Raw genomic sequence first — 56971 nt, 5'->3', positions numbered from 1 at the left:
ACCCACGACGACGGTCACCTGTCCGTGGCGTACCGAGACCTGACCTGGGACGGCGTCCTCGACTGGCTGAAGCCGGGGTCGCAGTCGACGACGCTGACGCTGACCGTGCCGAGCGACTGCCCGGTCCAGGTCGGGGTGATCTCCGCGTCGGCCGTCGTCGCCGGTTTCGAGAAGCGCGCGAACGTCAAGAGCGCCTCCGGTGAGATCGTGCTCGACGGGGTGAGCGGCGAGGTCCACGCCGAGACGGTGTCCGGGGCGGTGGAGAGCCGGGGCCTGGCGGGTGACATGGATTTCACCAGCGTGTCGGGAGATCTGACCGTCGCCGGCGGGACCCCGCGGCGGCTCAACGCCAAGACCGTCTCCGGCCGGATAACGGCGGACCTGCTGCTCACGCCGACCGGCCATGTCACGCTGAACAGCGTCGGCGGCGCCATTGTCGTACGGCTCCCGCGATCGGTCGACGCCGACGTCACGCTGCGGTCCGCCTCGGGCCGGCTGAAGTCGGCCTTCCCCGGGCTCGCCGGCGGTCGCCCGGGGTCGAAATCGCTCACCGGGCGGCTCGGTGGCGGAATGGCGTACGTCTCGGCCAACACGGTCTCCGGAGACGTCACGCTGCTCAGCAAGGAGACCACGGAAGCGGACGCGGAAGAGGAGATGGCATGAGCCCGGTGTTCGGGCACGGACGGCTCCGGCTGTACCTGCTGAAACTGCTGGAGGAGAGTCCCCGGCACGGCTACGAGGTGATCCGGCTGCTGCGGGATCGTTTCCTCGGCGTCTACTCCCCCTCCCCCGGCACCATCTATCCCCGGCTGGCGAGGCTGGAGGAGGAGGGCCTGGTCACCCACGAGGTCGTGGACGGCAAGAAGGTCTTCACGATCACGGACAAGGGGCGGGCCGAGCTGCTCGACCGGATGGACGAGCTGGCCGAGCTGGAGCAGGAGATCACCGCCTCGGTGCAGGACATCGCGCGGGAGGTCAAGGAGGACGTACGGCAGACCGTGCGCTCGCTGCGGGAAGAGCTGACCCAGATGGCCCGCGACATCGGCAAGGACGCCGACCGCGACGCCTGGCGGGCCAACCGGGAGGAGTGGAAGCGCCACCAGCGGCAGGCCAAGGAGGGACTGCGTCGGCAGAAGAACGAGTGGCGCCGGCACAAGGACCATCTGCGTGAGGAGGCCGAGCGCTGGCAGCGCGAGTGGCGCCGCATCTGGGAGGAGAGCTGGTCGTGGACCGACCGGCCGGAAAGCCGCGGTCCCGACGCCGAGCTCGGGCGTCTGCTCGCCGACTTCGTCGGCGACGTACGCCGGGCGGCCGACGAGGGACGGCTGACCGAGTCGGCCCTTGCGGAGTGCCGGGCCGCCCTCGACGAGGCCGCCCGGCGCATCCGCGACTCGCTGGGAAACGGCTAACCGAGGGTGAACACGATCTTGCCAAACAGGTCGCCGCGGTCCATCGCGGCGAAGCCCTCCGCCGCCTCGGTGAGCGGCAGCACCCGATCGATGAGCGGGCGCACCCCGGTCTGATCGAGGAAGACCAGCAGCCTGGCGAGCTGCTCCCGGGTGCCCATGGTGGAACCGACGACGGACTTCTGCAGGAAGTACACCTGCACGAGCTGCGTCGAAGCGACCATCCCGCTGGTCGCGCCGCTGATGACGACCCGGCCGCCGGGGCGAAGCGAGGCCAGCGAGTGCTGCCAGGTCGCCGCGCCGACCGTCTCCATCACGGCGTCGACCCGCTCGGGCAGTCGCGCGCCGGACTCGAAGACCCGGTCGGCGCCCAGTTCGAGGGCGCGGGCCCGCTTCTCCTCCGACCGGCTGGTCGCCCACATGCGGAAACCGGCGGCGCGGCCGAGCGTGATCAAGGCGGTGGCCACGCCGCCGCCCGCGCCCTGGACGAGCACGGTGGACCCGGGCTCCAGCTCGGCCTTGTCGAACAGCATCCGGTATGCGGTCAGCCAGGCGGTGGGCAGGCAGGCGGCCTCCTCGAAGGAGATCGTCTGCGGCTTCGGCACCAGGTTGCGCCTCGGCACGGCGACCTTCTCGGCGAACGTGCCGTCGTACACCTCCGAGAGCAGGGAGCGCTTGGGATCGAGGGTCTCGTCTCCGTTCACGGGGGTGCCGATCACCGAGTGGACGACGACCTCGTTGCCGTCCTCGTCCACACCGGCGGCGTCGCAGCCGAGAACGATGGGCAGCCGGTCCTGACTGATGCCCACTCCCCTGAGCGTCCAGAGATCGTGGTGGTTCAGCGCGGCGGCCCTGACGGTCACCGTCGTCCATCCCTCGGGCACCGTCGGCTCGGGGTGCTCACCCAGGGTCAGCCCCTTCAGTGGGTCGTCGGCATCGATCTGTGTGGCGGTAACGGCGAACATAGCCGCACCCTACTCGCCGCTCCTCCGGACGATCCGGAGCCCCGCCGCCGGTCGGACGGGAAGAGGGGCCCGGCGGACGAGCCGCCGAGCCCCCTCGTGATCCCTTTTACGCCCCTCATATGGGCGGCGCGGTCAAATGGAGAATACGCCCCCCTCGATCGACCGCATTTCGCACCTGTTTCCGAAGGTATGGCGGTACCAGAAGTACCTGCCGTCCCAGATTCCATTGGCGGTTACCGTGACCGGGCTGAACACCATCGGGCAGTTCGACCCCTCGCGCGGCCGTAGTCCTGCGGGGTCGCCCTGGACCTTGGCCAGCGCCGCGCATGCCTCCTTCGCAGCCGGGTGGGACCCGCCCACCGGCCGGCAGTTCAGGAAGGCGTACCGGTCGGGGAGATCGGACTCGGACTCGTCCCCGGACGTGACCGTCAGGATCAACGCGCGAACGCCGCCGAGGTCCTGTCCCCCGTTGGCTCCCGGCCGGCCGATCAGGGTCATCGGCCCCGGGGCCAGGACGGTGCGTGACTCGGAGACGCCGACGGGCAGAGGCCTGGCGTGAGGTGAGGACGCGGCTCCGGACGGCGGTGGCGACGGCGGCCCCTCGGCAGCCTGCGCCGGCGTGACGAGGCCGGCGGCGAACGCCGGACCGGCCAGTAGAACAAGGAGTGGCTTCATTGGATCCCCCGTTTCGGCTGATGGTCAGCCTTCCGGGAGGGGGCGCGCGCGATCAAGCGCCCACCCCGGGCCATAGCGAAATCTGACGCATCGCAGATCCCTTTGGTTCCAGCCGTTTCATAACGAGGTGGACACGAAGCTGTGCCACAACCGTATGGATCTGGAAAAATCACCCCTTAGTATCCATATCCCCACCATGGAAGGTCACAGTGGCCAGGCATCTCGCACTCGGCATCGGCGGCGCCCTCGCCGTCGTGAGTGCGATCGCCGTGCTCGTGAGCGGGCAAGAGCCGGTCCCGGCCACCGCACCGCCGTTGCCGGTGAGCGCCGCCGTCTTCCTCCAGGGCGGGGTGAGCTCCTATCCCCTGGCGCCGACCAAGGCCGACATGCAACGGGTCGCGGCGTACTGGAGCCCGGAACGGCTGAAGCAGGCGAGCAGCTACGAGCCGAGCACCAAGCCGTCAGCACGGGGCGCCACGCGGAAGGCGACGACCTCGGCCGCCGAGCTGAGCCGGCCGCCCGCCCGGGGAGAGACGACGCGGCGCACGGTGACGTCGACGACCGAGACGGCACCCGGGAACGGTCTGGCCGCCGACTCTCCACCCATGGTCGGCAAGGTGTTCTTCAAGGTCGGAGCCAAGGAGTACTGGTGCTCGGCCTCGGTGGTGCACTCCAGGTATCGCAACGTGGTGGCGACCGCCGGGCACTGTGCGTACGCGCTGTCACAGGACAGGCCGGTCGAGAACTGGATCTTCATCCCGTCCTATCACGACGGCAGGACCGACGCCGGGATCTTCGTGGGCCACACGCTCTACATGCACGAGGACTTCGCGGGCAAGGGCGACTTCGACCGCGACTACGCCTTCGTCACGGTCCACCGCGGCTTCACCTGGCAGCCCTACACCCAGGCGGGCAAGGCGAAATATCGGCTGGTCGACGCGGGCCGGGTCGAGGACAAGGTCGGCGCCTTCCAGTTCTCCTCCGGAAAGTCCGCCGGGCGACGGGTGCGGGTCTTCGGTTACCCGGCCGGCGCACAGCCCGACGGCACCCGGCCGTACACGGGACAGGTCGTCAAGAACTGTGGCGGCACGACGCAGAAGAAGCTCGTGAGCGCGCCGACCTGGCAGCTCGACCACGGGGTGCGGCTGCCCGGCTGCGGCTTCACCTCGGGGGCGAGCGGCGGCCCCTGGGTGATCGGTTACGACAGCGTCAAACGGACCGGCTATCTCGCGGGCGTCACCAGCCTGACCTGGAACCTGACCGGCGGCGGGCGGCTCGACGCGATCTCCGCCCCCTACTTCAACGCGTTCACCCAGCGGGTGTACGCACAGGCGACCCGCCAGTTCACGGGCTGATCTTCCGCGGCTCACCCGAACCTGTGTGAGTTATGTCACACAGGTTACTTACAGGTACGCGCGGAACGGGACGACTCCCATAAGTCAGAGAAGGCACGGGAAATCCCCAGGCTGCTCGAATCTCGGATATGCCTCGCCGACAGAAAGATTGTCTCCCTGTCAGTCGAATAACGGGAGCATCTCAGCGACTCCGCTCGAAAAGAACGCGGTCTTCACCGCTATCACGGTCCAAATTACGCGCTGTATGGTCTGCCCATCCCTTTACTGACGCATGGGACGCAAGAGGCGTCCCACGACAGACCAAGGAGTTTCCATGAAGCGCACTATCGCCTTCGGTGGCGTCGTCGCCACCGCCGGCCTCCTGGCCGCGGGTCTGGTCACCCCGGCTCAGGCCGCCGGCGATGTCGCCAGCGACGCGCTGGCCAACAACGGCATCGCCGCTTACGCGATCGCCGCGTACTGGAAGGCCAACAACGCGGCCAACCTGATCGGGGCCACGCCGTACAACGTCGAGACGAAGGTCGTCGCCAAGCACGTCTCCAAGGGCGGGCCGACTCCCGACAGCAAGCCCGGTGTGGTTCCGGCGATCGGCGACGAGAAGAAGACCGCCGCCAAGTCGAAGAACGTCAACCTGCCGAAGACCACGGGCAAGGTGTTCTTCACCGGCGCGGACAAGAAGCCGCACTGGTGCACCGCCACCTCGGTCCAGTCGCAGTACCGCAACCTGGTCGCCACGGCCGGGCACTGCGTGTACGACACCGAGTCGAACGCGACCACGATGGACAACTGGGTCTTCATCCCCGGTTACTACGAGGGCAAGACCCCGTGGGGCATCTACGTGGGCAAGCAGGCCTTCACCCACTACGACTACGACGTCTACGAGGACGCCGACCGCAACTACGCGTTCGTGACGGTCTACAACGGCCTCAAGTTCCACCACGACGGCGTGATCAAGGACCGGTGGGGCAAGCCCTTCGACTCGAACCCCGGTGCATGGAAGGAAGTCTCCAAGGAGACCTTCGACAAGTTCCCGCACAGCTTCCACGCCGCCGGCTACAGCTGCAGGGTCGGCAACAAGTACTACGTCTGGGCCTTCGAGGACGCGGGCCGTCTCGGCGACAACGTCGGCGGCCAGGGCCTGGCGTACAACCAGAAGGTGGGCAAGCCGGTCTTCGTGTTCGGCTACCCGAGCGGTGCGCACCCGGACGGCAACCACGCCTTCTCGGGCAAGACCCTGAAGTGGACGTACGGCAAGACCTTCGCGGTCCAGGCCCCGGCCATCAAGGGCGAGGAGCTCGTGGGAACCAAGTCCTCCTTCACCGGTGAGGGATCGCTCGGTTCGGCGTGGCTCGTCAACTACAAGAGCGCCAAGCGGATCGGCTACCTCAACGGTGTGACCATCGGCGTCTCCGACACCGACGGCAACAACCGGTACGACACCAGTTTCTCCCCGTACTTCGACGGCGAGACCATCGGTGTCTACAACGCCGCCAAGAACCTGTGGTCCGGCTCGATCGCGGTTCCGTTCGAGTCGCCCGCGCTGCACTAGTCGGGACAGGGGTCCAGACCCCGAACCGATATCCGCTTCACCGAAGGGCCCGGCTGGCTTCAGCCGGGCCCTTCCGGCGTTCCCCGGCCCGCTCCCTCCGGCGCGGCGGCAGTACGACAGGACTGTCTTTGACAGCATCATGAAGCGCACCCTCACCTTCGGTGGCGTCGTCGCCGCCACCGGGCTGCTGGCCGCGGGCCTGGGCGCCCCGGCACAGGCAGCCGACAGCGTCGCCGACGTGAACCTGGCCAACACCCCGTACGCCGCTTGGCAGGTGGTCGACTTCTGGTTCAAGGAGAACGCCGCCAACCTGATCAACGCCAAGCCGTACGCCGTCGAGACGACGATTCCGGCCAAGCACGTCTCGGGTGGCGGCCCGGCGGCCGACACCAAGCCGGGTGTGGTTCCTGCGATCGGCGACGAGAAGAAGACCGCGTCGAAGTCGAAGAACGTCAACCTGCCCAAGAGCACGGGCAAGGTGTTCTTCCGCGGTTCCGACGGGCAGCCGCACTGGTGCACGGCGACCTCCGTGCAGTCCACCTACCGCAACGTGGTCGCCACGGCCGGACACTGTGTGTACGACACCGTGACCAACAAGGCCACGTTGGACAGCTGGATCTTCGTCCCGGGTTACTACCAGGGCAAGACCCCGTGGGGCATCTACGTCGGTAAGACCGCGTACACGCACTACGACTTCGACGTGTACGAGGACGGCGACCGCGACTATGCGTTCGTCACCGTCTACAACGGCGTGAACCGTGGTGCCGTCAAGCGGGCGTCCGACCTCACCGACGCCGAGAAGAAGATCGTGGCTGAGGCCGGCCCGGGCAAGCCCCACCCCTTCATCCACTTCAAGTGGAAGGGCACCGACCTCTACCAGTTCCTGACCGACGCGGGTCGCCTCGGTGACAACGTGGGCGGCCAGGGCCTGGCCTACAACCAGAAGCTGGGCAAGAACGTCTTCGTGTTCGGCTACCCGAGCGGCTCGCACCCGGACGGCAACCACGCCTACTCCGGCAAGACCCTCAAGTGGAGCTACGGCAAGACCTTCGCCGCGCAGGCCCCGGCCATCAAGGCCGAGGAGCTGCAGGGCATCAAGTCCTCCTTCACCGGCGAGGGCTCGTCGGGTTCGGCCTGGCTGCTCCAGTACAAGAGCGCCAAGCGGATCGGCTACCTCAACGGCGTGACCATCGGCGTCTCCGACACCGACGGCAACAAGCGCATCGACACCAGCGTCTCCCCGTACTTCGACGGCGAGACCTACGGCGTCTACAAGGCCGCCGCCGCCAACTGGTCCGGCAAGATCGTCTGATCCTCCCACCGCGGAGATCGAGCGATCACCCGTCGGGGGTCCGAACCCTGACGGAACCCAGCTCCAACCGAAGGGCCCGGCTCTCCAGCCGGGCCCTTCCGGCGTTCTCCGGCCGTTTCCCCCCGATCCCGGCGGACCGACGCCATCGGCGGCTCTCAGCCCCGCAGCCGGGCTTAGACGAGACGACGCATCCTCCGGTGCCATCCCACCTGTGTGATTTGCGCCACAGCACGCGACTTCGATCTTGGTGGATTTCGCCGACACCGCACGGCAAGAGGGCTCTTCCACGTCCATTCAGCTGCGGAGATCCCGGACGCGAATCCATTACTGGGACACTTTCGGCCTGTCATCCAGATAACGGGACGATATCGGCCACTGGAGCGACCAACGAGTGCCGAAAGCGGGCCTACCAGGAGCTGATCTCCGCTGTATGGTGCGTGTCATCCCTTTACTGACGTATGGGACGCAAGGGGCGTTCCACGACAGACCAAGGAGTTTCCATGAAGCGCACTCTCGCCTTCGGTGGCGTTGTCGCCACCGCCGGCCTCCTGGCCGCAGGCCTGGCCGCTCCGGCCCAGGCCGCCGGCGACGTCGCCAGCACTCCGCTGGCCGCCACCGGCATCCAGGCCAAGAACATCGCCGCATTCTGGCTCGCCGAGGGCGCGGCCAACCTGATCCAGGCCACGCCGTACAACGTCGAGACCCAGGTCGCCGCCAAGCACGTCTCCGGCGGTGGCCCGTCCGCTGACAGCAAGCCCGGTGTGGTTCCGGCGATCGGCGACGAGAAGAAGGTCGCGTCGAAGTCGAAGAACGTCAACCTGCCCAAGACCATGGGCAAGGTGTTCTTCGCTGACGCGATCAAGTGGGAAGAGCGCCGGGTCGGCGACTACACCTACAGGTTCCCCCGGGCCGTGAACCCGCACTGGTGCTCGGCCACCTCGGTGCAGTCGCAGTACCGCAACCTGGTCGCGACCGCGGGTAGCTGTGTCTACGACACCGCGAGCAACAAGTCCACGATGAACTACTGGGTCTTCGTCCCGGGCTACTACGAGGGCAAGACCCCGTGGGGCGTCTACGTGGGCAAGCAGGCGTTCACGCACTACGACTACGACGTGTACGAGGACGCCGACCGCAACTACGCCTTCGTCACCGTCTACAACGGCATCAAGATGCCGCCGAACGGCTTCGCCGAGGCCTGGCGCATCCTGAAGCACGCCGCGCGCACCGGTGACCTCACCGAGGTGGACAAGTACGTCGGTATGCGGGAGGTCGACAAGGCCACCTACGACGCGTACGTCAAGGAGGGCGTCCTCCCCGCGGCCGAGGTGCCCACCAAGCACGGCAAGAAGTACTACGCGCTGAAGTTCACCGACGCGGGTCGCCTGGGCGACAACGTCGGCGGGCAGGGCATCGCCTACAACCAGAAGCTGGGCAAGAACGTCTTCATGTTCGGCTACCCGAGCGGCTCGCACCCGGACGGCAACTACGCCTACTCCGGCAAGACCCTCAAGTGGTCGTACGGCAAGACCTTCGCCGCGCAGGCCCCGGCCGTCAAGGGCGAGGAGCTGCAGGGCATCAAGTCGTCCTTCACCGGCGAGGGCTCGCTCGGTTCGGCCTGGCTGCTCAACTACAAGAGCACCCGCCGGATCGGCTACCTGAACGGTGTGACCATCGGCGTGGCGGACCGCGACGGCAACAAGCGGATCGACACCAGCGTCTCCCCGTACTTCGACGGCGAGACCATCGGTGTCTACAACGCGGCCAAGAGCCTGTGGTCCGGCTCGATCGCCTAGTCTTCGCCCCCGCGAAGGCACGGTGATCGGCTGTCAGGGGTCCAAACCCTGACATCCCCCGGCTTCACCGGCACAGCTTCACCTGTTTCATCCCAGGGCCCGGCTTCCAGCCGGGCCCTGCGGCTTTTTCCGAAACGCGGGACTTCCCGGCGACAGGTGGTGTGATTCACCTCACACCATCCCATTTCGGTCCCGGTCGAATTCCCTTACCAATCGAAGAAAGAGCGCAGACGCGATCCCCTCAGCTGCGCCGATATTCAATTGCGGGACTTCTTCACGCCTAAGGAGGACACGGGCGTCACCGACGACGGCAGCCTCACTAAGGAGCAGTACAAGGACGCTGTCCCATACTCCCTCCCCTTCTACATCGTCAAGTACCACAAGCGGACCTTCTGGGTGAACTACGGCTTCAAGGCCATCACCACGGAGATCTGGACGTACAAGGCGGAGCGCTACTTCGCGCTCGCACTGAAGGACGTCGGCCGCCTGGGTGACAACGTGGGCGGGCAGGGCCTGGCCTACAACCAGAAGGTCGGCAAGGCGGTCTTCGTGTTCGGCTACCCGAGCGGGTCGCACCCGGACGGCAACTACGCCTACTCCGGCAAGACCCTCAAGTGGTCGTACGGCAAGACCTTCGCCGCGCAGGCCCCGGCCATCAAGGCCGAGGAGCTCGTGGGGGTCAAGTCGTCCTTCACCGGTGAGGGTTCCTCGGGTTCGGCCTGGCTGCTCAACTACGTGAGCAACCGCCGCATCGGTTACCTGAACGGCGTGACCATCGGCGTCTCCGACACCGACGGCAACAAGCGCATCGACACCAGCGTCTCCCCGTACTTCGACGGCGAGACCTACGGCGTCTACAAGGCCGCGGCCGCCCTCTGGTCCGGCAAGATCGTCTGAGTCTCCGACTCCTGAGGCGACGAGCACACGGGGCCCGGCTTCCAGCCGGGCCCCGTCGTGTCTCCCCCGAGCGGCGGCCGGATCCCCCGTACGACAGTCCCGTTTTAGACGGACCAGACCCGGCGAAACGTGCCGCCCGGATAACGTGATTCGCCTCACATCGGCGGAAGGGTGCGAGCAGGATCTTTCCGCGACACCCTTCGCGTCCGGCCCGTCACCCGAGCGTTGATCTGCACGTTCGCCGACCTCGATCCCGGGCCTCGCGATCCGCCGTAGGTAACGGAACGATCTCGACGCGGTCCGGTGCGAACGTCTCGCCGTGAACCGCTTCCCGGCCGCCATGCTCCGGGTAGTGTTCTTTGACGTTTCCTTTACTGACGCTTGGAGCGGAGATGACCGTTCCACGCCAGAGCATGGAGAATTACGTATGAAGCGCACCCTCGTCTTCGGTGGCGGCGTCGCCGCCGCCGGCCTTCTGGCCGCAGGCCTCGTCGCCCCGGCCCAGGCGGCCGGCGATGTGAAGTCCACGAACCTGGCCAATACGAACTTCGCGGCCTGGCAGGTCATCAACTACTGGTGGGGCGAGAAGTACTCCAACTTCGTGAACGCCACGCCGTACAACGTCGAGACCGACGTCAAGCGGGCGAAGCACATCTCCACCGGCGGCCCCTCTGCCGACAGCAAGGCGGGGATCGTCCCGGCGATCGGCGACGAGAAGAAGTCGGGCGGCACGTCGAAGAACGTCAACCTGCCCCGGACCACCGGCAAGGTGTTCTTCCGCGGCGCCGACGGCAAGCCGCACTGGTGCTCGGCCACCTCGGTGCAGTCGCAGTACCGCAACCTGGTCGCCACGGCCGGCCACTGCGTGTACGACACCGTGAGCAACAAGGCCACGCTCGACAAGTGGGTCTTCGTGCCGGGTTACTACCAGGGCAAGACCCCGTGGGGCATCTACGTCGGTAAGACCGCCTACACCCACTACGACTTCGACGTCTACGAGGACGGCGACCGCAACTACGCGTTCGTCACCGTCTACAACGGCGTGCTTCCCGACGGCTGGGACCACAAGAAGCGCCGGATGAAGATCAAGGACGTCGGCCGTCTCGGCGACAACGTCGGCGGTCAGGGCCTCGCCTACAACCAGAAGGTCGGCACGAACGTCTTCGTGTTCGGCTACCCGAGCGGGTCGCACCCGGACGGCAACCACGCCTACAACGGCAAGACCCTCAAGTGGACGTACGGCAAGACCTTCGCGGTCCAGGCCCCGGCCATCAAGGGCGAGGAGCTCATCGGCACCAAGTCCTCCTTCACCGGTCAGGGCGCCATCGGCTCCTCCTGGCTGCTCCAGTACAAGAGCGCCCGCCGCATCGGCTACCTGAACGGCGTGACCATCGGCGTCTCCGACACCGACGGCAACAGGCGCTACGACACCAGCGTCTCCCCGTACTTCGACGGCGAGACCTACAGCGTCTACAAGGCCGCCGTCTCCAACTGGTCCGGCAAGATCGCCTGACGTCCTGGTCCAGGCATACCGGGCCCCGCTGTCGCATCGTTGACGGCGGGGCCCATCGGCGGGACCCGGCTCACGCTTCCCGGGCCCCGCGTTCCCCCGCCCACCGCGGGCGAACCCCACGGTGACGGGTGGAGCACACCTGCGCATGAGTGCCATCGAGGCCCCGGCGGCGACGCCGGGGCCTCGATGCGTTCGCGGGCAGGTTAGACGTCCGGGAAGCGTAATCGGTGCCGGTTCGTCAATGTGATTCAGGCCACATCTATCTCACCATTTGAGATGACGGCGACGGTCCGCCCGAGGCGGGCCCATCGACGCGACGGTGACCCGATCTGCGGATACGTGGATCAAGCGAGTGGGAATCTGACTGACCCAGTCAACATCACGGAAACATCTCACAGTTCACCAAGATCAAAATAGGGTGGGAGCGCTTTCCCTGCCCAAGATCACCCAAGTATGGTCCTTACCATCCCTTTACTGACGTATGGGGCGCATAGCCGTCCCGCGACAGAGCAATGGAGAAGAACCCCGTGAAGCGCTCCCTCGCCTTCGGTGGCGTCGTCGCCACCGCCGGCCTCCTGGCCGCCGGCCTCGCCGCTCCCGCGCAGGCCGCCGGTGACACCGTGGCGGACGCCCCTCTCGCCGCCACCGGTATAGCCGCGCAGAACATCGCGGCGCTCTGGCTGGCCGAAGGCGCCGCCAACCTGGAGTCGGCCAAGCCGTACAACATCGAGACTCCGCTCAAGTCCAAGCACACCTCCGTGAGCTCCCCTGCCGGGGACGACAAGCCGGGCATCGTGCCGGCGATCGGCGACGAGAAGAAGAGCAGCACCGGCACGTCGAAGAACGTCAACCTGCCGCGCACCGTCGGCAAGGTCTTCTTCGCCGACAAGATCCAGTGGGTGCGGGGCAAGCAGGGCCGCCTCTACCCCAAGGCCATCAACGCCCACTGGTGCTCGGCCACCTCGGTCCAGTCGACCTACCGCAACCTGGTCGCCACGGCCGGCCACTGCGCGTACGACACCAAGAACGCCAAGAGCAACCTGAACTACTGGGTGTTCGTCCCGGGCTACTACAAGGGCAAGACGCCGTTCGGCATCTACGTGGGCAAGCAGGCCTTCACCCACTACGACTACGACGTCTACGAGGACGGCGACCGCGACTACGCGTTCGTCACCGTCTACAACGGCCTGAAGATGCCGATCGGCGGCATCAAGGACATCAGCGAGATGGTCAAGGCCGGCAAGTGGGACGAGCTCCAGCAGTACGCCGCCTACAAGGAGGTCGACAAGGCCACCTACGACGCCTACGTCAAGGCGGGCTTCTACAAGGAGTACGTCGGCTACTACACCGTGCCGGCCAAGCACAGCAAGGACCAGAAGGATCACTACTACGTCCTGAAGTTCGCCGACGCGGGTCGCCTGGGCGACAACGTGGGCGGCCAGGGCATCGCCTACAACCAGAAGCTCGGCGCCAACGTCTTCGTGTTCGGCTACCCGAGCGGCGCGCACCCGGACGGCACGCGCGCGTTCACCGGACTGACCGCCAAGTGGTCGTACGGCAAGACCTTCGCCGCGCAGGCCCCGGCCATCAAGGCCGAGGAGCTCATGGGCGTCAAGTCCTCGTTCACCGGTGAGGGCTCGTCGGGCTCGGCCTGGCTGCTCCAGTACAAGAGCGCCAAGCGCGTCGGCTACCTCAACGGCGTGACCATCGGCATCTCCGACCGCGACGGCAACAAGCGGATCGACACCAGCCTCTCGCCGTACTTCGACGGCGAGACCTACGGCGTCTACAAGGCCGCCGCCGCCGTGTGGTCGGGCTCGATCGCCTGATCACCCGGCTGCCGCCGAATCACCCGGCCAGCACAGGGCCCGGCTCCTCCCGCCGGGCCCTGTGCCTTTCCCGGGTCTTCCCCGGCGTCTCCCCTCATTTCCCCCTACCGTCCACCCGGCCGTTTCCGCTACGAAGCCCGCGCGCTGTATGTTCCGATGCGTCTGATGAATGCGGCGGCGGTATTTCAGCGCGAGGAGTTTCGGTGAAGGGCATGCCCCTTTCTGCCCGGGGTGTGGTGGCGTTGGCATTCATGCTCGTCGCGGGCATGCCGGCCCCCGCTCGGGCCCAGGCGGTCTCCGGCGTGATCCCCCGGATGGGCGGCTACGACATCGCCGTGAGCGACATCCTCGCCACCTCGTCTGCGGCCGTCTCGACGGCGTCGTTCTGGCTGGAGCAGGGCGGCCGGGCACTGCTGTCCGCGACGCCGTACACCCCGGAGACCGGAATCACCGCGCAGCGCGCCTTCGACGACGGCCCCGGCCCCGACGGCGAACCGGGCCTGGTGACCGCGATCGCCGGGACGGCGGCGAAGCGGGCCGCCGCCGACCCGGCGCCGAGCGGCGGGAACGGGACCGGGAACGGGACCGGGAACGGCAGGCTCACGAACGGCGGATCGAAGAACGTCAACCTGCCCAGGACCGTGGGCAAGGCGTTCTTCATCGGGGCCGACGGCCGCCCGCACTGGTGCTCGGCGACGTCCGTACGCTCCGATCACGGCAACCTGGTCGCGACGGCGGGACACTGCGTCTACGACGTCCGTCCCGGCACGGCCGCCACCACCCTGCGCAACTGGGTCTTCATCCCGGGATATCGACGGGGCGGCGCACCGTGGGGCGTCTACGTCGGCAGGCAGGCCTTCACCCACCGCGACTTCGTCACCTATGGGGACGCCGACCGCGACTACGCCTTCGTCAGCGTCCACACCGGCCTCGCGCCGCGACGCGCCGGAGCCCCCGACCAGCCCGCGAACCAACCCGCGAACCAACCCGCGAACCAGGCCACGAACCGGCCCGCGACCCGGCAGGAGAACCGGCCGGACCTGACGGACACCGGGCGCCTCGGCGACCGAGTCGGCGGCCAGGGCCTCGCCTACAACCTGAAGATCGGCAGGACCCTCGTCGTCATCGGCCATTCCACCCGCGGCGGCGATTCTCTCGCCTCCTCGTACGGCAGGCCGTTCGGCGCGGCCGATCCCGCCATCAAGGCGACCGGGCTGATCGGTCTGCGGCCCGCCCGTGCCGACGCCGCCGGCTCCCCCTGGCTGGCCGGCTACCGCGGCCCCCGCGGTCTCGGTTACCTCAACGGCCTCACCATCGGCTTCACGGGCTCTGGCCGTACGGCCACCGCCGTCTCCCCCTATTTCGACGGTGAGCTCCACACGGTCTACCAGGCCGCCCGCCAATTCCGGACCTGACGCAAAAAGAATATAGAGGCTAAAACCACCAAAAATCCGTCATCTTCCCTGCCGACAACTTATGTGATGCCGGTTTCTGAGATCCTTTACTGATACATGGGACAAACGAGCTCATGTCCAGCGAACATGTCCATCTCAGGAGCTGCCCCCCTCATGAAGCAGCGTGTGCTACTCCCCGTCGTCGCGGCCGCCGGTCTGGTCGCCGCGGCCGTCACCGTCACCGGCCCGGTCCAGGCCGCGCCCAAGAAGGCCACCGGCATGAAACTCGCCTCGGCTTCCGAGGCGTCCAAGGCCGTCAAGTTCTGGCTGACCGACAGCGGCGCCAACCTGAAGGCCGCCAAGCCGTACGGCCTGGAACACCGGGCCGCACCGAAGCACGTCTCCACGGGCGGCGGCCCGGCGGCGGACGGCAAGCCGGGCGTCGTGCCGGCGATCGGCTACGAGAAGCCGACGTCGGGCAAGTCGAAGAACGTCAACCTGCCCAAGACCGTCGGCCGGGTCTTCTTCGCCATCGACAACGGCCTCTACTCCTGCACCGCCACCTCCGTCCAGTCGCAGTACCGCAACCTGGTCGCCACGGCCGGACACTGCGTCTACGACCTCGACGGCCACTCCGTGGCCGACTGGGTGTTCATCCCGGGCTACTACGACGGCAAGGCCCCCTGGGGCGCCTACATCGGCAAGCAGGCGTTCACCCACCACGACTTCGACGTCTACGAGGACGTCGACCGCGACTACGCCTTCGTCACCGTCTACAACGGCGTGCGGTACGACGCGAAGAAGGACGTGTTCGTCGACCTCGGCCCGCTGGGCAAGAACGTCGGCGGTCAGGGCCTCGCCTACAACCAGAAGGTCGGCGGATCGGTCTTCGTCTTCGGCTACCCCATGCTCGCGCACCGCGACGGCAACCACGTCTGGACCGGTGAGAAGCTCAAGTGGTGCTACGGCAAGCCGTTCTTCCCGGTCCAGGAGGCCTCGGTCAAGGTCGAGGAGCATGTCGGCCTCAAGTGCTCGATGACCGGCGGCTCCTCCGGCGGCCCCTGGATTCTGAAGTACAACAGCGCCCGCCGGCTCGGCTACCTCAACGGCGTCACCAGCCTGGGCGGCGACACCGACGGCAACGGCCGCACCGACACGATCACCTCGCCGTACTTCGACGGCGAGACCTACAGCGTCTACAGGGCCGCCTACCCGCTCTGGTCGGGCTCGATCGTGCGCAAGGACGGCTCGCTCGGCATCACCGAAGTCCCGTCCCGTTGATCCACGCCGTGTGGTTCACAGCGCCGTGATTCACTCCGCTCTGGTGCACAGCGCTTTGGTCCACACCCGCTGATTCACACGGGTCGGCTCACACGGGCCGATTCACACCGCTGCGGCTGGCACGCGGTTCTCCACGGGCCGGCCGCAGCGCTCGATCAGCGCCGCCACCCGCGGCTGCTTCGCGTACGGCGCGAGCCGCCCGCGCAGGTCCGCGACGTACGACCGGGTCCTGACCGACTGGATGCCCTCGGCCAGGTCCAGGGCCGACGTGGCGGCCTCGCACGCCTCCTCCAGCTCCCCCTGCTGGATGAGCGCGGACGCCAGCAGCGAGAAGTTGAACATCTTGCCACGGACATACCGCCCGTCCATCACCAGCGACCGCCTGGCGTGCCGTACGGCTCCGCCCCCGTCGCCCAGATCGCGCAGGCAGTGGGCCGACTTGGCGGCGAGATACGCCTCGTCGAAGTAGCCGATCCAAGTCGGCTCATCCCGTGGCGAACGCCGGTCGAAGGCGACGTCGGCGGCGTGCAGCGACGTGGCGCACGCCGTGCCGTCGCCGAGCCGGGCGAACGCGTGCGCCTCCAGCACCCGGGCCTCGGCCAGCAGCGAGAACACCCCGGAGCGCTCGGCCGCCACCACGGCGGCCCCGGCCAGTTCTAGCCCGTGCCGAGGCTGCCCGATGTAGATCGCCTGGTGGCTCATGCCCGCGAGGATCTCACCCGCGAGGCCGTCATCGCCCGCGCTGCGGGCCAGCCCCAGCGCCTGGATCAGATAGCGCTGGGCGAGCCCGTGCCGTTCCAGGTCGTAGGCCATCCAGCCGGCGAGCCGGGTCAGCTCGGCCGCCGCCGTCGCCAGCGCACGCCCGGTGGCGTCGCCGTACGACCCTTCGCGCAGCAGCGGGGTCACCGCCGTGTGCAGATATCGCACCACCGGCCCGCGGATGCTGCCACCGCCGAATCGGTTGTCCAGCTCCCCGAACGAACGGGTGACCTCCCGGATCGAGGCCACGTCGGAGGCGCCGACGCGGCGCGGACCGTCGGCGGAGAGCCGTTCCGGGGAGGAACTCGTCAGCCAGCGTCCGACCCCCACAGAGCCCGCTCCCAGCGCGAAAGTGGAGTCGATGAGGAACCTGCGCCGCTCGACGTCGGCCCGCCACAGTGCTGTCACGCTCGCCACGCCCTCCTCCCATGAGTGGGGGAACTCCTGCCCGAGGCCGAGAGGTACCGCTCCGCACGACACGCCGAGGCCGTCGTCGGCGCGCCGTCGCACGGTCCTGCGTGAGAAGAACCCGGCCAGCAGGCCGGGCAATCGGCCCGTACGGAACGGCCGGGCATCGGCGGGACACCGTTGCGACGGCGGGGCACTTCGCATCGCTCTCCTCACCAGGACAGGTATAGCCGATAGGTAACGGAGAGCTTTCTTTATAGCACGGACCGTGAACCCTTAAAGGGATTACCAAATGTTCACCGCCGTGAAAACGACCGGGGCCGGTGAGCGGGATGTGCTCACCGGCCCCGGGGTCGCCCGCCGACCGGTCAGCGGGCCGGCGGGATCGATCGATGCCGATTCCATGCCGTTCCGGTCGTTTCGGATCGTTCCGGAACGGGGTTCGGGTCGTCCCGATGGTTCGGGTTGTTTCGGTCGTTCCGGATCGGACCAGTGGTTCGGGTCGTCCCGATGGTTCGGGTCGTTCCGGTCGTTCCGGATCGGACCAGTGGTTCGGGTCGTCCCGATGGTTCGGGTCGTTCCGGCCGTTCGCCGGACGGAGACCGGGATCAGGCCATGCGGATCAGGGCGGTCACTTGCGCGCGACGCCGTCCTCGCGTGCCTGCCGCGCCACGGCGGCGGTCACCGCGGGAGCCACCCGCGCGTCGAACGGCGAGGGGATCACGTACGCCTCCGAGACATCGTCGCCGACCACCTCGGCCAGCGCGGTGGCTGCGGCCACCTTCATGTTCTCGGTGATCGCCGTGGCCCGGACGTCGAGCGCCCCGCGGAAGACCCCGGGGAAGGCCAGCACGTTGTTGATCTGGTTCGGGTGATCGGAGCGGCCCGTGGCCACCACCCGGGCGTGCCGGGCCGCCACGGCGGGCTCCACCTCGGGCGTCGGGTTGGACAGCGCGAAGACGATCGCGTCCGGCGCCATGGAGGCGATGGCCTCCTCCGACACCGTCGACCCGGACAGGCCGATGAAGACGTCGGCCCCGGCGAGCGCCTGCTCGGTCGACCCGGTGAGGCCGAGCTTGTTGCTGTCGCGGGCCAGCGCCGCCTTGACGGAGTTGAGCCCCTCCCGGCCGGCGTAGATGACGCCCTTGGAGTCGGAGACCGCGATGTCGCCGATGCCGGCCCCCATCAGGATGCGGGAGACTGCCACCCCGGAGGCGCCGGCGCCGGCCACGACCGCGCGGAGCTCCCCGAGCGAGCGCCCGGTCAGGCGCGCGGCGTTCTGCAGCGCGGCGAGGACGACGATGGCCGTGCCGTGCTGGTCGTCATGGAAGACGGGAATGTCGAGCAGGTCGCGCAGCCGCTCCTCGATTTCGAAGCAGCGCGGCGCGCTGATGTCCTCGAGGTTGATGCCCCCGAACGAGGGCGCGAGCCGGACGATGGTCTCGACGATCGCGTCGGCGTCGGTGCAGTCGAGGCAGATCGGCACGGCGTCGACGTTGCCGAACTCCTTGAACAGCAGCGCCTTGCCCTCCATGACGGGCATGGCGCCGGCCGGTCCGATGTCGCCGAGGCCCAGAACGGCGGTGCCGTCGGACACCACGGCGACCACGTTCGACACCCAGGTGTAGTCGTTGACCAGGTCAGGGGTGTCGGCTATCGCGGTGCAGACACGGGCGACCCCGGGCGTGTAGGCAAGGGACAGATCATCCGCGTCCCGGACCGGGATGGTGGAACGGACCTCCAGCTTGCCGCCGCGGTGCAGGGCGAAAGCGGGATCCAGGTCGAGAGATTCGAGAGAGACAGGTGAGACGGTCACAGCGACCCCAGTGTCATAAGGACGATTTCCTTCGGTAGACGCCGCAAGGAACGAGGGACCCAGGCTTCGGTAGCCGCCGGAGGCCGTCGTCGATTGACGGTCGTCTCTTGAGGGGGTACGGGGGTCACCCGTTCCCCGATTGTGCCATACGACGGGCACCTCGTCTGGAGGAGGTGTTCCCCTGAAGCCCACCGCGTGTAATACTCAGTCTTATAATTGATCCCTTACGTACCTAGGCGTCCCAGTGGACTTGACGTCATACGCCGAGCTGGCCGTCCTGCTGGTCAACAGGGGCGACGAGCTCAGGGGTCTCACCGAGCTGCGGGAGCTGCTCGAGGAGGCCGGCCGCGGAGAGGCGGCCGCCCGGATCACCCGGAGGGATCTCGACGCCCTGCGGGAACTGCGCGAAGAGCTCGCCGGGGTCTTCAACGCCGCGGCCGAGGGCAACGAGGACGACGTCGTCGAGCGGCTCAACGGCCTCCTGGTCCGGCATCCCGTGCATCCACAGATTTCGGGCCACGAAGGCCAGCGCTGGCACATGCATCTGACCGAGGGCGGGCGGGTGGCCGACGCGCTCGCGGTGGGATCCGTCATGGGCCTGGCGAGCGTGATCACCGGTCTCGGCGTCGACCGGCTCGGCATCTGCCAGGCAGCACCCTGCCGCAACGTCTACCTCGACACCTCCTCGAACCGGTCCCGCCGCTACTGCTCGGAGCGCTGCGCCAGCCGCGCCAACGTGGCCGCCTACCGAGCACGCAAACGCGGCGCCTGACCTCCGCCCCCTCCCCCCAGGCCCGTGATCTTGCGAATACTCGCACACCGGGCCAGGAGCAGGGGTTTCCCGTCCCTGATCTTGCAGTTTCTCGCAGGCCTACCCTCTGGGCAGCGAAAACACCATCCGTGATCTTGCTCTGACAAGTGCAAGATCACTAAACACATAGACGCGGCTCAGGCAACCCGTCTGCGAGTTTCCGCAAGATCACGAAGTTGATCTGCGCAGGCCAGGAGGAAGGCTTGCGAGAAACTGCAAGATCACGGGAATGGGTTGGCGGGGGCTAATCCGGCGGGGGCGGCGGAAACCGCCGGGTCGGCCGGGGCCAGTAGCGCAGGACGACCCGGCCCAGGACATCGGATTCCGGTACGGCGCCGAAATCCCAACTGTCCTGCCGTCCCGGTGCCGACTGGTTGTCGCTCTCCAGCCACCACCCTTCCGGGGTGAGCCGGAACGCCCGTTTGACGATCAGTCCGTGCGGACGTCTGGCGATCACCAGGTCGCCCGGCCTGATCGGCGCGCGGGGCCGTACCAGCAGCAGGTCTCCCGGCCGCAGGACGGGCAGCATGGAGTCCCCGGCGACACGCACCGCGGTCAGCATCATCCCCCTCTGCGTAAGCATTTCTCTACGAGTAAGGTCGGTCTTGGACAGTGCTGTCACCAGCATGCCTAAGGAAGGATTCCGATGCTCGCACGACTGCTGCGACCCAAGCGCGTAGTGTCCGCCCACTGCGACCTGCCGTGTGGGGTCTACGACCCGGCGCAGGCCCGCATCGAGGCCGAGTCGGTCAAGGCGATTATGAAGAAGTACGCCGACAACGACGACCCGGTCTTCCGGACTCGCGCTCTCATCATCAAGGAACAGCGGGCCGAGCTGGTCAAGCACCACCTGTGGGTGCTGTGGACCGACTACTTCAAGCCGCCGCACCTGGAGCAGTACCCCCAGCTCCACCAGCTCTTCTGGGACGCCACCAAGCTCGCCGGCGCGGCCGGCGCCAAGGGTGCCGTCGACCCCGCTCAGGCGGACGAGCTGCTTGCCAAGATCGATGAGATCGCCAAGATCTTCTGGGAGACCAAGGCCGCCTAGTTCAAGCGATCTTCCGGCCCCGCACGATCTCCCGACCCGCGCCGTTCCCTGGTCGAGCGCGGCCGCCGGATCGGGCGGGGCCCTCTCCTGTCGGCGACCACCTTGCCGACTCAGGAAAGACGATCTAGCAGGGAATTTACCAGGACTTACCGCCAAGGATCGCCCTAACCGTGGCCTGCGAGCGGAGCACCACGTGGCGAGTGGCGGTAGGTTGCACTCAGGGCACTGAGCCGATGCGAGGGGCCGTTTGGGAAGGGCCGACCGGAAGGGGCCGACGCCGGATCGATCATGAAGGCCGGCCACCGGGACGGCCGCGAAGGGGCGAGGAGGAACGTGACCGAGGAAACCGAGACGCCTGCGGTGGAGCTGACCGAGATTCGCGACGCCGTCACCGTCCGGCTGCCCGCAGCCAGCGCCTATCTCTCCGTGCTGCGTACGGCCACGGCCGGGCTGGCGGCACGGCTCGACTTCACCCTCGACCAGATCGAGGATCTCCGCATCGCCGTCGACGAGGCGTGCGCCATGCTTCTCCGGCATGCCGTTCCCGGCACCGACCTCCTCGCCGAGTTCGAGCTCACGGGGCAGGAGATGACGGTCCGGGTCGAGGTGAACACGGTGGGGGTCAGCTCCCCCAACCGGGAGGACTTCGCCTGGATGGTGCTCACGGCCCTCGCCGACGACGTGGACGCCCTCTCCGATCACAGCGACCACATGGCGATCGTCCTGCGCAAGCGCCGAGGCACAGCGAGGCCGGCGTGATGGAAAGGACGAGTGCCATGGCCTCCGGCGACTCGGCCGTGCCGGACCGCGTACGCGCGCGCACGCTCTTCGCCGAGCTGGCCGAGCTGTCACCGGACGACCCGAGGCGCCAGCGCATCCGCGACGAGCTGGTCGAGCTCCATCTGCCCCTGGTCGAGTACCTCGCGCGCCGCTTCCGCAACCGCGGCGAGTGGCTCGACGACCTCACGCAGGTGGCCACGATCGGGCTGATCAAGTCGATCGATCGGTTCGACCTCGCCCGGGGCGTCGAGTTCTCCACGTACGCGACCCCGACCATCGTCGGCGAGATCAAACGGCACTTCCGCGACAAGGGATGGGCGGTCCGCGTGCCGCGCCGCCTGCAGGAGCTCAAGCTCTCGCTGACCAAGGCGATAAGCGAGCTGTCGCAGCGGGAGAGCCGGGCCCCCACGGTGGCCGAGCTCGCCGCGCATCTGCAGATGAGCGAGGAGGAGGTGCTGGAGGGCCTGGAGTCGGCCAACGCCTACTCGACGGTCTCCCTCGACGCCCCCGACTCAGGGGACGACGACGCACCGGCCGTGTCCGACTCGCTGGGCATCGTGGACGAGTCGCTGGAAGGCGTCGAGTACCGCGAGTCGCTCAAGCCGCTGCTTGAGCGACTGCCGCCGCGTGAGAAGCGGATCCTGCTGCTGCGCTTCTTCGGGAACATGACCCAGTCACAGATCGCCAACGAACTGGGGATCTCGCAGATGCACGTCTCCCGGCTGCTGGCCCGGACCCTCGCCCAGCTCCGCGAGGGCCTCACCGCCGAGGACTGAGCTCAGGTGTCGGAGCGGCCGTCCCCGTCCATCAGGGCCCGCGTCGACGACGGCGCGAGCAATGTGACGAGAGCGACGGCCGCCGCCGCCACGAGCGGGACGCCGTAGCCGTACTGCTCGGACTGGATCAGTGTGATCGCCAACGGCAGCGCGAAGATCTGTGTCACGACGGCCGGGCCCCTGCTCCAGCGCAGCATCTGCCACAGGCCCCAGGCGACCCACAGCAGCCCGGCTCCGGTGAGCAGGCCGAACCCGGCGACGGCGAGGCTGGTGACCGTGTCGGTGGGCCTGCCGACCAGTGTCTCGACGGCGACGTACCCCCCGAGGACCAGCGTGAGCAGGCCCTCGGCGGCCAGGGCTGCGGCGGCCACGATCACCGTGACGGGGCGGCCGGCGGAACTGCTGATCACATCGCCCAACCCTACCCGCAGAGAGCCTCGGTCGCCGCGGCTCCCTGCGGTGATGCCGGGGCCGATCTCCGCCCGGCCGCGCGTGGCGTCGCGGGCGTCGGCGGTAAAGCGTTCGTTAACCTTCAGGGCATGCGGACACTCCTCCTCGTCAATCCAAAGGCGACAACAACCAACGAACGCACCCGAGATGTACTAATCCGGGCGCTCGGTGCGGCCGTGGATCTGTCCGTCGAGGAGACCGCCCGTCGGGGCCACGCCACGGAGCTCGCGGCCACGGCACACGCCCGCGGATTCGAGGCGGTGGCCGTGCTCGGGGGCGACGGCACGATGAACGAGACCGTCAACGGGCTGCTCGGGGCGCAGCCCGACCAGGTCGCGAGTGGACGACCGGCACTGATGATCATCCCCGGCGGCAGCGCCAACGTGTTCGCCCGGGCGCTGGGCCTGCCCAACAACCCGGTCGAGGCCACCGGCGCCGTGCTCGACGCGCTTCGCGACGACCGGCGGCGGACGATAGGGCTGGGCCAGGCCGTCTGGCACGACGAGGTTTCGGGTCCCGATCCGGGGGCAGATGGCGGTCCAGACCATCGTCGGTCTCGATATTTCACATTTTGTGCAGGACTTGGGTACGACGCCGAGGTCATCAGGGCCGTCGAGGGGCTGCGGAGCACAGGCCGGCGCGCATTGCCGGCCCTCTACGTGAACACCGCGGTGCGTCACTTCTTCGTGACGGACCGCCGGCACGCCGCCCTGCGGCTGAGGCGTCCGAACCGGCCGGACGAGGAGGGCATCTTCCTCGCCATCGTGTCGAACACGGCGCCGTGGACGTACGCGGGGCCGCGTCCCATCAACCCGACGCCGTTGGCCACGTTCGAGACGGGTCTCGACCTGCTGGGGCTCCGGAAGCTCAACCTGCCGACCATGGCGGCGCTCGTCCGTCAAATCGTCGGGGAACGGCACGCACTACCGACGGGCAGGCACCTCGTCCAGATCCACGACGAGGCCGAGTTCACCCTGGTGGCGACCCGGCCGATGGCCTTCCAGCTGGACGGCGACTACCTGGGAGAGCACGAGTGGGTGATCTTCCGCGCTATCCCGGATGCATTACAAGTTCTCGTCTAAAGCGTGACAGATCGTCACAATGTGACGCATCCGACAGCCATGGAGGGCAAAACCTTGCCCTGAACCTCTTGTGTGGGGTTGGTACGACTGAAAAGCTGACTACGACGTCGGAACGTAGGACCTTTACGGAGACCACCGCCTCCGCAACGGTCACCGGCGATCACGCGGACACTCCGGCCCAAACCCTGGTCCGGGCAAACGTTCGCACCAGTTAGTGAAAGACTTCACAAAGTTGACGACCAGCGGAGGCCGGCACGGCCCCGCTCGACGAAGGAGTGGAACGCATGGACTGGCGCCACCGAGCCGCCTGCCGTGACGTGGACCCCGAGCTGTTCTTCCCCATTGGGAACACCGGTCCGGCGCTCATGCAGATCGAAGAGGCCAAGCAGGTATGCCGCAGCTGCTCGGTCATCGACTCGTGCCTCAAGTGGGCTCTCGAATCCGGCCAGGACGCCGGAGTCTGGGGCGGACTGAGCGAGGACGAGCGTCGCGCGCTGAAGCGCCGTACGGCTCGCGCCCGCGCCCGCGCCGGCGTCTGACCCCCGGTCGGATGGCAACGGTCGCAGCACGCACCACGGCCGCACGGACCCTCGGGCCCGAGTAGTCCACTCCGGGCCCGAACAGGCCGTTCAGCGTGACGATGCCGATCTCCCGGCCGTCCGCTCAACCGTCGTTCACCGGTCCCGGCCAGTGTCTCGGCCACCGTCCCGGCGCGACCGGATGAGAAACGGCATTCAAAACGGCGTGGCCTTCTCGGCCGCTCCGCCTCTGGCTCTGGCTCCGGAAGAGCCCGCACTCCCATAAGACCCGGCGGTTCCCGAGGGTGTACCCCCGGACGGCATGGGAATGCTGAGGCTGACCTCCGTGCCCCCCTCGTCCCTCCTTCCGATGCTCAGACGGCCTGACAACTCGGCCTCCACGAGCGTGCGGACGATCTGCAGCCCCAGACTCCCGGTGGATTCCAGATCGAAGTCGGGCGGCAGACCCTGCCCGTCGTCCGCGACCACGACCTCCAGCCGGTCCACCTCGCGTTTCACGATCACTTCCACGTTCCCCGACCTGTGCGAGAAGCCGTGTTCCACGGCGTTCTGCAGCAGCTCGGTGAGGACCATGGCGATCGGCGTCGCCACCGCTGCCGGCAGCACGCCGAACCCGCCGATGCGCTTGGGCATGACATGGGCCAGCGAGACCTCGGCCGTCATGGCGATCACCCGGTCGGCGATGTCGTCGAACTCGACCATCTCCTCGGGCATCTGCGCCAGGATCTCGTGCACGATCGCGATCGAGCCGACCCGCCGGACCGCCTCGTTCAGCGCCTCCTGCCCCTCGGGGTTGTTCAGCCTCCGCGCCTGCAGCCGGAGCAGCGCCGCGACGGTCTGCAGGTTGTTCTTGACCCGGTGATGAATCTCACGGATCGTCGCGTCTTTGGTCAAAAGTTCGCGCTCGCGGCGGCGCAGCTCGGTCACGTCGCGGATGAGCGCCAGCGCCCCGATCCTGCCACCGCCCACGATCAGCGGGATGGCCCGGAGCTGCACCACGGTGCCGCCGTTCTCCACCTCGATCTCCCTGGGCGCCCGGCCGCTCGCCACCAGCATCAGGTCTTCGTTGATCGGCTCGTCGGAGAAGCACAGCGCCGCCGTCGTCCGGCCGAGATCGGCGCCCACCAGGTCCGCGTACAGGCCGAGACGGCGGTAGGCCGACAGCGCGTTCGGGGAGGCGTAGGTCACCCGTCCGCCCTTGTCGAGCCGGAGCAGGCCGTCGCCGACCCGGGGGGACCTGACGAGGGTCGGCTGCTCCCCGGCGAACGGAAATCCGCCCTCGGCCACCATCTGGGCCAGGTCCGACGCGCTCTGCAGGTACGTCAGCTCCAGCCGGGACGGCGTACGCGCCGACGACAGGTTGGTGGAGCGCTGGATGACCCCGATGAGGGGCCCGGCGTAGCCTCGCCGTACCGGGATCGTCTCCTCCCGGACCGGTACGCCACTGGACCAGTCGGGATCGCCCTCGCGGCAGATCCGCTGCTCGTCCCACGCTATGTCGATCAGCGGCCGCTCCCCCTTCGCCACGATGACTCCGACGACGTCGTCGTGGTAGACCGTCGGGCCGGTCGTGGGCCGCATCTGGGCGACCGCCACCCAGCCCGTGCCGCCACGATGGGCGACCCACAGGATGAGATCCGCGAAGGACAGGTCGGCCAGGAGTTGCCAGTCCGACACAAGGGAATAGATCCAGTCGACATCCGCCGCGTCGAGCGCGGTATGCCGGGACACCAGGTCGCTGATAGTGGGCACCCTCGCATCATGCGCCGGGGTCCGGCCCGGAGGCGAATCGGCATTCACCACCTGGCAAGATGCACTCCATGAAACGGCCACTCGACCGATTCCGTGAGGCCACCGCCCAGCGGGAGGCGGCCGGGCTGCGGCGTGTCCTGCGCCCTCGCACGCCCGACCATGACGGCCTGCTGGACCTGGCCTCCAACGACTACCTGGGGCTGTCGCGGGACGAGCGGCTCATCGAGGCCGCCGTCCGGGCCACCCGGGAGTGGGGCACCGGCTCGACCGGTTCCCGTCTGGTGACCGGGACGACGCGGCTGCACGCCGAGTTGGAGGAGCGGCTGGCCGCCTTCACCGGCGCGGCCAGGGCACTGGTCTTCTCCTCCGGATACCTCGCCAATCTGGCCGCCGTCGGTCTGGCCGCGGTCGCCGGCCGGGACGGGCGCGGCAGCCTCGTCGTCTCGGACTCGGGCAACCACGCGTCGATCGTCGACGCCTGCCGGCTGTCGCGTTCACGGGTGGTCGTCACCCCGCATCGAGACGCCGAGGCGGTCGGCAAGGTCCTGGCCGACCGCGCCGAGGAGCACGCCGTCGTCGTCACCGACGCCGTGTTCTCCGTCGACGGCGACCTCGCGCCGCTGCGCGAACTGCACGCGGCCGCCGTACGGCACGGCGCGCTGCTCGTGGTCGACGAGGCCCACGCGCTCGGCGTGGTGGGCGAGCAGGGCCGTGGCGCGGTGCACGAGGCGGGCCTCGCCGACAGCCCTCACGTGGTGAGGACGATCACGCTGTCGAAGTCGCTGGGATCGCAGGGCGGCGCCGTGCTCGGCGCGCCCGAGGTGATCGAGACGCTGATCGACACGGGCCGCTCGTTCATCTTCGACACCGGGCTCGCGCCGGCCTGCGCGGGGGCGGCGCTGGCCGCGCTCGGCATCCTCGAAGACGCCGCGGCCGACCTTCCCGGACGGGCCAGGGCAAACGCGCGCGCCCTGGCCGCGACGATCCACGAGCTGGGCCTGTCCATGGACCTGGAGACGAACCCGGCGGCGGCCGTCGTGCCGGTCGTGCTCGGCCCGCCGCGGCGGGCGGTGGCCGCGGCCGCCGTGTGCGCCGAGCACGGCCTGCGCGTCGGATGCTTCCGCCCGCCATCGGTTCCCCAGGGACGGTCATGTTTGAGGTTGACCGCGAGGGCCGATCTGAGGTCGGATGATCTCGCGGTGGTCAGGGGTGCGCTCACCGCTGTGGCCGAATTGAAGGTGGATACGTGACGGAGCACAGCGAGGACTCTCCCCGGGTCCCGAAGTACTACGACGTCAAGCGGAGCCTGCTGGAGCTCACGAAGACCCTCCCCCCGGGCAGCGCGCTCCCTCCGGAGCGTGCGCTCGCGGTGAGCTTCGAGACCTCGCGGACCACCGTCCGCCAGGCGCTCTCGGAGCTCGTTGTGGAGGGCAGGCTGCTGCGGATCCAGGGCAAGGGCACGTTCGTCGCCCAGCCCAAGGTGGCCCAGGTGCTGCAGCTCACCTCGTACACGGGTGACCTGCGCATGGTCGGCCTGGAACCCGACACCAAGATCCTGGACATCAGCTACATCACGGCGGACGAGGCGCTCGGCAGCCGTCTGGCGATCAACCCGGGCGGGCGCGTGCTGCGCATACACCGTCTCCGGCTGGCCAACGGCGAGCCGATGTCGATCGATACCACCCACCTGTCCGCCCGGCGCTTCCCCCGGCTGCGGCGGGAGCTGGAGGCCCATCCGTCGCTCTACGAGACCCTGCACAACGCCTACAACGTGCAGCTGACCGACGCGGAGGAGGTCATCGAGACCGTCCTGGCCACGCCGTACGACGCACAGGTGCTCGGCGTCGACGTCGGGCTGCCCATGCTGCTGCTGACCCGGCACGCGTTCGACGCCGAGGGCAACCCGGTGGAGTACGCCCAGTCGCTCTACCGCGGAGACCGCTACAAGTTCGTCACCCGGCTGCGGCGGCCCTCGGGCGGGATCGCCTGACGCCCCCGTCGCACCGAGTCGTACGGCTCTCGCCGGGGCGGCGCCGACCGCCGCCCCGGTGACACGGCCGCGTCCGGCGCGCACCGCCTGCGCCGCCCCGGCCGCCGTCACGCCGTACGCTGCGGTGAATGAGCATTCTCGTTGTCACGGGCACGGACACCGGCGTCGGAAAGACCGTGGTCACGGCGGCCCTCACCGCGTTGGCCCTGGAACGCGGCTCGACGGTCGCCGTGGTGAAACCGGCGCAGACCGGAGTGGCGGCCGGCGAGCCGGGAGACCTCGACGACGTGATCCGGTTGTCGGGGGTCACCACGACGTTCGAACCGGCCAGGTTCCCCGACCCGCTGTCGCCCGCCGCCGCCGCCCGCGTGTCCGGCCTGCCGCCGGTCTCGCTCACCTCGGTGGCCACGCTCGTCGCGGAGCTGGCGGAGTCGAACCGGCTGGTGATCGTGGAGGGGGCCGGCGGGCTGCTCGTCCGGTTCGACGAGGAGGGGAGCACGCTCGCCGACCTGGCGTACGAGCTGCGTGCACCGGTCCTGGTCGTGGCCAGGGCCGGGCTCGGCACACTGAACCACACCGCGCTGACCCTGGAGGCCATGGCGGGCCGTGGCCTCGACCTGGCCGGAGTGGTGATCGGCTCCTGGCCGGCCGAGCCGGGGTTGGCCGAGCGGTGCAACGTCGCCGATCTGGAGATGCTGGCGGCCCGGCCGCTCGCCGGAGCGCTGCCCGAGGGCGCGGGCGCCCTCGATCGGCCGGCGTTCGCCCGCGCGGCACGGGCGGGACTCGCCCCCGTCCTCGGCGGCGCCTTCGACCCCGCCGTCTTCCGCACCACCCTCAAGCTCCCCGGCTGAGGTGGGCCGGCCCGTCGGAGGTCCCCCGACTCCCGACGGCCGTCGGGAGTCGGGGAGTGCGCGGCACGTACGAGAGATTCGTAGGCGTCGGTCGCACGCTCCGGTTCTACACAGCGGTCGCACGCTCCGGTTCTACACAGCGGTCGTACGCTCCGGTTCGACGCGGAAGGAGCGTGCGACGACATCGAGTTCTTCGGTTCGCTGCCGGCCCGAGTGACGAATGGATCGTCCCAGTCGGTCTCATCCAGTCCTTCAGTGCCGCCGTTCACGATCCGATCATGGCGAAGACGACGCGGCAGCGCCGTAGAAGCCGGCAACGATGGGAAGCGGCCAGAGCGTACGCGGGAGCGCGGGAGCGGCGGGAGGCCGCCCGAGCGCGGGCGGAGGCGCAGGAACAGCGCCTCACCGAGGAAGGCTCTTCTTCGACGGGCAAGGTCGGCGCGAACCTGTTCGCCGCGTTGGGGATGCTCATGCTGCTCTTCGCACTGGTGGGAATTCCGTTCCTCATCTTCGGCTCCACCCTGCCCGAGGTGCAGACGGCGCTCGGCATGAAAGGCACGCCCGGGACCGCGACCGTCCTGTCCTGCGAGACGCACCGGAGCCATACTGCTGTTCTGCTTCGGCCTCCTGGTGGGATCCAGGACGATGAAGATCGGAGCGGGCGTGCCGGTGGTGGTCATGGCCCGCGGCCATGATCGGAGGGTTCACACTCGGCCGGTGAACCGCCGGTCGATCCACCGCCGGAGTGCTAGGGGGTGGGAAGGGCCGCGCCGAAGACCTCGTCGCGTACGGAGGTGAGCGCGAGCTCCAGTGCGCCCGCGAGGACCGGGTTGCCCTCGACCGCGGACAGACGCAGCCGCGGGCGCGGAATGGTGAGCGCGTACAGCTCGCGTTCGATGAGATCACGCAGGTGCTCGCCGCCCGCCGTCATGACGCCGCCGGCGAGCACGATGAGCCCGGGATCCACGATCGACGTGATGGCGGCCAGCCCCACGGCCAGCCGCGCAGCGACATTCCGCAGCCCGGCCCCGGCGTCTTCGGCCGTGCTCCCCGAGCCGTGCTCGGCGCGTCGCACCGCGGTCTCGATGGCACGCCGGAAGTCCGGAGCGTCCACGCCGTACGAACGCAGCAGTTCATGGATGGTGGGGCCGCCGGTCAGCGCCTGATAACCGTGGTTGGCGAAACGCCCGACGTCACGCCCGGTCGGCGCGCCCGGCGTCGGCGTGTAGCCCACCTCTCCCGCGCCGCCGGTGACCCCCCTGTGCAGACGTCCGTCGAGCATCAGGGCGGCGCCGAGCCCCTCGTCCGCCCACAGCAGCACGAAGTCAGGGCAGTCGGCCGCCACGCCGTACGTCCGCTCGGCCAGCGCGGCGAGGTTGACGTTGTTCTCCACGTCGACCGCCGTGCCCAGCCCGTCGGTCAGCGTCGCCACCAGCTCGGGGATCTGCCAACCGGGCATGTCCTCTGCGGTCGCGTACCCCAGCCTGCCGGTGGTGGGATCGACGGCGCCCTGGACGCCGATGACCGTCCGGCGGATCGGCCCGGGAGGTCGCGCGCTCCTCAGGGCCGCGTTCAGCCGTTCGATCAGGGTGCCCGCCGGTTCGCGCGGCTGGGGCAGTACGGCCTCACCCACGATCGCACCGGTGATGTCGGCGACCCGGGCGCTGATCTCCTCAGGTGTGACGTCCAACGCGGCCACGTGGGCGACCATCGGATTGATCCGGTAGGTCTCCGCCACCCGGCCGGACGATCCGGCCCTGACCCCGTCCTTCACCACCAGCCCGGCATCCTGCAGCCGGGCCAGCACCTGGAACGCGGTGGGTTTGGACAGCCCGGTGAGGTCGCCGATCTCCGGTCGGGTCAGCGGCCCGCGGTCGAGGAGCACGCGCAGGGCGGCGCGGTCGTTGATCGCGCGGAGCGTGCTGGGCGTCGCGGGGACAGGGGTCTTCACGTCACCTCCACCGCCGGCATCGAGGCTGCGATCATGACAAGCCGGCGGAGCGGCCGTCAAGCCGCTGGGGAAGTTCTCCTAACCTACAAGCCGGCATGGCAGGCGGGTTCTCAGCCTCCCCGGCGGATATCTCGCCGATTTTTGGGCCTTGTCCCGGATGCGACACGCCCATACTCTGCGGCTAGGTTAGGAAGCTTTCTTAACTATTCCCTATCGCTGGAGATCCGGGAAGACGGGAGCCGCTTATGAAGCGAAGCAGACCTGCACAGATCTTCTTGACCGTGCTCGCGTTGCTGACGCCGCTGATCGTGCCGTCGGCCGCGGCGAACGCGCGGCCCGCGACGGCCGACCCGCTGGTGTCGGTGGGCAAGCCCGCGACATCCTCGTCGATCGAGGCAGGCGGGTTCGAGGCCGGCAGAGCGGTGGACGGCAGCACGTCCACACGGTGGGCCAGCGCGGAGGGGCACGACCCCGAGTGGATCCGCATCGACCTGGGTTCCACGCACACCGTCAGCCGGGTGCGGCTGAACTGGGAGGTCGCCTACGCGAAGTCGTACAAAATCCAGATCTCGGCGGACGGATCGTCCTGGACCGACGTCCACTCCACCACGTCAGGCGACGGCGGCATCGACGATCTGACGGTCTCGGCGAGCGGCCGATACGTGCGGATGTACGGCACGCGCCGGGGCACCCCGTACGGCTACTCGCTCTGGGAGTTCGAGGTGTACGGCACCGGAGGAGGCGGTGGCGGTGGGGTCGCCGTGCCGTTCGGCAGCCACCGCATCCCCTACGCCTCCGGCATGTTGCGCCCCTCGGGCGGCCAGTCGGCCCTGGACGACCAGGTGATCGACTACTACCGGCGATGGAAGTCGGCCTTCCTCCGGCAGAACTGCGGGAACGGCTGGTATCAGGTGATCTCGCCCGACGCGGATCATCCGTACGTGGCCGAGGCCCAGGGATACGGCATGGTGATCGTCGCGACCATGGCGGGCGCGGACCCCGACGCCAAGAAGATCTTCGATGGCCTGGTGAAGTGGATGATCGATCACCCGTCCTCGATCAACCCCGACCTGCTCGCCGCCGAGCAGGACGCCTCCTGCCGTAGCGTCAACGGCGGTGACGGCGCCACCGACGGCGACCTGGACGTGGCCTACGGCCTCCTGCTCGCGGACCGGCAGTGGGGCAGCTCCGGCGTCTACGACTATCGGCAGCTCGCCATCAGGCACATCAACGCGATCAAGAAAGACGAGATCAACTCGGCGACGAACCTGCTCAAGCTGGGCGACTGGTCCAGCCCGGGCGACGAGTACTACTACATCTCCCGGACCTCCGACTGGATGGTCGACCACTTCCGCGCCTTCAGGAGGGCGACCGGCGACAGCGCCTGGGACACCATCAGATCGGCGCACCAGCGCCTGATCGGCACGCTTCAGGCGGATTACTCCCCCAACACCGGACTGCTGCCCGACTTCGTGGTCGACACCGGCACCACCCCCAGGCCGGCGCCCGGCGAGGTGCTGGAGGACGCCAGGGACGGCCAGTACTGGTGGAACGCCTGCCGCACCCCCTGGCGGATCGGCGATGACGCGGTGACCAGCGGCGACGCGGCATCCCTGGCCGCGGCGCGCAAACTGAACAGCTGGGTCAAGTCCAAGACCGGCGGAGATCCCAACAAGATCGCCATCGGATATCGGCTGGACGGCACGGCGATCTCGGGCGGAAGCGAGGCGGCGTTCTTCGCCCCGTTCGCGGTCGCGGCCATGACCGACTCCGGCAGCCAGGCATGGCTCGACGCGCTGTGGAACAAGATGCGCGCGACGCCGATCGACACCGGCAGCTACTACTCGGCCAGCATCCAACTACAGGTCATGATCACGGTGACCGGCAACCACTGGGTGCCCTGAGGTCGCCCACGCCGGGGCAGGTGGACCGCCGGCTGCCCCGGCACCAGCCGATTCGCGAGGCCATGGCGGGTTGACCACCCGCGATTGCGGGCAGGTTGGCGAGACCGACAAGTCTTCTCCCCCGGCTAAGTGACCGACTGGTAGGTTTCCCGCATGGAGTCCCCAACGCACGCAGGCGACATCGCCGTCGCCGTCTCCCAGGCGTACGGCGTCGACACGATGTTCACGCTGTCGGGCGGGCACGTGTTCCCGATCTACGACGGCGCCGTCCACCGGGACATGCGCATCCTGGACGTACGCCACGAGCAGAGCGCGGTCTTCGCCGCCGAGGCGACCGCCCGTCTGACCCGCCGTCCCGGTCTGGCGGTGCTCACCGCCGGTCCCGGCGTCACCAACGGCGTCTCCGGGGTCGCCACGGCCCACTACAACGGCTCACCGCTCGTCGTGCTCGGCGGCAGGGCGCCGCGCTCCCGGTGGGGCTCGGGCGCGCTGCAGGAGATGGATCACCCTCCGCTGTTCGAGCCGATCACCAAGCTCGCCTTCACCGGCTCGGGCGCCGACTCCATCGGGCAGGACGTCGAGATGGCGTTCCGTACGGCACTGGCCCCGCACCGCGGCCCGGTGTTCCTGGACGTCTACATGGACGACCTGTTCTCGCCCGCGGCCGACTACGACTCCCAGACACTGACTCCGTCGCCGCTCGAGCCCGACCCCGACGCGCTCGCCGAGATCGCCCGGCTGATCGCCGAGGCCGAACGGCCGGTGCTGGTGTTCGGCTCGGACGTGTGGATGGATCGCGCCGAGGAGGCGGCCCGGGACTTCGCCGAGGAGTGGCGTCTGCCGGTCATCCCCAACGGCCAGGGCCGGGGCATCCTGCCCTCCGGCCACGACCTGCTGGTCACCCGGGCCCGGGGGCACGCGTTCAAGCAGGCCGACCTGGTCATCGTGGTCGGCACCCCGCTCGACTTCCGGCTGAACTACGGCTGGTTCGGCGGCAAGGACGGCGCGCCGCTCGCCCGGGTCGTCCACATCGTGGACGCGCCGTCGCAGCTGGCCACGCACATCGGTCTGGCCGGGTCGGCGGCGGGCGATCTCTCCCTCATCCTGTGGGGGCTCGCCGCCGCCTGCCGTACCGCCGGGGTGAACCCGAAGGCGTACGAGCCGTGGAAGGATCGGCTGGCCGAGGAGGCGGCGGCCTCGATCGCGTCCGACGCGCCGCTGCTGGAGTCGGACGCCGACCCGATCCACCCGATGCGGATCTACGGCGAGTTGAACCGGCTGCTGGACGACGACGCCGTGGTGATCGGCGACGGTGGCGACTTCGTGTCCTACGCCGGCAAGTACGTCGAGCCTCGCAAACCCGGCAACTGGCTCGACCCGGGGCCGTACGGCTGTCTCGGCACCGGCCTCGGCTACTCGATCGCCGCCCGGCTCGCCCGGCCGTCCTCGCAGGTCGTGCTGCTGCTCGGCGACGGCGCCGCCGGGTTCTCGCTGATGGACGTGGACACGCTGGTACGGCACCGCCTGCCGGTCGTCATGATCTGCGGCAACAACGGCATGTGGGGGCTGGAGAAGCATCCCATGCAGCTGCTGTACGGCTACGACGTGGCGGCCGAGCTGCAGCCGCAGTGCCGGTACGACCAGGTCGTGACGGCCCTCGGCGGTGGCGGTGAGCTGGTGACCTCACCCGACGAGATCGGCCCGGCGCTGCGGCGGGCGTTCGACTCCGGCGTGCCGTACCTGGTGAACATCGCCACCGACCCGCAGATCGCCTACCCCAGGAACACGACCGGCGTCTGACCCCCCACCTCCATAGGCGTGATCTTGCGATTTCTCGCAGGCATGCCGCCTGGCCTGGTCATTCACCTCTTGTGATCTTGTAGAAACTCGCAGCCAAGGCCATTGACCTGCGGTTTCATCGTCCGCGATCTTGCACCTGGAACTGCAAGATCGCGAACGGCATCGTCGCAGGCAGACCGGGTCGTGTGCGAGTTCCTGCAAGATCACGACAAGGGTACGAGCACGTCAGAGACCATCCCTGCGAGTAACTACAAGATCACGCGGGAGGGGTGGGGGGATCTCAGGGGCTGGGGCTGGGTGACGGGCTCGGCGACGGGTGGGGCGAGGGGGACGGACAGGCCTTCTTGTGGACCGCGATGACGACGTTGGACCCCTCGGGCTTGAACTTGCCCGCCTCCGGCGACTGGCTGCTCACCGGGTCCTTGCAGGCTCCCTCGCCCTTGTAGCGGACGACGGGCTGGAGCCCGACCTTGGTGAGCCTGACCTTGGCCACGTTCTCGGCCAGCCCCGTCAGCTCCGGCACCTTGACGAGCTTGTCCGTCGGGCTGGGCGAGGGACTGGGTGACGGGCTCGGCGAAGGGCTGGGCGAGGGACTCGGCGAAGGGCTGGGCGACGGGCTCGGTGACGGACTCGGCGGCCGGTTCGGCTGAGCCGGAACCGCGCGCGTCGGGCTCGGCGAGGGGCTCTTGGGCGGGCGCGGGCTGGGAGTGGTCGGCTTCGGCGACGGAACCTCGGCGGTGACGGATGGCAGGATCGGCGTCTCCTCACCGGAACGGGCCGAGGCGAGGTTCACCCCCGCCGCGACCAGGCCGACCACGACGACGCACCCGGCCATCCCCGCGACGATGGGCCCGGTGCGCGTCCTGCGTCCCCTCTTGAGCTGCGCACGGCGAGACGAGCGCGACCCGGGGGGCGGCCCCTCCTGGCGCCCCACCGGGGATGCCGCCTGCGTGGTCAGGGCCGGGGGGACCAGGTGCGGCGGAGCGGTGCCGTCATGCCAGGTCTCCCTGGTGACCCGGTAGGTCTGCCCCTCCTCCAGGTAGTCCGTCTCCTGGAACGCCGCCTCGATCATCGCGGCGTCCACCTGCTGCTCGGGCGCGGCCGCGCCGGGCTGCCCGTACGGCGCCGCCGCACCGGACTGTCCGTACGGCGCCGGCGCGCCGGGCTGTCCATAGCCGTGATCGGGCGCGGCTCCGGTGCGGTGGACCGACTGGCGGGCCGCCTGGCTCATCGCGGCGGCGGACGGCCACCGGCGCGCCGGGTCTTTCGACATCGCGCGCTCCACGACGGCGCGCACAGCGGGCGGCACGTCGGGCGGCAGAGGCGGCGGAAGCTCACGGATGTGCTTGAGCGCGATCGTCACCGGAGTGTCGCCGTCGAACGGCCGCTGACCGGCGAGGCACTCGTAGGCGACGACGCCCAGCGCGTAGATGTCCACGGCGGGGGTGACCGGGGCGCCCTCCGCCTGCTCGGGAGCGCAGTAGGCGGCGGTGCCCAGGACCATGCCCGCGTCGGTGAGACGACTGCCCGAGTCGGCGCGTGCGATGCCGAAGTCGGTGAGCACGAGCGTGCCGTCGGAACGGACCAGAAGGTTGCCCGGCTTGATGTCGCGATGCACGATGCCGCTGTCGTGGACCGCCTGAAGCGCCGAGGCGGCCTGCGCGATCAGCTCCATCGCGGGCTCGGCGCCGATCCGGACGAGCCGCGTCAGCAGCCGGTCGAGGGGCTCGCCGTCGACGAACCGCATCACCAGGTAGGCCGTCGGGCCGTCGCCGGGTACGTCGGCGACGCCGTAGTCGTACACGTCGACCACGCCCGGGTGGTTGATGGTCGCCATCGCCCTGGCCTCGCCCTGGAAGCGTACGGCGAAGCCGGGGTCGTTGAGTCGGCCGGGGAGCAGCACCTTCACGGCGACCGTGCGTGCGAGTACGGTGTCCTCTCCTCGCCACACCTCGCCCATGCCCCCGGCGCCCAGCCGGGCATCCAGCCGGTAGCGCCCAGCCAGGGTCGTGCCTTGGGCCACCATCTGCGCCCCGTACCCCCTAATTCACTCTGCCCCCGAAGTGTCCAACAAAGCAGCTTCGCGTCGCGAGAAGATAACGACAGGGTCGCAGAAGCCTGAATTTGACTGGGCTCCCACTCCAGGGTCAGACCCCGAGCCTAGCGGTTATCCGCCCGTATCGCCGTGCTTCGAATAACGGTCCGGTCAGCTTCTCGGGGTCACCTGGACGATCACGGTGGCGGCAGCGCGGACAGAAGCGGAAGAACAGCATCGTTCTCACGGCCCGGCGGGCCGTACGATCGCCTTCAGTCGCCGGCCGACCATGGTGATCAAAGTGGAAATTCACGATATCACCCCGGCCGTCCACCGCCGATTCGCGTCAGCGGCGCTGCGCTGTCTCGCGTCCTAATAGGCTGACGTACATGAGAGTTGTCCCTGGTCTGCACGCCGAAGTCCTCATCATGGTCGAGCGTGAGGACACCGCCATCAGGGTCGGCAGCGGCGACGTCCCGGTCCTCGGCACCCCGCGGCTGCTGTCGTTCGCCGAGGGCGCCATGGTCAAGGCCGTGCAGCCCTACCTGGAGCCGGGGCAGACCACCGTGGGCACGAAAATCGCGCTCGATCATCGCGCGCCCAGTCCGGTCGGCATGCACGTCGAGGTCAGCGCGGAGCTGGTCGAGGTGGACGGCAGGCGTCTGATCTTCTCGGTCAAGGCCGTCGACAAGAACGGGACGCTGGTCGCCACCGGGCGGGTCGAGCGGGTCATCGTCGACCGCGAGCGGTTCCTCGCCCGCCTGTGACACGCACCTCCGACACCCGCCTGTGACACCTGACCGTGACACGCGGCTGTGACATCTGACCGTGACACGCGCCTCTGACACCCGCCTATGACGCCTACCTGTGATTCCACCTGTGGGCCACCTGTGACAACCCGCGTGTGACGTCGGCCTGGGACACCCGTCCTACTCGATGACGGCGATCAGGTCGCCCTCCTGGACGACGTCGCCCTCGGCCACCTTGAGCTGCGCCACGACGCCGGAGTCCTCGGCGATGACCGGGATCTCCATCTTCATCGACTCGAGGATGACGAGTGTGTCGCCGTCCTCGACCGTGTCGCCCTCGCTCACGACGATCTTCCAGACGTTCGCCACCATCTCGGCGCGCACCTCGGCCACCCGGAACTCCCCTCAATCAGCGATCCAGCGGATCAAACTTGCCTCATCCGGGCGACCAGCCCGGTGTCATAATCCCCGCTCACGAACTCGGGGTGGTCCAGTAGCTCGGCGCAGAACGGCAGGTTGTGCTTCGGCCCCGCCAGCCTGAAGGCCGAAACGGCGGTACGGCCGCGGGCCAGGGCCTCCTCCCTCGTGGCGCCGTGAACGCAGAGCTTGGCCATCAGCGGATCATAGAACGGCGTGACCATATTGCCCGCGACATATCCGGAATCGAGGCGAATGCCTTCACCGACCGGCTCCTCCCATGTGTCGATCTTCCCAGGTCCGGGGAAGAACCGCTTGGGATCCTCGGCGTACACCCGGAATTCGATGGCGTGCCCGCTCGGGGGGCCCACCTCGACCGGGAACACCTCACCGGCCGCGATCCGGATCTGCAGCTCGACCAGGTCGAGTCCGGTGACCAACTCGGTCACCGGGTGCTCCACCTGGAGGCGGGTGTTCATCTCCAGGAACACGAAGTCCTGCGCGTCGGCGTCCACGAGGCACTCAACCGTGCCGGCGCCGCGATAGCCGACCGCCTCCCCCGCTCGTACGGCCGCGGCCAGCATCCGCTCACGCAACTCGGGGGTGATGCCGGGCGACGGGCTCTCCTCGACGACCTTCTGGTGCCGCCGCTGGACCGAGCAGTCGCGCTCCCCCAGGGCCACCACCGTGCCGTCGGCCAGACCCAGGATCTGCACCTCGACGTGCCGGGCCCGCTCGATGTAGCGCTCGAGCAGGATCGCCGAGTTCCCTCCGAATCTGGCCGCGGCGCGGGCCGCCTGCTCGAAGGCCTTGACCAGGGAGGCGTCGTCACGTGCGACGCCCATGCCGATGCCGCCGCCGCCACCGGCCGCCTTCACCATGACCGGGTAACCGATCCGGGCCGCCGCCTCGAGGGCCTCCGCCTGGTCGGCCACCGGCTCACGCGTGCCGGCCGCGACCGGCACACCGGCGCTCTCCATCAGGTTCCGGGCATTGATCTTGTCGCCCATCCGCTCTATCGCGTCGGGGTCCGGACCGATCCAGGTGAGGCCCGCTTCGGTGACCGCACGGGCGAACGCCGCGTTCTCGGCGAGGAAACCGTAGCCGGGGTGAACGGCCCGCGCTCCCGTGGCTCGAGCGGCGGCGATGACCTTACCCGCGTCGAGATAGCTCTGGGCCGGGGCGGCCGGGCCGAGGAGCACGGCGTCGTCGGCCTCGCTCACGAACGGCAGGTCGGCATCCGCCTCCGAGTGGACCGCGACCGCGCGCAGCCCCATGTCTTTGACCGTACGGATGATCCTCCGGGCGATTTCGCCGCGATTGGCGACGAGAACTGAGTCGAACACGCAGTCAACCCTATGGTGATCTAGCGCTCCGTTCCCCCGCCCGATTCCGACTGAACCGGCAGGGCGAAACTGTAGGGTCGCCACAACAACCATGCCCTCGGCGCGGCGTGCAGCGGCTTCCAGTAAGACATCTGCTACAACCGTTGCTACAACCGTGTCGGCCCGGGGTGTCCGGCGGACGGTGTCCGGCGCGCAACGGGACACGGCCGGTCAGACACCCCTTGGGTCGAGATGGTCGATCGCCCGCGCCATCGCCTCCACTACGGCGGGGTCGTACTCGCTGCCGACGCCCAGGCGGAGCCGTTCGAGCGCGGCGCCGGCCCGGTCCCGGTCGGCCGAGCCGCCCACCAGATCGTCGTAGGCGTTGGCCGCCCTGATGATCCGGCTCGCCAGCGGGGGCGAGTCGGCGACGGGATCGCACTGCCGCCGCACGATCTCCGCCACGCCGTGGAGGACGCCGGTCTTCCTGATCACCTCGGCGCCGAGCTCGGCGATCCGCCCGGCCTGCGCGGGATCGGCCAGCACCGTCGCCCCGCCCGGGATCGGATCACGCAGTGAGAGCTGCCCGATGTCGTGCATGAGCGCGGCGTACTCCAGCTCCAGCAGCTGCGGCTCGGACAGGCCGAGCTCGCGTCCGATGGCCAGGGAGAGCCTGCTCACCCGGCGCGAATGCCCTGGCTCGACATATCCGCCGACCTCGGTGACCCGGCTGAGCGCGCGCACGGTCTGGAGGTAGGTCGCCCGGATCCCCGCGTACTTGCGGAAGGCGACCTGGGTGACCAGCAGGGGCGCGGCGAAGGCCGGCAGCGCGGTCAGGTCCATGCTGTGCGAGGCGAGCGCGAGCAGCATGCCGGAGGCGGCCACGGCCGCGCCGAGCGGCGCCGCCATCCTGATCTCGTCCCGTACGGCGACGCCGAAGGCGGTCCGCACCTGCTCGGCCCGCAGCATCGCCGCGATCATCACGTCGGCGGCGAGCATGACCGTGCCGAGTACGGCCATCACGCCCAGCGCCGGCCACCAGTTGTCGCGGAACGCGATCTCCCGGAGGAGGCCGGTCATCGGCCGGTAGGCGAAGGCCAGCAGCGACCCGGCGAGCAGCCGCCGGGCCATCGCGTCGAGCCTGGGCGGGCGGCCGACCGCCAGATGCGGCAGTCCACCCGCGATCATTCCCACCGCCATCACCGCGACGACCTGCAGGGCCGGGTGGTCGGCCGGGCGGCCGCCGACGTCGAGCAGCAGGGCGTAGCCGAGAGAGGCCGCCGTTGACACCGGGGCCACCTCCCGGTTGCCCGGCATCGTCAGCCGGGCCAGCTCCCCGGCCGCGATGAGCGCCCCGAAGCCGATCGCCACCTGGGAGTCGACCAGGCCGACCGCCGCTGTATGCGCGATTCCCGCGACGGTCAGCAGCACGGCCGCGAAGATGAGCAGGAGGTGCCCCGACTCCAGACCGTACGGCGACCTCGCCGCCACCATCCGCCGCTGTCTCATCGCTCCGACGCCACCTGGATGGGAGTGGTGGGATCGTCGTGATCCTTGACGGTGGTCTCGACGGCCACGCCGTCGGGCGGCTCCGGCATGGTCTGCGCGTGCCGCCAGCCGTCCCGTTCCAGCGCCCTGACGAAGGTGTCCACCATGACGGGGTCGAACTGGGTCCCGGCGTTCTTGCGCAGCTCGGTCGTCGCCTCCTCGATCGACTTGGCCTTGCGGTAGGACCGGTCGGACGTCATCGAGTCGAACGCGTCGGCGACCGCGATGATCCGGGCGAACTCCGGGATCTCGGCACCGGCCAGGCCCATCGGGTAGCCCTTCCCGTCGAACTTCTCGTGGTGATGCATGATCCCGGCGAACGCCTCGTCGAGGAAGTCGATGCCCCGCACGATCTCCAGCCCCCGCATCGGATGGAGCTGGATCGCGGCGAACTCCTCCTCGGTGAGCTTGCCCTCCTTCTGCAACACCTTGGTCGGCACGCCCAGCTTGCCCACGTCGTGGAGCATCCCGGCGTACCGGATCGCCTGCAGCCGCTCGGTGCCCATGCCGAGCTCCTCGGCGATCATGGAGGACGCGGCCGAAACGCGGGTGCAGTGCCCCCGGGTGTAGTAGTCCTTGGTCTCCACGGCCTGGCACAGCGCCGCGATGGTCGCGTCGTACGACCGCTGCTCCGCGTGGTAGTGCCCGAGCGCCCAGCGGGCGACGAACAGCGGGAGCAGCACGAGCACGGTCGAGATCGACTGCACCGTGGCCCACAGGGCGGCGATCAGCAGGCCGAACACGGCGTACCCGACGTACGACCCGAGGAACTGGACGGTCGCGCGCAGCGGCACCTGGTTCCTGCCGACCTCGGAGGCGAGTTGCAGGATGCCCGCGGTGAGCAGGAAGTTGATCGGCACGAATGCCCCGGTCGCCGCGCCGAACGGCACGAGGATGCCGGGGAAGTCCGCCGTCCTGGGCAGGCCGGGCACGCCCCCCGCCCACTCGAAGGCCCAACCGGCGGCGTAGCCGCAGATGGCGTACTGCGCGCCGTTGAACAGCCGTTTCACCAGCGAAAGCCCGGGACGTACGTTGACCAGGGCCATCAGACCGACCAGGGCCGCACCCTCGGGGCCGACCAGCACGACGGCGGCCAGCGCGGCGGAGTAGCTCACCGACACCGCCACGTGGGGCACGTTGAGCAGGGTCGGCACGGACTCGCAGAGCAGGAAGAGCAGGGCCAGCACGAGGAGCGTGGCCCAGTCGAGGCCGGCGACGAGGCCGGGCGTGCTTATGCTGTGCGCGACCAGGAGACCGGCGACCCCGATGAGCGCGACGAAGTAGACCCTGGCAGGCCACGGAAGTTCCCGCAATGCGGCCACCTCGGCTTAGAGAGGAGCCCGCGACCCCGCGATCTGCTCACAGATGATCAGCCACAGGGGCCACGGGCGCGGGTTGGGGTATGTCGAAGACGATGCGTCGGACAACCCCTAGATCCAGGAGATTCCCTGGGTGGTCCCGGTGACCGGACCGGCCAGAGCCAGGACCGGCGCGAGCAGCGTCAGCGCCACGATCAGCCTGACGATGGTCTTCCCAAGCATGTGCCGCCTCCACATTCGTTCGCCAGATCAGGCTACAGAACGGGACACCAGACCTCAGGGATGTCGAAGCATCGCGGCCAAACCGTAATCAAGCCATCACACCCCGTTGAATTGCCCGAGTCTGTCGTGGTTGCACGGTTGCGCCCGGCCTCAGGATGTCGAGACCCCCGAGCCGGCCGTCCCGCCGATCCCACGTACGCCATGAAACGCCGAGCGCCGAACAAGCAGGCGTCCCCTCAGCTTGTTCTGATCCTGGGCTGGAGCATCCTCAAGATCCGCGCTGCGCGCCTGCTTCATCAGTCGTCGTCGGTGGTGCCCTCGCGGCTGGTCAGCAGACGCCGGAGCGACTCCAACCGGGTGGGCTCGGCGTGGCCCTCCGCGACGAGGCGGTCGAGTGCGCAGTCGTCGCCCAGATGGGTGCAGCCCTTGGGGCAGTCGACCGTGGCGTCGATCAGATCGGGGAAGGACGCCAGCACGGTCTCCACCGACACGTGAGCCAGCCCGAAACTGCGCACGCCGGGCGTATCGATGATCCAGCCGCCCTCGGGGAGCTCCAGCGCGACGGCCGACGTCGAGGTGTGCCTGCCCCGCCCGGTGACCGCGTTGACGTGCGAGACGGCCCGCCGGGCATGCGGCACCAGCACGTTGACCAGGGTGGACTTGCCGACGCCGGAATGCCCCACCAGCACGCTGATCCGGTCGATCAGCCGCTCGCGCAGCCCGTCGAGCGGGCCGCCCTTCGCGACCACCACGTACGGCACGCCGAGCGGCTCGTAGAGCGCCACCAGCTCGTCGGCCGGAGCGAGATCGGCCTTGGTCAGGCACAGCAGCGGCTCGATGTCGGCGTCGAACGCCGCGACCAGCAGCCGGTCGATCATCCGGGGACGCGGCGGCGGATCGGCGAGCGCGGTGACGATGACGAGCTGGTCGGCGTTGGCCACGACCGGCCGTTCCACGCCGTCCTCGGTGTCGTCGGCGCTGCGCAGCAGCACCGAGCGGCGCTCCTCCACCCGCACGACCCGGGCGAGCGTGTCGGGCTGTCCGCTCACGTCGCCGACGAGTGCCACGCGGTCTCCCACGACGATGCCCTTGCGTCCCAGCTCACGGGCCTTCATCGCGACGACGAGGACCGGCTCGGCGCCGGGCCTGCCGGCGCGGCCGTCTCCGTCCGCGGAAGGCGCGCCGTCGTGGCCGACCAGGCAGGTGTACCGCCCGCGGTCGACCGCGACGACGAAACCCTCGACCGCTCCCTTGTGGGCAGGGCGGATCCGCGTCCGGGGGCGGGACCCTTTACCCGGCCTGACCCTGACGTCGTCCTCGTCGTAGTGCCGCCGCCTGCTCAGCGCTCGCGCCTCCTCGCGGACGCGGCGGCCGTACGGCTCGTGCCACGTCCCATCAGGGGGCTCCGTCCAGCATCGCGGCCCACATGCGGGCGAACTCGGGGAGCGTCTTCGCCGTGGTGGCGATGTTCTCCACCTCGACGCCCGGCACGGCGAGGCCGATGACGGCCCCGGCCGTGGCCATCCGATGATCGTCGTAGCTGTGGAAGACCCCGCCGGACAGCGGCCTCGGCCGGATCTCCAGCCCGTCGTCGGTCTCGCGGGCGTCGCCGCCCAGGCGGTTGATCTCGGTGGCGAGCGCGGCGATGCGGTCGGTCTCGTGACCGCGGATGTGGGCCACTCCGCTGATCCGGGACGGCCCGTCCGCCAGCGCGGCGAGCGCCGCGATCGTCGGGGTCAGCTCGCTGACGTCACGCAGGTCGACGTCGATGCCCCGCACCCCGCCTGCGCCGGTCACCCGCAGGCCATCGGCCGTCGGAGTGACGCTCGCGCCCATCTCGGTGAGCAGGTCGCGCAGCCGGTCACCGCCCTGGGTGGTCTCGGCCGGCCAGTCGGGGACGGTCACGGTGCCGCCGGTGACGAGGGCCGCCGCCAGGAACGGGGCCGCGTTCGACAGGTCGGGCTCGACCGTGACATGCCCGGCGCGGATCGGTCCGGGCTGCACCCGCCACACGTCGGGCTCGGAGTCGTCCACCTCCACTCCGGCCTGGCGCAGCATGTGCACGGTCATCGCGATGTGCGGCATCGACGGGACCGGCGGGCCGCTGTGCCGCACCGTCACGCCCTTCTCGAACCGGGCCGCGGCCAGGAGCAGGCCGGACACCATCTGGGAGGAGGCGGACGCGTCGAGCACCACCTCGCCGCCGGCGATCGGCCCGCGGACCGTGAACGGCAGCGCGTCGCCGTCGACGGTCGCGCCGAGTGCGCGCAGAGCCGTCAGGATCGCGCCCATCGGCCGCTTGCGCGCGTGCGGGTCGCCGTCGAAGGCCACCGGTCCGTCGGCGAGCGCGGCGACCGGCGGCACGAACCGCATGACCGTGCCGGCCAGACCCACGTCGATCGACGCGCCGCCCCTGATGGGGTGGGGGACGATCGACCAGTCCACGCTGGAAGGGGTCTCGTTCGACGGAGTCATCTCCGTGCCCAGCGCGCGCAGCGCGGCCGCCATCAGGTCCGCGTCACGGCTGCGCAGCGCCAGCCGTACCGAACCCGGGGCCTCGGCCAGCGCGGCGAGCAGCAGCGCGCGGTTGGTCACCGATTTCGAACCGGGCAGCCGTACGGTCGCGTCGATCGGACCGGCGGCCGTCGGAGCCGGCCAGAGCGACCCGGTGTCGTTAGGTTCGTCGTCACGTGGTGCGGACAGTGCGGAGACCATGTTCGCAAGCTTATCGACCCGCCCGCCTCCGGAGGGGCCGCGCGTGATCCCGTTGTGGATGGCAGAGTTGTGACATGTGCGGTAGGTACGCGTCTGCGCGCAAGAAGCACGAACTGCTGGAGGAGTTCCAGGTCGAACTGGACGGCGTCCCCGACCAGGAGCTTCCCCCCGACTACAACGTCGCGCCCACCAAGCAGATCTACGCGGTGATGAGCCGGGTCCCCAAGGTCGACGGCGAGAGCCTGTCGGACCGCCCGGTCAGGCAGCTGCAGATCGTGCGGTGGGGACTCGTGCCGGTCTGGGCGAAGGATCCCTCGATCGGGTCGCGGCTCATCAACGCCCGGGTCGAGACGGTGGCGGAGAAGCCCGCGTTCCGCCGGGCGTTCGCCGCGCGGCGATGCCTGCTCCCGGCCGACGGCTACTACGAATGGATGCCGGTCGAGGGCAAGAAGAAGCAGCCCTACTTCATCCACCCGGCCGACGGCGGCGTCCTCGCGATGGCCGGGCTGTACGAGTTCTGGAAGGACCCGGAGCGGGCGGACGACGACCCGCTCAAGTGGCTGTGCACCTGCACTGTGATCACCACCACCGCCGAGGACGAGGTGGGGCACATCCACGACCGCATGCCGATGATGATCGAGCGTGACCGCTGGGCCGAATGGCTCGATCCGCGGACCGAGGACCCCTCCGGGCTGCTGGTCGCGGCGGGCCCCGACCGGCTGCGGGCGTACCCGGTCTCCACCGCCGTGAACAACGTACGCAACAACGGTCCGGAGCTGCTCGAACCGCTCGACGGAGATCCGGAGAAGAGGGAGGCGCTTTTCTGACCATCCCGACAGGAGAGGGGTGTAAAAGGGCGCTGAACTGGGAATTTGTGGGGAAAGTGATTTACCCGCGGTGACCGGCTCGACCCGTCAGGAGGCCGGGGCTCCAGGCGGTTTCCCCCCCACTCTCCCGGAGGTGCGGACTCGTGGATGACGCGACCGTGCGCATGCGCCTGGAAGGCATGCTCCAAGAGCTCGACAGGTCCATCAGGGTGCTCACGGGGGACGGCGCCGACCTGCGGGACAGGTCGGCGGCGGACGGCGGCGCCCATCTCACCGATTCCGACCGGACCCGGGCCATGCTCGACGTGGCCGCACGGCAGCGCACCGCGGTGCTCGCCGCACTCAAGCGGCTCGAGGACGGCGGCTACGGCCGGTGCGTCGACTGCGGCGGCGCCGTACCCGACGGCAGGTTGGAGGCGCGTCCCGAGGCCGCACGGTGCGTGCAGTGCCAGTCGCGGGTCGAGCGCCGTCGCCGCTGAACGCCGCTCACAGCCGCGTCATCACCGCCGCGTCGCACAGCGGCTCGTCACAAGGGCCTGTCACAGCGGCCTGTCACAGCGGCTTGCGTGCGCTGGCGACGAGGTGGATGCCGACCGTGTCGTCGCCGTCGGCCTCGGACTCCAGCTCCGTACGCACCAGCCAGGCGAGTGAGCGGCTCTCCGTGCTCAACACGTGATCGACCATCGAGGGAGACAGCACGGTGCGCGGCCGGATCCACTCCGTCTCCAGCCCGGCCGAGGTGATCAGCTCGCGCATCTGGGCGCTGGTGAAGCAGCGGGTGATGCTGCCGTCCGGCCACGGGACCAGCATGACCTCGCCGGTCTGGCGGAGATGCGCCCAGTAGTTCTGCTCGGCGAGTATCGCCATGCCGAGCACCAGCGAGTCGACGCACAGCAGCGCACGCCCGCCGGGCTTCAGCACACGCGCCACGTCCTCCATGACCGACTCGGCCATGATCTCGACCGACAGGACGCGCTGCTCGGCGATTATCCCGTCGACGCTCCCGTCGGGCAGGAAGCTCAGATCGTCGGCGCGCACCTTGTGAATCCGATCGCAGGCCGCCCTGAGCCGAGGCTCCGCCGGACGGCGGAAGTCCACCACTTCGATCACGCGGTGTCCGGCGCGCGCCGCCTGGGCCGGCCACCGGCTGCGGCCGCCGGACAGATCCAGCAGAAGGGAGGGGCGAGTGGGAAGCCACTGTCTGAGCTGCTCGGCGACCACGGCGTGATAGAAGGTCCAATAAGGCCCGAGGGTGCCCGAGCCGTTGAGTTCGGTGGCCGGGATAGGCAGCACGAGCGGCTCCTGGACGTCGGTTACCGGGCTCCAGCCGGTACTTGGTTTCTTTCCCCACCCGGGGGCGTTCATCACCTGAAACTGCACCGGGAACAGACTCTACGCCTGCCCTGTTGCAGTTGGGCATGAAGACGTTGGTGCTGCCAGAAGTCTCACGGCCGGCCCCTTGCCCCGGACCGGTATCCTCGGCTGGGTACGGCGTCCTGAAGGGGGTGGGTCCGGTCGCCAAGACGGCCGAGGAGACTCTGGAACAGCGTAGTGAACGGTTCGAGCGCGACGTCATGCCGTATCTCGACCAGCTTTACTCCGCAGCGCTCCGGATGACCCGAAACGCAGCGGATGCCGAAGACCTCCTGCAGGAGACCTTCGCCAAGGCCTTCGCCTCCTTCCACCAGTTCCAGCAGGGGACGAACCTCAAGGCCTGGCTGTATCGCATCCTCACCAACACCTTCATCAACAGTTATCGCAAGAAGCAGCGGGAGCCCAGGCAGTCCGGCACCGAGGACATCGAGGACTGGCAGCTCGCACGGGCCGAGTCGCACATGTCGACGGGGCTCAAGTCCGCCGAGATAGAGGCGCTGGAGCACCTCCCCGACAGCGATGTGAAAGACGCGCTGGCCGCGATTCCCGAGGATTTCCGCATCGCCGTCTATCTGGCCGACGTCGAGGGCTTCCCGTACAAGGAGATCGCCGACATCATGGGCACTCCGATCGGGACCGTGATGTCGCGCCTGCACCGGGGACGGCGGCAGCTGCGGACCCTGCTCCATGACTACGCGCGCGAACGCGGACTCGTGCGGGCGGACTCCCCTGCCGGAGGTTCCGACGGGTCGCTTGGGGAGGAGAAGCGATGAGCTGCGGGCGGCATCACGACACGCCGTGTAGCGACGTACTGGACCGTGTGTACAGCTACCTCGACGGCGAGTTGGACAGCAGCCGCTGCGCCGAGATCCGGCAGCATCTCGACGAGTGCGGGCCCTGCCTGGAGGAGTACGGCCTGGAGCAGGCCATAAAACAGCTCGTGGCCAAGAAATGCGGCTGCGACCCCGTCCCCGAGGACCTGAGGGCCAAGGTCCTGTCCCGCATCGCCCAGCTCCGCGCCGAGCTGGCCGACTGAACCGACCGGCCCTCAGCGGGCCGGGATGTCCTACCCGCCGGTTAAGATCTGCCGTCTAGGGAGTGTCCTGCGGATCTTCGCCGCCGCGAGGGTCGCCGGACACGACCTGAACCTTCGAGGGAGGGCGGGACATGCGGGCACTGGTCACGGGCGGGGCGGGGTTCATCGGGTCGAACCTCGTCGATCGGCTCCTGGCGGACGGCCACGACGTGGCGGTGGTGGACGACATGTCCTCCGGGCACAACCGGAACCCCCACGCGTCGCTGCACGTCATGGACGTACGGGACCCCGCGCTCGGAGACCTGGCCCAGACGTGGCGGCCCGAGGTGATCTGCCATCTGGCCGCCCAGATCAGCGTACGCAGGAGCGTCGCCGACCCACGCGCCGACGCCAGCATGAACGTCGAGGGCACGGTCAACGTGCTGGAGGCCGCCCGGCGCGGCGGCGCGCGCAAGGTGGTCTACGCTTCGTCGGTCGCGGTGTACGGCAAGCCGGCCGTGATCCCGGTGCCGGGCGGCGCCCCCACCGATCCGCGTTCGCCGTACGCCGCCTCCAAGCTCGGCGGCGAGCTCTATCTGGCCACCTACCGGGCGCTGCACGGGCTGGAGTACACGACGCTCGTGCTGTCCAACGTGTACGGCCCGCGGCAGTCGCCGGAGGGTGAGGCCGGAGTCGTCGCGATCTTCACCGACGCGCTGCTGTCCGGCAGGTCCACGGTCGTGTACGGCGACGGCACGCAGACGCGGGACTACGTCTTCGTCGAGGACGTCGTCGACGGTTTCATTCGCGCCTGCGGGACCGGCGGCGACGGGCGGCGCTTCAATCTCGGCACCGGTGTGCAGACCACGGACCGGGAGCTGCACGCGCTGATCGCCGAAGCCGCCGGAGCCCCGGACGAGCCGCGGTTCGAGCCGCCGCGCCCGGGCGATCTGCCCGCCATGGCCGTCGACCCCGCCCCGGCCCTCGAAGGGCTCGGCTGGCGGCCCAGGCACGACCTGCCGACCGGGCTCAAGGCCACGATCGAATGGGCCCGCGAGGCCAGAGAACGCGGCTGAGCCCGGCCGTCGTTCATGTCACGGCCGGGTCACCGGCCGATTCGGCCGCAATGTCCACACGACGGTCATCTCGGCCACCACGACGCCGTCCGTGTCCAGGATCTCCACCGCGACGTCGAACTCGGGCCGCTTCCCCTCGTCGAGCTGCGCGACCACCTCGGCGCAGTCGGCCCGGAGGGTGGCGGCCGCCGTCACCTCGCCCATGGCCAGCTTCCGGTAGTCGACCCGCGCCCCCTTCGCCAACGGCACGGCCTTGGAGAGCTGGTCGGCGAACGCCGACAGCATGGCCGCCCCGGAGGCCGTCTCGGCGAGCGTGAACATCGCTCCCGCGTGCGGCCCGCCGACGTGGTTGTGCAGGTCGGCCCGGTCGGGCATGCGGGCCACGGCCGTACCGGAGCCGGCGGAGTCGAGGGAGATGCCGAGCATTCGCGCGAACGGCACACTGTCGAGGATGAAAGCCGCGAGGTCCATGAGCGGATATTACCGATCAGTACGGTATGACGCACGGGTCGGCGCGCGTCCGGCGCTGCTGCGCCCGGGTGGCGGCACGATACCTTGGTCCATGTGATGGGATACAGCGACGATCTGCATCTCGCGCATCTGATGGCGGACGCCGCCGATGACATCACGATGCGCCGGTTCAAGGCCGTGGACCTGAAGGTCGACACCAAGCCCGACCTCACGCCGGTGAGCGACGCCGACCGGGCGGTGGAGGAGGCCATCCGCGGCACGCTGCGCCGCGCCCGTCCGCGCGATGCGGTCGTGGGCGAGGAGTACGGCAGCACCGGGGACAGCACACGCTCGTGGATCGTCGACCCCATCGACGGCACGAAGAACTACGTGCGCGGCGTCCCCGTGTGGGCGACGCTCATCGCGCTGATGGAGCGGGGAGAGATCGTCGTGGGAGTCGTGTCCGCGCCGGCGCTGCACCGCCGCTGGTGGGCGGCGAAGGGCGGAGGCTCCTGGACCGGCCGGAACCTCACCAAGGCGTCCCGCTGCCAGGTGTCGTCGGTCGGCCGCGTCGACGACGCCTCCCTGTCCTTCTCCGATCTGGAGGAATGGGAGAAGAAGGGCCGGCTCGACGACTTCCTCGACCTCACCAGGGAGGTCTGGCGGACCCGCGCCTACGGGGATTTCTGGTCGCACGTGATGGTCGCCGAAGGCGCGGTGGACGTCTCGGCCGAGCCCGAGCTCTCCCTCTGGGACATGGCCGCACTGACGATCATCATCGAGGAGGCGGGCGGCACCTGCACCACGCTCGACGGCACCTCGCCGCTCGACAGCGCCTCATCGCTCCAGGAGGTCAGCCTGGTCTGCACGAACGGCCTGCTCCACGGCGAGGTGCTCAAACGCCTCAGCCGGAGCGCCCCTTAGCCGAAGCGGCCGGTGATGTAGTCCTCGGTGGCCTTCTCGGCCGGGTTCGTGAAGATCTTCGAGGTGTCGTCCATCTCGATGAGCTTGCCCGGCCGCCCCTGGGCGGCGAGGTTGAAGAACGCGGTACGGTCGCTGACCCGGGCGGCCTGCTGCATGTTGTGCGTCACGATGACGATCGTGTAGTCCTTCTTGAGCTGCGCGATCAGGTCCTCGATCGCCAGCGTGGAGATCGGGTCGAGGGCCGAGCACGGCTCGTCCATCAGCAGGACCTCCGGTCGTACGGCGATGGCCCGCGCGATGCACAGGCGCTGCTGCTGACCGCCGGACAGGCCCGCCCCCGGCTTGTTGAGCCGGTCCTTGACCTCGTTCCACAGGTTCGCGCCCTTGAGCGACGTCTCGACGACGCCGTCGAGCTCCGAACGGGAGACCCGCCCGTTCAGCCGCAGCCCGGCCGCGACGTTATCGAAGATCGACATGGTCGGGAACGGGTTGGGACGCTGGAACACCATGCCGATGGTCCTGCGTACCGAGACCGGGTCGACGTCCGGTCCGTAGAGGTCCTGGTCCTCGAGCCTGACCTTGCCCTCCACCCGGGCGCCGGGGATGACCTCGTGCATGCGGTTCAGCGTGCGCAGGAACGTCGACTTGCCGCAGCCGGACGGGCCGATGAACGCCGTGACCGACCGCGGCTCGATCGTCATCGTGATGCCCTCGATCGCCTTGTGCGACCCGTAGTAGGCATCGAGGTCCGACACCTCGATCTGCTTGGCCATTGTTCCTAGGACCCCTTCCTCGCGGGCGACCGCCACCACCCGATGAGGCGCGCGACCAGGTTGAGCAGCATGACGATCAGGATCAACGTGAGCGCCCCCGACCACGCACGGTCGATCGCGGCGTCGGTCGGGCGGCCGGCCTGGTCGAAGACGTACAGCGGGAGACCCATCTGCGGCCCGTTGAACGGGTCGTTGTTGATGGAGTCGGTGAAGAAGACGGTGAGCAGCAGCGGCGCGGTCTCCCCGGCCACGCGGGCGACGGCCAGCATGACGCCGGTCGCGATGCCGGTGAACGCCGTGGGCAGCACCACCTTGACGACGGTCCGCCATTTCGGCACGCCCAGGGCGTACGACGCCTCGCGCAGCTCGCGCGGCACGAGCCGGAGCATCTCCTCGGCCGACCTGACCACGACCGGCATCATCAGGATCGACAGCGCGAGCGCGCCGGCGAAGCCGGAGAACGGCATGCCGAGGACGAGGATCCAGAAGGCCAGGACGAAGAGCCCGGAAACGACGGAAGGGACGCCCGTCATGACGTCCACGAAGAAGCCGATGGTTCTCGCCAACCGTCCGCCGTTGCCGTACTCGACCAGATAGATCGCGGTGAGCAGACCGATGGGGACCGCGATGAGCGAGGCGAGCAGGACCTGTTGCAGCGTCCCGATGATCGCGTGGTAGGCGCCGCCGCCCACGTCCCTGGCCCCGATGTTGCGCATCGAATGGGTGAGGAACTCCAGGTCGAAGCGCTGCATGCCGTTCTTGACGACCATCCAGAGCACGGACGCCAGCGGGATGAGCGCCAGGACGAAGGCCAGGCAGATCAGCACCTGGACGACCCGGTCCTTCACCCGCCGTCCGACGGAGATGGGCCGGATTCCGGTCCGTACGGTCGCGGTGCTCGGTGTGGTCATGCCGCCGCCCTCGCGTACTCCTTGCGCCGCGCGATGACGAGCCGCGCGCCCATGTTCACCAGCAGCGTGATCAGGAACAGGACCAGCCCCGAGGCGATGAGCGCGCCCCGGCCGGTCTCCGTCGCCTCGCCGAAACCGTTGGCGATGTTGGCGGCGATGCTGTTCCCGTTCGGGCCGAGCACCTGGAACGTGACGGTGAACGTCGCGGGGAAGATCAGCGCGACGGCGATGGTCTCGCCCATGGCGCGGCCGAGGCCGAGCATCGCGGCGCTGATGACGCCGGGACGGCCGAACGGCAGCACCGACATCCTGATCATCTCCCAGCGGGTGGCCCCGAGCGCGAGCGCCGCCTCCTCCTGCGCCTTCGGCACCTGGAGGAACACCTCGCGGGAGATCGCGGCGATGATCGGCAGGATCATGATGGCGAGCACGAGCGCCGCGGTGAGCATGCTCCGGCCGACCACCTGGTCGCCCCCGAACAGCGGGATCCATCCGAGGTAGCGGTTCAGGAACCGCGACGGCTCGAGCATGAACGGGACCAGGAAGGCGATGCCCCACAGCCCGTAGACGACGCTCGGCACCGCCGCGAGGAGATCGACCACGTAGCCGAGTGCCGACGCGAGCCGCCGGGGCGCGTAATGGGAGATGAACAGCGCCACGCCGACGGCCACCGGGGTGGCGATGACGAGCGCCAGGAACGAGCTGAGCACGGTGCCGAACGCGAGCGCGCCGATGCCGAACACGGGCTCGGTGGCGTTCGGCTGCCAGGTGAGCTCGGTCAGGAAGTTCGTGGTGTTCGCGCGGAGCGCGGGGACGGCCTTGACGACGAGGAAGGCCCCGATCGCCGCCATGATCGCCAGGAGTACGGCACCCGCCGCCGTGGCGGCGAAACGGAACGGCCCGTCACCGCGGGCGCCCCCGATGCCCACGGCACGCCGACGGGCGGCCCGGCGCATGGCCGGGCCGCCCGTCTCCCCCCTGTCGAGTTCCCCAGACGGCTCCCGCAGCGCCGACCCGCTTTCGGGTGCGCCGGCGGATCCGTACTGCAGCGGCTCGACCTCGGGCGTGCTCTCGGCGCCGGTCACGGACCCCCCTGCCGGTTCCTCGCCGTGGCCGCCCTGCCAGGTGCGGATTGTCGTGGCCATCGTGATCAGGAGATCGCGTCGATGGCCGTACGGACCTTGCCGACGAGGCCGGTCGGCAGCGGGGCGTAGCCGAGACCGCTGAGCGCCTGCTGGCCCGCGTCGCTGGCGGTGTAGGCCAAGAACGACTTGACCAGGCTCACGTCGGCGGCCGGCAGGCCCTTCTCGCAGGTGATCTCGTACGTCACCAGGACGATCGGGTAGGCACCCGGTGCGTCGGTAGCGTAGTCGATCTTCAATTTGAGGTCGTTGCCGGTGCCGACGATCTCGGCGGCCTCGACGGTCTTGCCCGCGCTCTCCGGCGTGAGCTCGACGAACTCACCCGAGCCGTTGGCGACCTTGGCCTTCTGGAGCTGCGAGTTCTCCGCGAAGGACAGCTCGACGTAGCCGATCGCGCCCTCGGTGCCCTTGACCGCGGCGGCGATGCCGTCCGAGCCCTTGGCGCCCTGGCCCTTGGCCTCCGCCGGCCACGCCTTCGCCGCCTCGTACGGCCAGTCCGACGTGGCCTTCAGGAACTTGGTGAAGTTGTCACTCGTGCCGGACTCGTCCGACCGGTGGAAGGCCTGGATGGCGGTGGAGGGCAGCTGGGCGTCGGGGTTGTCCGCCTTGATGGCCGGATCGTCCCACTTCGTGATCTTGCTGTCGAAGATGCCGGCGAGGGTCTTCGGAGACAGCTGCAGACCGTCCGCCCCCGGCAGGTTGTAGACGACCGCCACCGGGCCCGTCACCATGGGAAGGTTGATCGCCTTGCCGGTCGCGCAGCGTGCGTCCGCCTGAGCCGGCTCCCCCTTCCCTTCGTTCAGCGCCGAGTCCGAGCCGGCGAACGCCACGGTGCCCTGGATGAACGCCTGCACCCCGGCGCCGGAGCCGCTCGGCTGATAGTTGATGCTCACCTCGGGATTCGACGACTGGAACGCCTTCCGCCACTCCGCCATCGCGTTCGCCTGAGCCGACGAGCCGGCGGCGTTGATGGTGCCCGACAGCCCGCTCGGCGCCGGCCCCTCGGCCGCCGCCGCCGAGGTGCCCGACGTGCTGGAAGTGACGTTGTCATCGGTGCCGCATGCGGCGAGCGAAAGCACGCCGGCGATGGCGGCGGTGGCGGCGAGCCGGCCTGCATACTTCACGGTTGTTCCTCTCAGTTGCACTGTCAACGAGAGGGACGCTAGGCGGCAAAGGTGAAGCAAAGCCCTGGTAAAGGTGAACGGGTGGTGAATGAGCCAGGTCGATCTCCGTCACCTGCCGATCCTGCCCGAGCACACACCTCCCATCGGTCGCGACCATGACCGGTATAGGAGAGCATTGGAGTCATGAAACGCGTGTGTCTCGTCTGCCTGGGTAACATCTGCCGCTCTCCGATGGCCGAGGTGGTGCTGCGCCGTACGTTCGCCGAGCACGGGCTCGACGTCGTGGTCGACAGCGCGGGCACCGGCGACTGGCATGTCGGCAATCCGATGGACGAGCGGGCGCTGGCGACGCTCGCCGAGCACGGCTACGACGGCTCGGCTCACCGGGTCCGTCAGTTCGATCGCGCCTGGTTCGCTGAGCGCGACCTGGTCCTCGTGATGGACCGAGAGAACCTGCGCGACATCCGCCGCATCGCGCCCCCGGACGCCGATGTGCGGCTGCTGCGTTCATTCGATCCCACCGCACCGGAGGGAGCCGAGGTGCCTGACCCCTACTACGGCGGCCCCGAGGGTTTCGTCGAGGTGCTCCACATGATCGAGGCGGCGGCGGAGGGACTGGCCAAGCACCTTGAAAATCATTAGAGACCTGGGCGGAAGCCACGCCTGGACGCTTCACCAAGCCGAGCTCGACGACGGCAGGAGAGCGTTCGTCAAGAAGGGGATCGGATCCGCCGGCTCCCCCGGCTTCACCGGCTTCGGCTCCGAGGCGGCGGGCCTGCGCTGGCTCGCCGAGCCCGGCCTGGTGGCCGTACCCGAGGTGATCGACGTCGCCGATGACACGCTCGTGCTCGAATGGATCGAGACCGGGCCTGCGACGGCCGCGGCCGCGGAACGATTCGGACGTGAGCTCGCCGCCCTGCACGCGACCGGGGCCCCCGATTTCGGGGCGCCCTGGTCCGGGACCATCGCGCACCTGCCGATGGACAACACCGCCCTCCCCGACTGGCCGTCGTTCTACGTCACCCGCCGGGTCCTGCCGTTCGTACGGCTCGCGCGCGACGACGGCCGGCTCTCCGCCGCCGATGTCGAACTCATCGAGGACGCGTGTGCGTACGTCCCCGAGGTGGCGGGCCCGGCCGAGCCGCCGAGCCGGATCCATGGCGACCTGTGGAACGGCAACCTACTGTGGACCGACGGGAAGGTCGTGCTGATCGACCCGGCGGCCCATGGCGGCCACCGTGAGACCGATCTGGCCATGCTGGCGCTGTTCGGGGCACCGCACCTCAGCACGATCCTCGGGGCCTACCGCGAGACGGCGCCCCTTTCGGACGGCTGGCGCGAACGTGTCCCACTGCACCAGCTCCACCCGCTCGCCGTCCATGTCTGCCTGTTCGGTGAGGCATATCGGGGCAGCCTGACCACGGCGGCGGCCCAGGTGCTCGCTCTGTGACCATCGTGGTGCTCCGCGTCGCGGGGAGCGGAGCACCCGGTCACGAGCGGCGTACGGCGGCGCGGGGAGACCACGCCCAGACCAGCACGGCCACGGTGAGACCGAACAGCACGAGTCCACTCGGAACGTGCGTGCCGAGCATCTCCCAGCTGAAGTGCTGGCCCATGCCGACCAGGAACAGGACCAGGCTGGCCAGAGCCGGCCAACCGGCGCCACGGCCCGGACGCCACACCAGCACCGCCGCGATGATCTGAAGCAGTGCGATCAGGTGAACGACCATGCCGACCATGACATGCGTCTCAGCGAGTTCCGCCCCGCCGTTGACGGCCTGACCGGCGTACGACGCCGCGACCACGAGCCCGAGCGCCTGAGCGACGACCAGAATGCGCAGACCGTAAAGCAGACCTGCGGAGACCTGACGTTGGTCAGCGGGTGCCGCCAGACCGATGACGTTCTGCATGTGATGTGCCCTTCCTAGTGAACGGAGTCGGAGCACATCCTCATCAGCGGGTCGTCCTTCGTCATCATCCCCGAGAGCTACCATGCATCCGCCCCGGGATGTAGCCGGAACCGCGGAACCCCCGGGCACAAACAAAAAAAGGGAGGCGCGACCCCCCCCCCCCAACACCACACAGCCCGGAAACGCGTCCAAGCCCACAAAACACAAAGCCCGGAAATGCGTGTGGGCCACCCCAAAGGGGCGGCCCACACCACAAAATTGTCCGGCGGCGTCCTACTCTCCCACACCCCCACGGGTGCAGTACCATCGGCGCTGGAAGGCTTAACTTCCGGGTTCGGAATGTAACCGGGTGTTTCCCAACCGCTAAAACCGCCGTAACCCTACCAAACAGCCAACCACCAACCCACACACCAACCCCACAACAAGGCA

Annotated in this window: 54 protein-coding genes and 1 rRNA gene (1 of these 55 cut by a window edge); 32 read left to right on the top strand and 23 right to left on the bottom strand. The window is 69.1% G+C overall.

The window, feature by feature from the left end; all coding sequences use genetic code 11:
* A protein-coding gene (locus AP234_RS10370; RefSeq protein WP_055479398.1) for a DUF4097 family beta strand repeat-containing protein crosses the window boundary here: on the top strand, window positions 1–663 show its 3' portion. The gene continues 156 nt to the left of window position 1, outside the view; only the last 663 of its 819 coding nucleotides appear in the window; its start codon lies off the left edge, out of view; its stop codon occupies window positions 661–663.
* Window positions 660–1409, top strand: a complete 750-nt coding sequence (locus AP234_RS10365; RefSeq protein ID WP_055479397.1) for a PadR family transcriptional regulator — start codon at window positions 660–662, stop codon at window positions 1407–1409. Before AP234_RS10370 ends, AP234_RS10365 begins: the two co-directional genes overlap by 4 nt.
* Here the strand turns inward: AP234_RS10365 and AP234_RS10360 are convergent.
* Together AP234_RS10360 and AP234_RS10355 are read right to left on the bottom strand one after the other, a co-directional pair.
* Window positions 1406–2371: a zinc-binding dehydrogenase gene (locus tag AP234_RS10360; RefSeq protein WP_055479396.1), complete on the bottom strand. Its 966-nt coding sequence runs from the start codon at window positions 2369–2371 to the stop codon at window positions 1406–1408. The genes AP234_RS10365 and AP234_RS10360 overlap by 4 nt on opposite strands.
* A 132-nt stretch (window positions 2372–2503) precedes the next feature.
* Window positions 2504–3046, bottom strand: a complete 543-nt coding sequence (locus tag AP234_RS10355; RefSeq protein ID WP_055479395.1) for an SSI family serine proteinase inhibitor — start codon at window positions 3044–3046, stop codon at window positions 2504–2506.
* A 209-nt stretch (window positions 3047–3255) separates the two neighbouring features.
* Between AP234_RS10355 and AP234_RS10350 the strand changes: the two genes are divergently transcribed.
* The 9 genes from AP234_RS10350 to AP234_RS10310 all read left to right on the top strand — a co-directional run bounded on the left by AP234_RS10350 (window position 3256) and on the right by AP234_RS10310 (window position 15969).
* Window positions 3256–4401, top strand: coding sequence for a trypsin-like serine protease (locus AP234_RS10350; RefSeq protein WP_055479394.1), 1146 nt, complete (start codon window positions 3256–3258; stop codon window positions 4399–4401).
* Window positions 4402–4714: 313 nt separating this feature from the next.
* Window positions 4715–5950, top strand: coding sequence for a trypsin-like serine peptidase (locus tag AP234_RS10345; protein WP_055479393.1), 1236 nt, complete (start codon window positions 4715–4717; stop codon window positions 5948–5950).
* Between the two features lie 139 nt (window positions 5951–6089).
* Window positions 6090–7262: a trypsin-like serine peptidase gene (locus AP234_RS10340; protein WP_055479392.1), complete on the top strand. Its 1173-nt coding sequence runs from the start codon at window positions 6090–6092 to the stop codon at window positions 7260–7262.
* A gap of 500 nt (window positions 7263–7762) precedes the next feature.
* Entirely contained in the window at window positions 7763–9055 is a 1293-nt protein-coding gene (locus AP234_RS10335; RefSeq protein WP_055479391.1) for a trypsin-like serine peptidase, read from the top strand.
* Between the two features lie 261 nt (window positions 9056–9316).
* Complete coding sequence (locus tag AP234_RS10330) at window positions 9317–9952, top strand: hypothetical protein (RefSeq protein ID WP_200926386.1); 636 nt, start codon at window positions 9317–9319, stop codon at window positions 9950–9952.
* 427 nt (window positions 9953–10379) lie between these two features.
* Entirely contained in the window at window positions 10380–11465 is a 1086-nt protein-coding gene (locus AP234_RS10325) for a trypsin-like serine peptidase (protein WP_055479390.1), read from the top strand.
* A 527-nt stretch (window positions 11466–11992) separates the two neighbouring features.
* Window positions 11993–13294, top strand: a complete 1302-nt coding sequence (locus tag AP234_RS10320) for a trypsin-like serine peptidase (protein ID WP_055479680.1) — start codon at window positions 11993–11995, stop codon at window positions 13292–13294.
* Window positions 13295–13506: 212 nt separating this feature from the next.
* On the top strand, window positions 13507–14709 hold the full coding sequence (locus tag AP234_RS10315; protein WP_063842870.1) for a trypsin-like serine peptidase: 1203 nt from the start codon (window positions 13507–13509) through the stop codon (window positions 14707–14709).
* Between the two features lie 153 nt (window positions 14710–14862).
* Complete coding sequence (locus AP234_RS10310; RefSeq protein ID WP_055479388.1) at window positions 14863–15969, top strand: trypsin-like serine protease; 1107 nt, start codon at window positions 14863–14865, stop codon at window positions 15967–15969.
* A 102-nt stretch (window positions 15970–16071) separates the two neighbouring features.
* On the opposite strand, the gene AP234_RS10305 is transcribed toward AP234_RS10310, so the two are convergent.
* The gene (locus tag AP234_RS10305) at window positions 16072–17340 is read right to left on the bottom strand and encodes a hypothetical protein (protein ID WP_200926385.1); all 1269 of its coding nucleotides are present in this window, start codon (window positions 17338–17340) and stop codon (window positions 16072–16074) included.
* 427 nt (window positions 17341–17767) lie between these two features.
* Window positions 17768–18952: an NAD(P)-dependent malic enzyme gene (locus tag AP234_RS10300; protein WP_055479387.1), complete on the bottom strand. Its 1185-nt coding sequence runs from the start codon at window positions 18950–18952 to the stop codon at window positions 17768–17770.
* A 244-nt stretch (window positions 18953–19196) separates the two neighbouring features.
* On the opposite strand from AP234_RS10300, the gene AP234_RS10295 reads away from it, so the two are divergent.
* A complete protein-coding gene (locus AP234_RS10295) occupies window positions 19197–19724 on the top strand; it encodes a CGNR zinc finger domain-containing protein (protein WP_055479386.1) in 528 nt (175 codons plus the stop codon).
* Window positions 19725–20007: 283 nt separating this feature from the next.
* On the opposite strand, the gene AP234_RS10290 is transcribed toward AP234_RS10295, so the two are convergent.
* Window positions 20008–20346, bottom strand: a complete 339-nt coding sequence (locus tag AP234_RS10290) for a S24 family peptidase (RefSeq protein WP_055479385.1) — start codon at window positions 20344–20346, stop codon at window positions 20008–20010.
* A gap of 63 nt (window positions 20347–20409) precedes the next feature.
* Between AP234_RS10290 and sodN the strand changes: the two genes are divergently transcribed.
* The 3 genes from sodN to AP234_RS10275 all read left to right on the top strand — a co-directional run bounded on the left by sodN (window position 20410) and on the right by AP234_RS10275 (window position 22367).
* Window positions 20410–20811, top strand: a complete 402-nt coding sequence (sodN, locus tag AP234_RS10285; protein WP_055479384.1) for a superoxide dismutase, Ni — start codon at window positions 20410–20412, stop codon at window positions 20809–20811.
* A 333-nt stretch (window positions 20812–21144) separates the two neighbouring features.
* The gene (locus tag AP234_RS10280; RefSeq protein ID WP_055479679.1) at window positions 21145–21570 is read left to right on the top strand and encodes an ATP-binding protein; all 426 of its coding nucleotides are present in this window, start codon (window positions 21145–21147) and stop codon (window positions 21568–21570) included.
* Between the two features lie 17 nt (window positions 21571–21587).
* Window positions 21588–22367 carry an RNA polymerase sigma factor SigF gene (locus tag AP234_RS10275; protein ID WP_200926384.1) on the top strand — a complete coding sequence of 260 codons (780 nt, stop codon included), beginning with the start codon at window positions 21588–21590 and terminating at the stop codon, window positions 22365–22367.
* Window positions 22368–22369: 2 nt separating this feature from the next.
* Here AP234_RS10275 and AP234_RS10270 read toward each other — a convergent pair whose 3' ends face one another.
* Entirely contained in the window at window positions 22370–22777 is a 408-nt protein-coding gene (locus tag AP234_RS10270) for a hypothetical protein (protein WP_235558089.1), read from the bottom strand.
* A 129-nt stretch (window positions 22778–22906) separates the two neighbouring features.
* On the opposite strand from AP234_RS10270, the gene AP234_RS10265 reads away from it, so the two are divergent.
* Entirely contained in the window at window positions 22907–23899 is a 993-nt protein-coding gene (locus tag AP234_RS10265; protein WP_055479383.1) for a diacylglycerol kinase family protein, read from the top strand.
* Window positions 23900–24183: 284 nt separating this feature from the next.
* On the top strand, window positions 24184–24438 hold the full coding sequence (locus AP234_RS10260) for a WhiB family transcriptional regulator (RefSeq protein ID WP_055479382.1): 255 nt from the start codon (window positions 24184–24186) through the stop codon (window positions 24436–24438).
* A 195-nt stretch (window positions 24439–24633) separates the two neighbouring features.
* Here AP234_RS10260 and AP234_RS10255 read toward each other — a convergent pair whose 3' ends face one another.
* Complete coding sequence (locus tag AP234_RS10255) at window positions 24634–26190, bottom strand: sensor histidine kinase (RefSeq protein ID WP_083501969.1); 1557 nt, start codon at window positions 26188–26190, stop codon at window positions 24634–24636.
* A gap of 68 nt (window positions 26191–26258) precedes the next feature.
* Between AP234_RS10255 and AP234_RS10250 the strand changes: the two genes are divergently transcribed.
* The 4 genes from AP234_RS10250 to AP234_RS10235 all read left to right on the top strand — a co-directional run bounded on the left by AP234_RS10250 (window position 26259) and on the right by AP234_RS10235 (window position 29726).
* Entirely contained in the window at window positions 26259–27440 is a 1182-nt protein-coding gene (locus AP234_RS10250) for an 8-amino-7-oxononanoate synthase (protein WP_235558087.1), read from the top strand.
* Window positions 27437–28180, top strand: a complete 744-nt coding sequence (locus tag AP234_RS10245) for a GntR family transcriptional regulator (protein WP_055479380.1) — start codon at window positions 27437–27439, stop codon at window positions 28178–28180. Before AP234_RS10250 ends, AP234_RS10245 begins: the two co-directional genes overlap by 4 nt.
* 128 nt (window positions 28181–28308) lie before the next feature.
* A complete protein-coding gene (gene bioD / locus AP234_RS10240) occupies window positions 28309–29031 on the top strand; it encodes a dethiobiotin synthase (protein WP_055479379.1) in 723 nt (240 codons plus the stop codon).
* Between the two features lie 278 nt (window positions 29032–29309).
* Window positions 29310–29726: a hypothetical protein gene (locus AP234_RS10235; RefSeq protein ID WP_055479378.1), complete on the top strand. Its 417-nt coding sequence runs from the start codon at window positions 29310–29312 to the stop codon at window positions 29724–29726.
* A gap of 53 nt (window positions 29727–29779) precedes the next feature.
* Here AP234_RS10235 and AP234_RS10230 read toward each other — a convergent pair whose 3' ends face one another.
* On the bottom strand, window positions 29780–30982 hold the full coding sequence (locus AP234_RS10230) for an ROK family protein (RefSeq protein ID WP_055479377.1): 1203 nt from the start codon (window positions 30980–30982) through the stop codon (window positions 29780–29782).
* A gap of 245 nt (window positions 30983–31227) precedes the next feature.
* Here AP234_RS10230 and AP234_RS10225 point away from each other — a divergent pair, with 245 nt between their 5' ends.
* Window positions 31228–32886, top strand: a complete 1659-nt coding sequence (locus tag AP234_RS10225; protein WP_083501968.1) for a glycosyl hydrolase family 8 — start codon at window positions 31228–31230, stop codon at window positions 32884–32886.
* A gap of 153 nt (window positions 32887–33039) precedes the next feature.
* Complete coding sequence (locus AP234_RS10220) at window positions 33040–34686, top strand: acetolactate synthase (RefSeq protein ID WP_055479376.1); 1647 nt, start codon at window positions 33040–33042, stop codon at window positions 34684–34686.
* Between the two features lie 280 nt (window positions 34687–34966).
* Here the strand turns inward: AP234_RS10220 and AP234_RS36060 are convergent, their stop codons facing one another.
* Window positions 34967–36712 (bottom strand): serine/threonine-protein kinase, encoded by a 1746-nt coding sequence (locus AP234_RS36060; protein ID WP_055479375.1) that lies wholly within the window; start codon window positions 36710–36712, stop codon window positions 34967–34969.
* 398 nt (window positions 36713–37110) lie between these two features.
* Between AP234_RS36060 and AP234_RS10210 the strand changes: the two genes are divergently transcribed.
* Window positions 37111–37488 (top strand): thioesterase, FlK family, encoded by a 378-nt coding sequence (locus tag AP234_RS10210; protein WP_055479374.1) that lies wholly within the window; start codon window positions 37111–37113, stop codon window positions 37486–37488.
* Between the two features lie 162 nt (window positions 37489–37650).
* Here AP234_RS10210 and AP234_RS10205 read toward each other — a convergent pair whose 3' ends face one another.
* The 6 genes from AP234_RS10205 to aroA form a co-directional block, all read right to left on the bottom strand.
* The gene (locus AP234_RS10205; RefSeq protein WP_055479373.1) at window positions 37651–37863 is read right to left on the bottom strand and encodes a biotin/lipoyl-binding carrier protein; all 213 of its coding nucleotides are present in this window, start codon (window positions 37861–37863) and stop codon (window positions 37651–37653) included.
* 32 nt (window positions 37864–37895) lie between these two features.
* The gene (locus tag AP234_RS10200) at window positions 37896–39233 is read right to left on the bottom strand and encodes a biotin carboxylase N-terminal domain-containing protein (protein ID WP_055479372.1); all 1338 of its coding nucleotides are present in this window, start codon (window positions 39231–39233) and stop codon (window positions 37896–37898) included.
* 210 nt (window positions 39234–39443) lie between these two features.
* A complete protein-coding gene (locus AP234_RS10195) occupies window positions 39444–40721 on the bottom strand; it encodes an HD domain-containing phosphohydrolase (RefSeq protein WP_152990346.1) in 1278 nt (425 codons plus the stop codon).
* Window positions 40718–42082: an HD-GYP domain-containing protein gene (locus tag AP234_RS10190; RefSeq protein ID WP_431998386.1), complete on the bottom strand. Its 1365-nt coding sequence runs from the start codon at window positions 42080–42082 to the stop codon at window positions 40718–40720. The genes AP234_RS10195 and AP234_RS10190 overlap by 4 nt, the downstream gene beginning before the upstream one ends.
* A 515-nt stretch (window positions 42083–42597) precedes the next feature.
* A complete protein-coding gene (gene rsgA / locus AP234_RS10185) occupies window positions 42598–43644 on the bottom strand; it encodes a ribosome small subunit-dependent GTPase A (RefSeq protein WP_055479369.1) in 1047 nt (348 codons plus the stop codon).
* Window positions 43645–43696: 52 nt separating this feature from the next.
* Window positions 43697–45016: a 3-phosphoshikimate 1-carboxyvinyltransferase gene (gene aroA, locus AP234_RS10180; RefSeq protein ID WP_055479368.1), complete on the bottom strand. Its 1320-nt coding sequence runs from the start codon at window positions 45014–45016 to the stop codon at window positions 43697–43699.
* 74 nt (window positions 45017–45090) lie between these two features.
* On the opposite strand from aroA, the gene AP234_RS10175 reads away from it, so the two are divergent.
* Window positions 45091–45843 (top strand): SOS response-associated peptidase, encoded by a 753-nt coding sequence (locus tag AP234_RS10175; protein ID WP_055479367.1) that lies wholly within the window; start codon window positions 45091–45093, stop codon window positions 45841–45843.
* A 143-nt stretch (window positions 45844–45986) separates the two neighbouring features.
* Window positions 45987–46322: a TraR/DksA family transcriptional regulator gene (locus AP234_RS10170; RefSeq protein ID WP_055479366.1), complete on the top strand. Its 336-nt coding sequence runs from the start codon at window positions 45987–45989 to the stop codon at window positions 46320–46322.
* Window positions 46323–46395: 73 nt separating this feature from the next.
* On the opposite strand, the gene AP234_RS10165 is transcribed toward AP234_RS10170, so the two are convergent.
* The gene (locus tag AP234_RS10165; RefSeq protein WP_055479365.1) at window positions 46396–47136 is read right to left on the bottom strand and encodes a methyltransferase domain-containing protein; all 741 of its coding nucleotides are present in this window, start codon (window positions 47134–47136) and stop codon (window positions 46396–46398) included.
* Between the two features lie 212 nt (window positions 47137–47348).
* On the opposite strand from AP234_RS10165, the gene AP234_RS10160 reads away from it, so the two are divergent.
* From AP234_RS10160 to AP234_RS10150, 3 genes are all read left to right on the top strand, one after another.
* Complete coding sequence (locus AP234_RS10160) at window positions 47349–47990, top strand: sigma-70 family RNA polymerase sigma factor (RefSeq protein WP_055479364.1); 642 nt, start codon at window positions 47349–47351, stop codon at window positions 47988–47990.
* Complete coding sequence (gene rsrA, locus AP234_RS10155) at window positions 47987–48253, top strand: mycothiol system anti-sigma-R factor (protein ID WP_055479363.1); 267 nt, start codon at window positions 47987–47989, stop codon at window positions 48251–48253. Before AP234_RS10160 ends, rsrA begins: the two co-directional genes overlap by 4 nt.
* A 131-nt stretch (window positions 48254–48384) precedes the next feature.
* A complete protein-coding gene (locus AP234_RS10150; protein WP_055479362.1) occupies window positions 48385–49308 on the top strand; it encodes an NAD-dependent epimerase/dehydratase family protein in 924 nt (307 codons plus the stop codon).
* 18 nt (window positions 49309–49326) lie between these two features.
* Here AP234_RS10150 and AP234_RS10145 read toward each other — a convergent pair whose 3' ends face one another.
* A complete protein-coding gene (locus AP234_RS10145; protein ID WP_055479361.1) occupies window positions 49327–49779 on the bottom strand; it encodes a DUF4442 domain-containing protein in 453 nt (150 codons plus the stop codon).
* 93 nt (window positions 49780–49872) lie between these two features.
* Between AP234_RS10145 and hisN the strand changes: the two genes are divergently transcribed.
* Window positions 49873–50682 (top strand): histidinol-phosphatase, encoded by an 810-nt coding sequence (gene hisN, locus AP234_RS10140; protein ID WP_152990345.1) that lies wholly within the window; start codon window positions 49873–49875, stop codon window positions 50680–50682.
* Here hisN and pstB read toward each other — a convergent pair.
* The 4 genes from pstB to pstS form a co-directional block, all read right to left on the bottom strand.
* A complete protein-coding gene (pstB, locus tag AP234_RS10135; protein ID WP_055479359.1) occupies window positions 50679–51455 on the bottom strand; it encodes a phosphate ABC transporter ATP-binding protein PstB in 777 nt (258 codons plus the stop codon). The two genes, hisN and pstB, sit on opposite strands and share 4 nt — an antisense overlap.
* A 5-nt stretch (window positions 51456–51460) precedes the next feature.
* Complete coding sequence (gene pstA, locus AP234_RS10130) at window positions 51461–52366, bottom strand: phosphate ABC transporter permease PstA (RefSeq protein ID WP_055479358.1); 906 nt, start codon at window positions 52364–52366, stop codon at window positions 51461–51463.
* Window positions 52363–53322: a phosphate ABC transporter permease subunit PstC gene (gene pstC / locus AP234_RS10125; RefSeq protein WP_055479675.1), complete on the bottom strand. Its 960-nt coding sequence runs from the start codon at window positions 53320–53322 to the stop codon at window positions 52363–52365. Before pstC ends, pstA begins: the two co-directional genes overlap by 4 nt.
* Before the next feature lie 194 nt (window positions 53323–53516).
* The gene (pstS, locus tag AP234_RS10120; RefSeq protein WP_055479357.1) at window positions 53517–54632 is read right to left on the bottom strand and encodes a phosphate ABC transporter substrate-binding protein PstS; all 1116 of its coding nucleotides are present in this window, start codon (window positions 54630–54632) and stop codon (window positions 53517–53519) included.
* A gap of 183 nt (window positions 54633–54815) precedes the next feature.
* Between pstS and AP234_RS10115 the strand changes: the two genes are divergently transcribed.
* Window positions 54816–55274, top strand: a complete 459-nt coding sequence (locus tag AP234_RS10115; RefSeq protein WP_055479356.1) for a low molecular weight protein-tyrosine-phosphatase — start codon at window positions 54816–54818, stop codon at window positions 55272–55274.
* On the top strand, window positions 55261–56082 hold the full coding sequence (locus tag AP234_RS10110; protein ID WP_055479355.1) for a fructosamine kinase family protein: 822 nt from the start codon (window positions 55261–55263) through the stop codon (window positions 56080–56082). Before AP234_RS10115 ends, AP234_RS10110 begins: the two co-directional genes overlap by 14 nt.
* Before the next feature lie 40 nt (window positions 56083–56122).
* Here AP234_RS10110 and AP234_RS10105 read toward each other — a convergent pair whose 3' ends face one another.
* Window positions 56123–56542 (bottom strand): hypothetical protein, encoded by a 420-nt coding sequence (locus tag AP234_RS10105; RefSeq protein ID WP_055479354.1) that lies wholly within the window; start codon window positions 56540–56542, stop codon window positions 56123–56125.
* 260 nt (window positions 56543–56802) lie between these two features.
* A 5S ribosomal RNA gene (gene rrf / locus AP234_RS10100) occupies window positions 56803–56919 on the bottom strand.
* Window positions 56920–56971: the final 52 nt, after the last annotated feature.

Origin of the sequence: Sphaerimonospora mesophila, assembly GCF_001417795.1 — a bacterium.
GTDB lineage: Bacteria > Actinomycetota > Actinomycetes > Streptosporangiales > Streptosporangiaceae > Sphaerimonospora > Sphaerimonospora mesophila.
The sequence above is the reverse complement of the archived record's forward strand: the minus strand, read 5'-3'. Positions and strand labels throughout refer to the sequence as shown.

Coding starts and splice junctions, on each gene's coding strand:
- AP234_RS10310 (WP_055479388.1), top strand. CDS start 14,863: ATGAAGCAGCGTGTGCTACTCCCCGTCGTCGCGGCCGCCGGTCTGGTC.
- AP234_RS36060 (WP_055479375.1), bottom strand. CDS start 36,712: ATGGTGGCCCAAGGCACGACCCTGGCTGGGCGCTACCGGCTGGATGCC.
- AP234_RS10325 (WP_055479390.1), top strand. CDS start 10,380: ATGAAGCGCACCCTCGTCTTCGGTGGCGGCGTCGCCGCCGCCGGCCTT.
- AP234_RS10150 (WP_055479362.1), top strand. CDS start 48,385: ATGCGGGCACTGGTCACGGGCGGGGCGGGGTTCATCGGGTCGAACCTC.
- AP234_RS10220 (WP_055479376.1), top strand. CDS start 33,040: ATGGAGTCCCCAACGCACGCAGGCGACATCGCCGTCGCCGTCTCCCAG.
- AP234_RS10340 (WP_055479392.1), top strand. CDS start 6,090: ATGAAGCGCACCCTCACCTTCGGTGGCGTCGTCGCCGCCACCGGGCTG.
- AP234_RS10175 (WP_055479367.1), top strand. CDS start 45,091: ATGTGCGGTAGGTACGCGTCTGCGCGCAAGAAGCACGAACTGCTGGAG.
- AP234_RS10345 (WP_055479393.1), top strand. CDS start 4,715: ATGAAGCGCACTATCGCCTTCGGTGGCGTCGTCGCCACCGCCGGCCTC.
- AP234_RS10210 (WP_055479374.1), top strand. CDS start 37,111: ATGAGAGTTGTCCCTGGTCTGCACGCCGAAGTCCTCATCATGGTCGAG.
- pstB (WP_055479359.1), bottom strand. CDS start 51,455: ATGGCCAAGCAGATCGAGGTGTCGGACCTCGATGCCTACTACGGGTCG.
- AP234_RS10235 (WP_055479378.1), top strand. CDS start 29,310: ATGGCGAAGACGACGCGGCAGCGCCGTAGAAGCCGGCAACGATGGGAA.
- AP234_RS10195 (WP_152990346.1), bottom strand. CDS start 40,721: ATGAGACAGCGGCGGATGGTGGCGGCGAGGTCGCCGTACGGTCTGGAG.
- AP234_RS10355 (WP_055479395.1), bottom strand. CDS start 3,046: ATGAAGCCACTCCTTGTTCTACTGGCCGGTCCGGCGTTCGCCGCCGGC.
- AP234_RS10250 (WP_235558087.1), top strand. CDS start 26,259: ATGAAACGGCCACTCGACCGATTCCGTGAGGCCACCGCCCAGCGGGAG.
- sodN (WP_055479384.1), top strand. CDS start 20,410: ATGCTCGCACGACTGCTGCGACCCAAGCGCGTAGTGTCCGCCCACTGC.
- AP234_RS10265 (WP_055479383.1), top strand. CDS start 22,907: ATGCGGACACTCCTCCTCGTCAATCCAAAGGCGACAACAACCAACGAA.
- pstA (WP_055479358.1), bottom strand. CDS start 52,366: ATGACCACACCGAGCACCGCGACCGTACGGACCGGAATCCGGCCCATC.
- AP234_RS10315 (WP_063842870.1), top strand. CDS start 13,507: ATGCCCCTTTCTGCCCGGGGTGTGGTGGCGTTGGCATTCATGCTCGTC.
- AP234_RS10115 (WP_055479356.1), top strand. CDS start 54,816: ATGAAACGCGTGTGTCTCGTCTGCCTGGGTAACATCTGCCGCTCTCCG.
- AP234_RS10260 (WP_055479382.1), top strand. CDS start 24,184: ATGGACTGGCGCCACCGAGCCGCCTGCCGTGACGTGGACCCCGAGCTG.
- rsrA (WP_055479363.1), top strand. CDS start 47,987: ATGAGCTGCGGGCGGCATCACGACACGCCGTGTAGCGACGTACTGGAC.
- AP234_RS10225 (WP_083501968.1), top strand. CDS start 31,228: ATGAAGCGAAGCAGACCTGCACAGATCTTCTTGACCGTGCTCGCGTTG.
- AP234_RS10145 (WP_055479361.1), bottom strand. CDS start 49,779: ATGGACCTCGCGGCTTTCATCCTCGACAGTGTGCCGTTCGCGCGAATG.
- AP234_RS10335 (WP_055479391.1), top strand. CDS start 7,763: ATGAAGCGCACTCTCGCCTTCGGTGGCGTTGTCGCCACCGCCGGCCTC.
- aroA (WP_055479368.1), bottom strand. CDS start 45,016: ATGGTCTCCGCACTGTCCGCACCACGTGACGACGAACCTAACGACACC.
- AP234_RS10360 (WP_055479396.1), bottom strand. CDS start 2,371: ATGTTCGCCGTTACCGCCACACAGATCGATGCCGACGACCCACTGAAG.
- AP234_RS10305 (WP_200926385.1), bottom strand. CDS start 17,340: ATGCGAAGTGCCCCGCCGTCGCAACGGTGTCCCGCCGATGCCCGGCCG.
- pstC (WP_055479675.1), bottom strand. CDS start 53,322: ATGCGCCGGGCCGCCCGTCGGCGTGCCGTGGGCATCGGGGGCGCCCGC.
- AP234_RS10275 (WP_200926384.1), top strand. CDS start 21,588: ATGGCCTCCGGCGACTCGGCCGTGCCGGACCGCGTACGCGCGCGCACG.
- AP234_RS10105 (WP_055479354.1), bottom strand. CDS start 56,542: ATGCAGAACGTCATCGGTCTGGCGGCACCCGCTGACCAACGTCAGGTC.
- AP234_RS10365 (WP_055479397.1), top strand. CDS start 660: ATGAGCCCGGTGTTCGGGCACGGACGGCTCCGGCTGTACCTGCTGAAA.
- AP234_RS10290 (WP_055479385.1), bottom strand. CDS start 20,346: ATGCTTACGCAGAGGGGGATGATGCTGACCGCGGTGCGTGTCGCCGGG.
- bioD (WP_055479379.1), top strand. CDS start 28,309: ATGAGCATTCTCGTTGTCACGGGCACGGACACCGGCGTCGGAAAGACC.